This window comes from Rhizobium sp. WYCCWR10014, from assembly GCF_001657485.1.
Taxonomy (GTDB): Bacteria; Pseudomonadota; Alphaproteobacteria; order Rhizobiales; family Rhizobiaceae; genus Rhizobium.
Window position 1 is genome coordinate 1 of sequence record NZ_LXFU01000041.1, and the last position, 56,294, is coordinate 56,294.

57 protein-coding genes are annotated in these 56,294 nt (G+C 60.2%); 28 read left to right on the top strand and 29 right to left on the bottom strand.

What is annotated here, in order from left to right:
- The first annotated feature begins 196 nt into the window (after positions 1-196).
- Genes A6U98_RS21850 through A6U98_RS21865 form a run of 4 tightly spaced genes read left to right on the top strand, consistent with a single transcriptional unit; the run spans position 197 to position 5,271 of the window.
- Positions 197-1,081 carry a sugar ABC transporter permease gene (locus A6U98_RS21850; protein WP_064652676.1) on the top strand — a complete coding sequence of 295 codons (885 nt, stop codon included), beginning with the start codon at positions 197-199 and terminating at the stop codon, positions 1,079-1,081.
- Positions 1,081-1,932 carry a carbohydrate ABC transporter permease gene (locus tag A6U98_RS21855; protein ID WP_064652678.1) on the top strand — a complete coding sequence of 284 codons (852 nt, stop codon included), beginning with the start codon at positions 1,081-1,083 and terminating at the stop codon, positions 1,930-1,932. Before A6U98_RS21850 ends, A6U98_RS21855 begins: the two co-directional genes overlap by 1 nt.
- 46 nt (positions 1,933-1,978) lie before the next feature.
- Positions 1,979-3,124, top strand: coding sequence for a sn-glycerol-3-phosphate ABC transporter ATP-binding protein UgpC (ugpC, locus tag A6U98_RS21860; RefSeq protein ID WP_064652680.1), 1,146 nt, complete (start codon positions 1,979-1,981; stop codon positions 3,122-3,124).
- Positions 3,125-3,138: 14 nt separating this feature from the next.
- Positions 3,139-5,271, top strand: coding sequence for a beta-galactosidase (locus A6U98_RS21865; protein ID WP_064652682.1), 2,133 nt, complete (start codon positions 3,139-3,141; stop codon positions 5,269-5,271).
- Between the two features lie 212 nt (positions 5,272-5,483).
- Here A6U98_RS21865 and A6U98_RS21870 read toward each other — a convergent pair whose 3' ends face one another.
- Positions 5,484-6,434, bottom strand: coding sequence for a LysR family transcriptional regulator (locus A6U98_RS21870; protein WP_064653050.1), 951 nt, complete (start codon positions 6,432-6,434; stop codon positions 5,484-5,486).
- A gap of 114 nt (positions 6,435-6,548) precedes the next feature.
- Here A6U98_RS21870 and A6U98_RS21875 point away from each other — a divergent pair, with 114 nt between their 5' ends.
- The gene (locus tag A6U98_RS21875; RefSeq protein WP_064652683.1) at positions 6,549-7,535 is read left to right on the top strand and encodes an MBL fold metallo-hydrolase; all 987 of its coding nucleotides are present in this window, start codon (positions 6,549-6,551) and stop codon (positions 7,533-7,535) included.
- Between the two features lie 279 nt (positions 7,536-7,814).
- Here A6U98_RS21875 and A6U98_RS21880 read toward each other — a convergent pair whose 3' ends face one another.
- The 3 genes from A6U98_RS21880 to A6U98_RS21890 form a co-directional block, all read right to left on the bottom strand.
- Positions 7,815-8,453: a hypothetical protein gene (locus A6U98_RS21880; protein WP_064652685.1), complete on the bottom strand. Its 639-nt coding sequence runs from the start codon at positions 8,451-8,453 to the stop codon at positions 7,815-7,817.
- A 358-nt stretch (positions 8,454-8,811) separates the two neighbouring features.
- On the bottom strand, positions 8,812-9,744 hold the full coding sequence (locus A6U98_RS21885) for an arginine deiminase-related protein (protein ID WP_064652687.1): 933 nt from the start codon (positions 9,742-9,744) through the stop codon (positions 8,812-8,814).
- Between the two features lie 7 nt (positions 9,745-9,751).
- Positions 9,752-10,810: an ornithine cyclodeaminase gene (locus A6U98_RS21890; RefSeq protein ID WP_064652689.1), complete on the bottom strand. Its 1,059-nt coding sequence runs from the start codon at positions 10,808-10,810 to the stop codon at positions 9,752-9,754.
- Between the two features lie 138 nt (positions 10,811-10,948).
- On the opposite strand from A6U98_RS21890, the gene A6U98_RS21895 reads away from it, so the two are divergent.
- Positions 10,949-11,386 (top strand): Lrp/AsnC family transcriptional regulator, encoded by a 438-nt coding sequence (locus tag A6U98_RS21895; RefSeq protein ID WP_018242678.1) that lies wholly within the window; start codon positions 10,949-10,951, stop codon positions 11,384-11,386.
- A 160-nt stretch (positions 11,387-11,546) separates the two neighbouring features.
- Here the strand turns inward: A6U98_RS21895 and A6U98_RS21900 are convergent, their stop codons facing one another.
- The 7 genes from A6U98_RS21900 to A6U98_RS21930 all read right to left on the bottom strand — a co-directional run bounded on the left by A6U98_RS21900 (position 11,547) and on the right by A6U98_RS21930 (position 19,327).
- Entirely contained in the window at positions 11,547-11,885 is a 339-nt protein-coding gene (locus A6U98_RS21900) for a hypothetical protein (RefSeq protein ID WP_064652691.1), read from the bottom strand.
- Between the two features lie 7 nt (positions 11,886-11,892).
- Positions 11,893-12,453: a hypothetical protein gene (locus A6U98_RS21905; protein WP_064652693.1), complete on the bottom strand. Its 561-nt coding sequence runs from the start codon at positions 12,451-12,453 to the stop codon at positions 11,893-11,895.
- Positions 12,454-12,456: 3 nt separating this feature from the next.
- Positions 12,457-14,820, bottom strand: coding sequence for a SpoIIE family protein phosphatase (locus A6U98_RS21910; protein ID WP_064652694.1), 2,364 nt, complete (start codon positions 14,818-14,820; stop codon positions 12,457-12,459).
- Entirely contained in the window at positions 14,817-15,989 is a 1,173-nt protein-coding gene (locus tag A6U98_RS21915) for a class I SAM-dependent methyltransferase (RefSeq protein WP_064652696.1), read from the bottom strand. The genes A6U98_RS21910 and A6U98_RS21915 overlap by 4 nt, the downstream gene beginning before the upstream one ends.
- The gene (locus tag A6U98_RS21920) at positions 15,986-16,495 is read right to left on the bottom strand and encodes a hypothetical protein (protein WP_064652698.1); all 510 of its coding nucleotides are present in this window, start codon (positions 16,493-16,495) and stop codon (positions 15,986-15,988) included. Before A6U98_RS21920 ends, A6U98_RS21915 begins: the two co-directional genes overlap by 4 nt.
- A 75-nt stretch (positions 16,496-16,570) precedes the next feature.
- On the bottom strand, positions 16,571-18,226 hold the full coding sequence (locus A6U98_RS21925) for a bifunctional diguanylate cyclase/phosphodiesterase (RefSeq protein WP_064652699.1): 1,656 nt from the start codon (positions 18,224-18,226) through the stop codon (positions 16,571-16,573).
- Between the two features lie 222 nt (positions 18,227-18,448).
- Positions 18,449-19,327: a LysR substrate-binding domain-containing protein gene (locus tag A6U98_RS21930; protein ID WP_064652702.1), complete on the bottom strand. Its 879-nt coding sequence runs from the start codon at positions 19,325-19,327 to the stop codon at positions 18,449-18,451.
- A gap of 130 nt (positions 19,328-19,457) precedes the next feature.
- On the opposite strand from A6U98_RS21930, the gene A6U98_RS21935 reads away from it, so the two are divergent.
- Entirely contained in the window at positions 19,458-19,844 is a 387-nt protein-coding gene (locus A6U98_RS21935; protein WP_064652704.1) for an ectoine synthase, read from the top strand.
- 234 nt (positions 19,845-20,078) lie between these two features.
- On the opposite strand, the gene A6U98_RS21940 is transcribed toward A6U98_RS21935, so the two are convergent.
- The gene (locus A6U98_RS21940; RefSeq protein ID WP_064652706.1) at positions 20,079-20,546 is read right to left on the bottom strand and encodes a DUF4168 domain-containing protein; all 468 of its coding nucleotides are present in this window, start codon (positions 20,544-20,546) and stop codon (positions 20,079-20,081) included.
- A 226-nt stretch (positions 20,547-20,772) separates the two neighbouring features.
- The gene (locus tag A6U98_RS21945) at positions 20,773-21,441 is read right to left on the bottom strand and encodes a TetR/AcrR family transcriptional regulator (RefSeq protein ID WP_064652708.1); all 669 of its coding nucleotides are present in this window, start codon (positions 21,439-21,441) and stop codon (positions 20,773-20,775) included.
- Between the two features lie 121 nt (positions 21,442-21,562).
- Between A6U98_RS21945 and A6U98_RS21950 the strand changes: the two genes are divergently transcribed.
- The 5 genes from A6U98_RS21950 to A6U98_RS21970 all read left to right on the top strand — a co-directional run bounded on the left by A6U98_RS21950 (position 21,563) and on the right by A6U98_RS21970 (position 24,474).
- Positions 21,563-22,105, top strand: coding sequence for a hypothetical protein (locus tag A6U98_RS21950; protein WP_064652709.1), 543 nt, complete (start codon positions 21,563-21,565; stop codon positions 22,103-22,105).
- Positions 22,095-22,394, top strand: a complete 300-nt coding sequence (locus A6U98_RS21955) for a hypothetical protein (RefSeq protein ID WP_064652712.1) — start codon at positions 22,095-22,097, stop codon at positions 22,392-22,394. Before A6U98_RS21950 ends, A6U98_RS21955 begins: the two co-directional genes overlap by 11 nt.
- A gap of 158 nt (positions 22,395-22,552) precedes the next feature.
- Positions 22,553-23,245: a type 1 glutamine amidotransferase domain-containing protein gene (locus A6U98_RS21960; protein ID WP_064652713.1), complete on the top strand. Its 693-nt coding sequence runs from the start codon at positions 22,553-22,555 to the stop codon at positions 23,243-23,245.
- 153 nt (positions 23,246-23,398) lie between these two features.
- Positions 23,399-23,812 carry a GFA family protein gene (locus A6U98_RS21965; RefSeq protein ID WP_064652715.1) on the top strand — a complete coding sequence of 138 codons (414 nt, stop codon included), beginning with the start codon at positions 23,399-23,401 and terminating at the stop codon, positions 23,810-23,812.
- Between the two features lie 218 nt (positions 23,813-24,030).
- A complete protein-coding gene (locus A6U98_RS21970) occupies positions 24,031-24,474 on the top strand; it encodes an SRPBCC family protein (RefSeq protein WP_064652717.1) in 444 nt (147 codons plus the stop codon).
- A gap of 36 nt (positions 24,475-24,510) precedes the next feature.
- On the opposite strand, the gene A6U98_RS21975 is transcribed toward A6U98_RS21970, so the two are convergent.
- Together A6U98_RS21975 and A6U98_RS37240 are read right to left on the bottom strand one after the other, a co-directional pair.
- Positions 24,511-25,437, bottom strand: a complete 927-nt coding sequence (locus tag A6U98_RS21975) for a hypothetical protein (RefSeq protein WP_064653051.1) — start codon at positions 25,435-25,437, stop codon at positions 24,511-24,513.
- Between the two features lie 174 nt (positions 25,438-25,611).
- Positions 25,612-25,785, bottom strand: coding sequence for a hypothetical protein (locus A6U98_RS37240; RefSeq protein ID WP_184500556.1), 174 nt, complete (start codon positions 25,783-25,785; stop codon positions 25,612-25,614).
- A 282-nt stretch (positions 25,786-26,067) separates the two neighbouring features.
- On the opposite strand from A6U98_RS37240, the gene A6U98_RS21980 reads away from it, so the two are divergent.
- Both A6U98_RS21980 and A6U98_RS21985 read left to right on the top strand, forming a co-directional pair.
- Complete coding sequence (locus A6U98_RS21980; protein WP_064652719.1) at positions 26,068-26,268, top strand: hypothetical protein; 201 nt, start codon at positions 26,068-26,070, stop codon at positions 26,266-26,268.
- 1 nt (position 26,269) lies between these two features.
- Positions 26,270-26,476 carry a hypothetical protein gene (locus A6U98_RS21985; RefSeq protein ID WP_064652721.1) on the top strand — a complete coding sequence of 69 codons (207 nt, stop codon included), beginning with the start codon at positions 26,270-26,272 and terminating at the stop codon, positions 26,474-26,476.
- Positions 26,477-26,584: 108 nt separating this feature from the next.
- Here A6U98_RS21985 and A6U98_RS21990 read toward each other — a convergent pair whose 3' ends face one another.
- Positions 26,585-27,475: an SDR family oxidoreductase gene (locus tag A6U98_RS21990; RefSeq protein WP_064652722.1), complete on the bottom strand. Its 891-nt coding sequence runs from the start codon at positions 27,473-27,475 to the stop codon at positions 26,585-26,587.
- Between the two features lie 91 nt (positions 27,476-27,566).
- Between A6U98_RS21990 and A6U98_RS21995 the strand changes: the two genes are divergently transcribed.
- Entirely contained in the window at positions 27,567-28,391 is an 825-nt protein-coding gene (locus tag A6U98_RS21995) for a helix-turn-helix transcriptional regulator (RefSeq protein WP_029870477.1), read from the top strand.
- Between the two features lie 221 nt (positions 28,392-28,612).
- Here the strand turns inward: A6U98_RS21995 and A6U98_RS22000 are convergent, their stop codons facing one another.
- Positions 28,613-29,023 carry a hypothetical protein gene (locus A6U98_RS22000; protein WP_064652723.1) on the bottom strand — a complete coding sequence of 137 codons (411 nt, stop codon included), beginning with the start codon at positions 29,021-29,023 and terminating at the stop codon, positions 28,613-28,615.
- A 78-nt stretch (positions 29,024-29,101) separates the two neighbouring features.
- Here A6U98_RS22000 and A6U98_RS22005 point away from each other — a divergent pair, with 78 nt between their 5' ends.
- The 3 genes from A6U98_RS22005 (at position 29,102) to A6U98_RS22015 (ending at position 32,758) form a co-directional block, all read left to right on the top strand.
- Positions 29,102-30,262, top strand: coding sequence for a hypothetical protein (locus A6U98_RS22005; protein WP_245304550.1), 1,161 nt, complete (start codon positions 29,102-29,104; stop codon positions 30,260-30,262).
- A 196-nt stretch (positions 30,263-30,458) separates the two neighbouring features.
- Complete coding sequence (locus A6U98_RS22010) at positions 30,459-32,000, top strand: Ig-like domain-containing protein (protein ID WP_064652725.1); 1,542 nt, start codon at positions 30,459-30,461, stop codon at positions 31,998-32,000.
- Between the two features lie 479 nt (positions 32,001-32,479).
- Positions 32,480-32,758: a hypothetical protein gene (locus A6U98_RS22015; protein ID WP_064652727.1), complete on the top strand. Its 279-nt coding sequence runs from the start codon at positions 32,480-32,482 to the stop codon at positions 32,756-32,758.
- A 124-nt stretch (positions 32,759-32,882) separates the two neighbouring features.
- On the opposite strand, the gene ftsZ is transcribed toward A6U98_RS22015, so the two are convergent.
- Positions 32,883-33,902, bottom strand: a complete 1,020-nt coding sequence (ftsZ, locus tag A6U98_RS22020; protein WP_064653055.1) for a cell division protein FtsZ — start codon at positions 33,900-33,902, stop codon at positions 32,883-32,885.
- A 160-nt stretch (positions 33,903-34,062) separates the two neighbouring features.
- Between ftsZ and A6U98_RS22025 the strand changes: the two genes are divergently transcribed.
- From A6U98_RS22025 to A6U98_RS22035, 3 genes are all read left to right on the top strand, one after another.
- On the top strand, positions 34,063-34,449 hold the full coding sequence (locus A6U98_RS22025; RefSeq protein WP_064652729.1) for a hypothetical protein: 387 nt from the start codon (positions 34,063-34,065) through the stop codon (positions 34,447-34,449).
- Positions 34,450-34,697: 248 nt separating this feature from the next.
- Complete coding sequence (locus A6U98_RS22030; RefSeq protein ID WP_064652730.1) at positions 34,698-36,371, top strand: hypothetical protein; 1,674 nt, start codon at positions 34,698-34,700, stop codon at positions 36,369-36,371.
- Positions 36,372-36,614: 243 nt separating this feature from the next.
- Complete coding sequence (locus A6U98_RS22035; RefSeq protein ID WP_064652732.1) at positions 36,615-40,415, top strand: SIR2 family protein; 3,801 nt, start codon at positions 36,615-36,617, stop codon at positions 40,413-40,415.
- Between the two features lie 104 nt (positions 40,416-40,519).
- Here A6U98_RS22035 and A6U98_RS22040 read toward each other — a convergent pair whose 3' ends face one another.
- Positions 40,520-41,890 carry a HAMP domain-containing sensor histidine kinase gene (locus A6U98_RS22040; protein ID WP_064652733.1) on the bottom strand — a complete coding sequence of 457 codons (1,371 nt, stop codon included), beginning with the start codon at positions 41,888-41,890 and terminating at the stop codon, positions 40,520-40,522.
- Entirely contained in the window at positions 41,887-42,576 is a 690-nt protein-coding gene (locus tag A6U98_RS22045) for a response regulator transcription factor (protein WP_064652736.1), read from the bottom strand. Before A6U98_RS22045 ends, A6U98_RS22040 begins: the two co-directional genes overlap by 4 nt.
- Before the next feature lie 145 nt (positions 42,577-42,721).
- Here A6U98_RS22045 and A6U98_RS22050 point away from each other — a divergent pair, with 145 nt between their 5' ends.
- Entirely contained in the window at positions 42,722-43,207 is a 486-nt protein-coding gene (locus A6U98_RS22050; RefSeq protein WP_064652738.1) for a hypothetical protein, read from the top strand.
- A 69-nt stretch (positions 43,208-43,276) separates the two neighbouring features.
- Positions 43,277-43,699 (top strand): hypothetical protein, encoded by a 423-nt coding sequence (locus A6U98_RS22055; protein ID WP_064652740.1) that lies wholly within the window; start codon positions 43,277-43,279, stop codon positions 43,697-43,699.
- 120 nt (positions 43,700-43,819) lie between these two features.
- Here A6U98_RS22055 and A6U98_RS22060 read toward each other — a convergent pair whose 3' ends face one another.
- From A6U98_RS22060 to A6U98_RS22070, 3 genes are all read right to left on the bottom strand, one after another.
- Positions 43,820-44,806, bottom strand: a complete 987-nt coding sequence (locus A6U98_RS22060; RefSeq protein WP_064652742.1) for an aldo/keto reductase — start codon at positions 44,804-44,806, stop codon at positions 43,820-43,822.
- A gap of 188 nt (positions 44,807-44,994) precedes the next feature.
- A complete protein-coding gene (locus tag A6U98_RS22065; RefSeq protein WP_064652744.1) occupies positions 44,995-45,531 on the bottom strand; it encodes an AAA family ATPase in 537 nt (178 codons plus the stop codon).
- Positions 45,532-45,635: 104 nt separating this feature from the next.
- Positions 45,636-47,648: a BTAD domain-containing putative transcriptional regulator gene (locus A6U98_RS22070; RefSeq protein ID WP_064652746.1), complete on the bottom strand. Its 2,013-nt coding sequence runs from the start codon at positions 47,646-47,648 to the stop codon at positions 45,636-45,638.
- Between the two features lie 176 nt (positions 47,649-47,824).
- Here A6U98_RS22070 and A6U98_RS38135 point away from each other — a divergent pair, with 176 nt between their 5' ends.
- The 3 genes from A6U98_RS38135 to A6U98_RS22080 all read left to right on the top strand — a co-directional run bounded on the left by A6U98_RS38135 (position 47,825) and on the right by A6U98_RS22080 (position 49,259).
- On the top strand, positions 47,825-48,088 hold the full coding sequence (locus tag A6U98_RS38135; protein WP_082933964.1) for a DUF1127 domain-containing protein: 264 nt from the start codon (positions 47,825-47,827) through the stop codon (positions 48,086-48,088).
- A gap of 263 nt (positions 48,089-48,351) precedes the next feature.
- On the top strand, positions 48,352-48,732 hold the full coding sequence (locus A6U98_RS22075; protein ID WP_064653057.1) for a VOC family protein: 381 nt from the start codon (positions 48,352-48,354) through the stop codon (positions 48,730-48,732).
- A 44-nt stretch (positions 48,733-48,776) separates the two neighbouring features.
- Entirely contained in the window at positions 48,777-49,259 is a 483-nt protein-coding gene (locus A6U98_RS22080; RefSeq protein ID WP_064652748.1) for a cupin domain-containing protein, read from the top strand.
- A gap of 99 nt (positions 49,260-49,358) precedes the next feature.
- Here A6U98_RS22080 and A6U98_RS22085 read toward each other — a convergent pair whose 3' ends face one another.
- The 3 genes from A6U98_RS22085 to A6U98_RS22095 form a co-directional block, all read right to left on the bottom strand.
- On the bottom strand, positions 49,359-49,703 hold the full coding sequence (locus tag A6U98_RS22085; protein ID WP_064652749.1) for a response regulator: 345 nt from the start codon (positions 49,701-49,703) through the stop codon (positions 49,359-49,361).
- A 1-nt stretch (position 49,704) separates the two neighbouring features.
- Positions 49,705-51,177 (bottom strand): HWE histidine kinase domain-containing protein, encoded by a 1,473-nt coding sequence (locus tag A6U98_RS22090; RefSeq protein ID WP_064652751.1) that lies wholly within the window; start codon positions 51,175-51,177, stop codon positions 49,705-49,707.
- 150 nt (positions 51,178-51,327) lie between these two features.
- Complete coding sequence (locus tag A6U98_RS22095) at positions 51,328-52,323, bottom strand: AraC family transcriptional regulator (RefSeq protein WP_064652753.1); 996 nt, start codon at positions 52,321-52,323, stop codon at positions 51,328-51,330.
- 88 nt (positions 52,324-52,411) lie between these two features.
- Here A6U98_RS22095 and A6U98_RS22100 point away from each other — a divergent pair, with 88 nt between their 5' ends.
- Complete coding sequence (locus A6U98_RS22100) at positions 52,412-52,780, top strand: DsrE family protein (protein WP_064652755.1); 369 nt, start codon at positions 52,412-52,414, stop codon at positions 52,778-52,780.
- Between the two features lie 182 nt (positions 52,781-52,962).
- Positions 52,963-54,243: a bifunctional sulfur transferase/dioxygenase Blh gene (gene blh / locus A6U98_RS22105; protein WP_064653059.1), complete on the top strand. Its 1,281-nt coding sequence runs from the start codon at positions 52,963-52,965 to the stop codon at positions 54,241-54,243.
- Positions 54,244-54,308: 65 nt separating this feature from the next.
- Here the strand turns inward: blh and A6U98_RS22110 are convergent, their stop codons facing one another.
- The 3 genes from A6U98_RS22110 to A6U98_RS22120 form a co-directional block, all read right to left on the bottom strand.
- Entirely contained in the window at positions 54,309-54,911 is a 603-nt protein-coding gene (locus A6U98_RS22110) for a tetratricopeptide repeat protein (protein WP_064652758.1), read from the bottom strand.
- Positions 54,912-55,002: 91 nt separating this feature from the next.
- Positions 55,003-55,551, bottom strand: a complete 549-nt coding sequence (locus tag A6U98_RS22115; protein ID WP_064652759.1) for a hypothetical protein — start codon at positions 55,549-55,551, stop codon at positions 55,003-55,005.
- The gene (locus tag A6U98_RS22120) at positions 55,548-56,141 is read right to left on the bottom strand and encodes a TetR/AcrR family transcriptional regulator (protein ID WP_064652761.1); all 594 of its coding nucleotides are present in this window, start codon (positions 56,139-56,141) and stop codon (positions 55,548-55,550) included. The genes A6U98_RS22115 and A6U98_RS22120 overlap by 4 nt, the downstream gene beginning before the upstream one ends.
- Between the last annotated feature and the right edge of the window lie 153 nt (positions 56,142-56,294).

Below are 56,294 nucleotides of genomic sequence, written 5' to 3' on the forward strand. Positions count from 1 at the left end.
CCGGCTGCTCCATCGACTTCGCGAGCCACCGCGAAGGCGACGAGCCATCGCACATCGACAACTAAGTTAGCGCCTATGGGGACAAGCCCGAGCATGACGAAAGAGAGGTTGGCGGGCTTTGCTAGCAGGCCTGAGGCGCCGCAGCCTGCTGTTGCCTGGGTGGCAAAGCGCCGTACTATAATATGAGGCTCTAGACATGTTGATGTTATGGCGCCGCCAGCGTTGGTGGCTCACCCCGACTTTGCTGATCGCGCCGGCGATCGTGCTGTTCTTCACGGTCATCCTGCTGTCGGCCATCAGGAGCCTCTGGATCAGCCTGCATGACTGGGATGGCTTTGGCCCAATGGTCTGGATCGGCTTCGGCAATTACGTCGAACTCTACGACGACCCGCAATTCTACGTATCGTTGAAGAACAACTTGATCTGGCTGGTGATGTTCATGGCGGCACCACCTCTCGGGCTCGCCATCGCGCTGCTGGTCAACCAGAAAATCCGCGGCATGCGCTTCCTGAAGTCGCTGTTCTTCATTCCGCTGGTGCTCGCCTCGGTGACGGTCGGCGTCGTCTTCACCTGGGTCTATACGCCGGAGTTCGGGTTGCTGGCGCTGATCTTCAGGGCCTTCGGGGCAACGGCGCCAGCGGTTCTCTCCGACGAGCATTTCGTCACCTTTGCCATCGTGATTGCAGCACTCTGGCCGCAGATCACCTTCTGCATGGTGCTTTATCTCGCCGGTCTCAACAATCTCAGCGAAGAGCTGATCGGTGCCGGGCGCGTCGACGGGGCAAGGGGTTGGAACATGCTGTGGCACATCGTGCTGCCGCAGCTGACCCAGGTCACCTTCATCGCCATTGCCGTCACCGTCGTCGGCGCTCTGCGTTCGTTCGACATGGTGTCGGTCATGACGCGCGGCGGCCCGTTCGGCTCGTCCTCGGTTCTCGCCTACCAGATGTTCGAGCAGTCGATCTTCTCCTACCGCTTCGGCTACGGCGCGGCGATCGCCTCTGTGCTGTTCGTGATCATGGCGGTGTTCATCGTCTGGTATCTCAGCCGCATCATCCGTACCGAAGAAAGGGGAGGCTGATGTATCCTCGTCCTATTCCCGAAGCCGCCGTCTGGCAGCGCCGCCTCTATGTGCTCGCCGTCGTCATCGTCCTGCTGCTCTGGCTCTGCCCGCTGTTTGCGATCATCCTCACCTCCTTCCGCTCGACCGAGGATGTGATGGGCGGCAATCTGTGGGGATGGCCGACCAAGATCGGCGTCATCGACAATTACACTGATGTTTTTACCCAGACACCGATGGCCCGCTACTTCCTCAATAGCCTGACGATCACCATTCCCTCGGTGATCGGCGTCTTGGTGCTGAGCACACTCGCCGGCTATGTGCTGTCGCGCTATCGCTTTCCCGGCAACATGCTGATCTTCGCGCTGTTCGTCGGCGGCAATTTCCTGCCGCACCAGATCATGATGATCCCGGTACGCGACCTGATGGTCCGGCTCGACCTGATCGATACGACGGCAGCGCTGATCATCTTCCATGTGGCCTTCCAGACCGGCTTTGCGACGCTGTTCATGCGCAATTTCATCGCGGCATTGCCCGATGAACTGTTCCAGGCGGCCCGGGCGGAAGGGGCATCTCCCTTTCAGACGCTATGGCATGTGGCGATCCCGCTGGTGCGGCCGGCGCTTGCCGCACTCGCCATCCTGATCTTCACCTTCATCTGGAACGATTACTTCTGGGCCGTGGTGCTGACCGTCAGCGACTCCGTCAAGCCTGTGACTGCCGGCCTTGCCAATCTTCGCGGCGAGTGGGTCTCTGCCTGGAACCTGATTTCCGCCGGCACCATCGTCGTCGCCGTGCCGCCCGTCGTCATGTTCTTCCTGATGCAGCGGCACTTCATCGCCGGCCTGACGATGGGCGCTGTGAAGGGATGAGCGATCTCCTAAAGTTCCAAGTTTCAACAGCAGAGAGCCAGGACGCATGACCAGTCTCGAACTCCGACAGATCAACAAGAATTACGGCGCCTATCATGCGCTGCGCGGCATCGATCTTTCCGTAGCGCAAGGCGAGTTCATCGTCATGGTCGGCCCCTCCGGCTGCGGCAAGTCCACGCTTTTGAAGACGATCGCCGGCCTGGAGGAGATCTCCTCCGGCCAGATCCTGATCAACGGCCGCGACGTCAGCAAACAGGAGCCCGGGGACCGCGGCATCGCCATGGTCTTCCAGTCCTACGCGCTCTATCCGCATATGACGGTGGCGGAGAACATGGGCTTCGGTTTGCGCATGGCCAAGCGCCCGAAGGCCGAGATCGAGGCGGCCGTTCAGCGTGCAGCCAAGATCCTGAGGATCACCGACCAGTTGGAGAAGCGGCCGAAGCAGCTTTCCGGCGGGCAGCGGCAGCGCGTGGCGATCGGCCGGGCGATTACCCGTTCGCCCGACGTCTTCCTCTTCGACGAGCCGCTGTCGAACCTCGATGCGGCACTTCGAACCCAGATGCGTGTCGAACTCAGCAGCCTGCACGCCGAGCTCGGCGCCACCATGGTCTACGTCACCCACGACCAGGTCGAGGCCATGACCATGGCAAGCCGCATCGTCGTCTTGAACCAGGGGGTGATCGAGCAGGTCGGCTCGCCGCTCGAACTCTACCGCAACCCAGACAATCTCTTCGTCGCAGGCTTTCTCGGCGCCCCGCGGATGAACTTCCTCGGCGTTACCGTCGATGAGGTGTCCGGCCGCAATGTCACAGTTTCGGCGCCGGGCCTCGTGCCGGTGACGGTCGACCTGGCGGAGGCGACGGTGCTGGCGAAGGGCGCCAGCCTGACGCTCGGTGTGAGGCCGGAAAACATATCGATGGTTGCCGACGGGGCGCAGGGCGGAGCGATCAACGGTGCGGTCCGACTGGTCGAGCATCTCGGGCGCGAAACCATTCTCTATGTCGACGCCGGCAACCTCAGGACCATCGCCTCGGAAAGCGGCACCGGCAACATAACGGTGCAACTGAGCTACGTCGCGCCTTTTGCCGCCGACCAGAACGTGGCGCTGAAGCTCGACGCCAACGAACTCTATCTCTTCTCACCCGATGGCGGACGTACGATCAGCGTCCGCAAGACCACCCTCGACAGATAACAGGAAACAACACCGTGTCCGACAAGACCCTCTCCGTATGGAACCCCGTCAAGACCGACCGCTTCCTCGTCGGCGCCCCGCACTATCCCGAGCACGTCGATGAAAGCTACTGGGAGCGCGACGCCGAGCGCATGGCGAAGGCCGGCTTCAACGTGGTCAGAATGGCCGAATTCGCCTGGCATATTCTCGAGCCGAAGCACGGCACCTTCGATTTCGACCTGTTCGACCGTGCCATCGCCATGCTCGGGCGCTACGGCATCGACACGATCATGTGCACGCCGACGGCAACCCCGCCGCGCTGGCTGACCATGGCGCATCCGGAGATCTTAAGGGTCGACGGCAAGGGCCGGCCGATGAGCCATGGCTCGCGCCAGCACTGTGACACGGCAAGCCCGGTCTTTCGCGAACACAGCCGGCGCATCACCAAAGCGATGGCCGAGCATTATCGCGACAATCCTTTTGTCGTCGGCTGGCAGACCGACAACGAGCTGAACACCAGCATGCCGGAGAGCTTTTCGAAGGCGACGCTTTCCGAATTCCAGGCCTTCCTTGCCGGCAGATATGGCGAGATCGGCAAGCTCAACACGGCGTGGGGCGGCGATTTCTGGGCGACGGCCTACGACAGTTTCGACCAGGTGGTGCTGCCGATCGAGTTCGGCCCGACCTTCCCGAGCCCCGGCCATCTGCAGGATTATCACCGCTTTCTCGCCTTCTCGACGGCACGCTTCCAGCACGATCAGGTCGAGATTCTGCGCGCCGTCAAGCCCTCCTGGTTCGTCTTCCACAATCTCGGGGGTCTCCGGGATATCGACTTCCGCGGCCAGTTCACCACCGATCTCGATTTCGTCGGCTACGACATCTATCCGATGCTCTATGACGAGTTCCAGCGGCTTGGAAACCACGCCAAGGTCCAGGCGCTGCACCTCGATATCTGCCGCGGTTTTTCCGGCAACTACATCGTTCCCGAGCAGCAATCGGGCTTCGGCAGCCAGCCGGGTTTCTGCACGCTGACGCCGGAGCCGGGCGAACTGCGCCGCATGGCACTTTCCTCTGTCGCCCATGGCGCCGACGGCTTGATGTTCTTCCGCTGGCGCCCCGCCCATTTCGGCGCGGAGATCTATTGGATGGGCATCATCGACCACGACGACGTCGGCCGCCATCGCTATGACGAGGCCAAGCGCTTCGCGGCCGAGATGACCGCGCTGGCGCCCAAGATCCTCGGCACCTATGTGCGCATGGATGTCGGCATCGCCGGCTCCGACTTCGACAATCAGGAAGCTCACAAGACCTATCCGATCGGCCTGCCGAGCCCACAGGACGATGCGATCCTGCTGCACCAGTATTGCTACGACCGCGGCATTGCCTGCGGTTTCATTCATCCCGAGGACGATCTTTCCAAGCTGAAGCTGCTCTATGTGCCCCATTGGGTGATGTGGAAAGACGAATGGACCGAGAGGCTGAAATCCTTCGCCGAGCAGGGCGGCACCGTCGTCATCGGCGCGCGCACCGGCACGCGCAACGAAGACAACCACGTCATCCGCGAAACGGCGCCCGGCACCTCGCTGTCGCAGCTCACAGGCGTACGTGTCGAGGATTTCGGCCGTCTCGCCGCCCCCGGCGCCAACGGGCTCTTCGATGTGATGGAACGTTCGGGCGGGCTTGTCATTCCGCCGAACAAGCCGGCGGAATCGCGCCGCCGCGAACGCCGCTTCAAGATCGGCAACCGCGAACTGGTCGGCGGCTATTTCTATGAAAACCTGGCGATCGCAAGCGATGTCGAGGTGGTTGCGGCCTGGTCCAACCGCTATGCCGAGGGTCAGCCGATGGCGACGTCGCGCAAGCTCGGCAAGGGGCAGGTGGCCTATGTCGGCACCTATCTCACCCCGGATCTGACGGCAGCTCTTGCCGAGCGGCTATTTGCACCCGTTGGCATAGAACCGCTGATCGGCGACCTTCCCGAGGGCGTCGAGGTGACCATGCGGATGAATGACCACCGCCGGCTGCTGTTCATCCAGAACTACACCGACCAGCCGGCCGCCATCGGCGGCGTTCCCGCTGGCCGTGATCTCCTCGATGACGAAAAGCCGGTTGCCGGTAGGCTCGATCTCGAAGGCTACGGCTGCGCGATCATCGAGCTCGCGGGGTGAGTTGCGCTCGCCACGCGAAAGCTTGGCGAGGGCTGCTGCTGCATTCTCCGTCGTCTTCGGCCTTGAGCCGAGGATCCATATCACGGGCGCTGAGGGGTGCCATTGTAGATGCCCCGGTCGATCCCGAGCATGATGGAGAGGACTGCCAGCGGGAGGCCTCATTCACGGCGCAGACGCGCCGATTATGACCTGTCAACGTCGGTGTTATCCTTTCAGGTCGGCTTGTTAGGCTGGTCATGACCGTTCAAATAAGCCGGCATCTGGGACACCTTCCAATCGTAGGAGCGCAAGAAGCTCACCAATTCTCGCATGGCTGCGCTGGAGTGTCTTTTGCTCGGGTAATAAAGATACCAGCTTGGCAAAAGGGGGCTCCAGTCCTTCAGAACCTCCGTCAACCGACCGTTCGTTAGGTCGGGTGTGGCGTAGTCCTCGAAGATATGGGCCAATCCGCATCCGGCGACAGCGGCCTGCAGCTCGTTGTGTGCTGAACTTACCGTCAATCGCCCCTCCGGCAAGACTTCCAGGGCATCTCCGCCCTTTTCAAATTTCCAGGATACCAATGTGCCGCCGGGAAATCGTCGTCGAATGCAGTTGTGGCCGGCGAGATCATTGGGGGTCAGAGGCAGGCCATGCTTTGCAATATAATCCGGCGACGCCACGATCGCGTATCGAAGCGATGGTCCCAGCGGTACTGCGATCATATCTTGTGCCAGTTGCTTTCCGAACCGAACGCCCGCGTCAAAGCCTTGCTCGACGATGTCGATGACGGCTGCGTCGCTGATGAGTTCGACCCTGATGTCCGGGTATGTGTCCATAAACGTGAACATTGCCGGACAGAGCAGGTGATCGATTGCGGGGCCCGGCGCATTGATACGAAGGGTGCCGGACGGGTTTTCCTTTAACTGGTTAAGGTCATCGACTGCGAGACGGATGTCCGTCAAAGCTGGACCGAGGCGCTGCAGGAGACGCTGTCCCGCCTCCGTCGGCGCAACGCTTCTTGTTGTCCTGTTGAGCAGGCGGATGCCGAGCGCCTCTTCCAAAGCGTTGATTGTCTGGCTGAGTGCCGATGATGAAACGCCTCGCTCCAGGGCGGCGGCCCTGAATCCGCCGCACCTGACGATCGCCGCAAAAACATCTAGGCTATCCAAACGAAACTGATCCATTGCGAAGCTTACCTTATCAAGCTGCGTAGATTTGCTCGTCTTATCAGCGCAGTGATTTGAGGTCATCTAAATACCTCGACCGCACATGCGGGCTGTCGACTGAAAGGAAAAGCAATGGATCGACTCACATTGAACCGGCGAACGGTCATGGTTTCAGCGGTTGCCGGAACATCCGCTCTGCTGTTCGGAGGTTCCGCGGGATCAGGCAAGGCGCAGGTGCAGAGCCTGGACAGCCGTAATGTTGGATATTATCGATTTCGGGTCGGGGAGATCAAAGCGACGGTTTTGAGTGATGGCGTGATCGGCGGCCCACCGACGGTCTATGCCAACGATGCTCCGGAGGCGGAGTTGCAGGAGGTCCTTCGTCGCGCTTTCCTTCCTACCGATCACATGACCCTTCAACTCAACACGCTGCTGCTTGAGGTCGCGGACAAGCGGATATTGCTTGAGGCGGGAGCCGGGGCCACCATGGGACCGAATGCGGGGCGTGTGTTTGACAATCTCGCCGCCATCGGTCTCGATGCAGGCGATATCGACACGATCGTGGTGTCGCACACGCATCCTGATCACGTCGGCAATCTCAGAACTTCCGAAGGCAAAAAAGCGTTTCCCAATGCCACCGTCTACGCACCCCGGGCGGACTGGGATTTTTTTGTGCGCAACGATCCCGATCTCTCCTACATGCCGGTACCAAGGGACTTTCGTGACCGGTTTGCAGCGGCGATCAAAACGAGTGTCGAGCCGATCGCAAAGGACATCGAGCTCTACGAGGCAGGTGCTGAAATCGTGCCGGGCCTCACCACGATCGCTGCGCCCGGACATACGCCTGGCATGGCAACATTCCTGGTCCACTCAGGAAACGACCAACTGCTCCTCACTGCGGACCTTGCCTATCACCCGGTCGTCAACATCGACCATCCATGGCGACCCGGACCTGACCGAGACAAGGATACCGCGCTCGCGTCGCGCCGCCGCATATTCGATATGGCCGCGACCGATAGGCTCCCTGTTCTCGGGTTTCATTACCCTTTCCCGGGGCTCGGACGAATGCTCAAGACCGACATGGGTTATGCCTGGGTTCCGGCAAGCTGGCAGTTTTGACCAGACATAGAACTGGAGGTTTCCTCTTGACCCGAACGACAGTACCGCCGTCGAGAAGTTCCGTCCGACGTGGTCTGGCGAAGCTCGATCGAAGCGGAATCATCCGCTTCGATCCTAAGCACCCATGCTCCCTGTCGATGGCAGGCAGAGATCACAGCCGAGGCATCAGAAATACGCAAAAAAAGAGCATTTCCGTACACAAACAAAACGGAAATGCTCTCGTAGTTTAGTGCGGAGCTATACTTGTCAGCTCCACACTGCTCGCACCTGAGTTCGCGGCTATTCGTCTGATGTCGCCGGCGCGGCGTTCTCCAGTGAGGTGCGGATTTGATCGATCTTCCCGTTTGCGTCGCCAACCCCGAGAATGGTTTTGGCCTGGTCCAGAACCGCCGGACTGACGTCACCGGTTTTCGTTGCGGAAGCCAATGCGTCCTCCAGCGCCTCGTCCCCCAACAGGGGGTCATCGGCCGAGGGCTCGATTCCATTGTCGAGTTCATACTGGGCATAGGCCATTGCGTATGCCGCGATAGCCGTCATGCGTGGGTCCGACGTATGCATCAACGCCTTGTAGTTTCGCTTCAAGGAGTTCAGGCCCGCAAGTTGCGCCGACAGGTTCTTTTCTTTGGTGCTGACTTTGGTCTCGTCTGCCTTGACGGACTTGGATTTGCTTGCCGCCTCGGTCGATTTGCCTTTCGTGCCTTGCGATTTGGAGCTGCCGTGGGTTACCTGGCTGCTGCTGCCATGGTTACCGCTGTTGCCACTGCCGCCGCCGTGACCGCCGCCATTGCCCCCACCGTTGCCGCCACCGTTTCCACCGCTCTTTGCCAGTGCGGTCATATCGATCCCGGCAATCGTTGCCGGGCTTGCTGCAAGAGCCAGCGAGAGCGCGGCCAAGGATGCTAAGGTTGCGATCCGCATTATTTCCTCCAGATCAGATCAGGCGCCGGGCCAATGCACGGCTTGAGCAGATATGAGAGGTTAGACGGTGATCGCGCATTGCACATCGGACCGAGGTCCGATGCCAGGACCGGCAATGGTCTTAGACGACCTGAAATGCTTAACGATTCCTTCTTCGTCCAAAGCGGCCATCGGTTGAGCTTGTTGCTGCTCAGTGCTTTCCGGCTGTCTCGTCTGCGAACGCATCGCGGGACGGCTGCGAGGTCAAAAAAAGCTTGGCCGCGCGCCCGTTATCGGGTGTCGACTTCATACAAGTTGCCTCGCTGAGTTGCACGAGAGTGTCAAACGGCAGTCGCAAAATTCCAGCGCCATCACGCAATCATCGCGGCGTCAGATGGATGCCTGCGAGCGTGCAACGGACCGATCCACCGGCGCGCTCGATGGTCGGGATATCAAGTGCGACCAGTTCTGCGCTCTCTTCGATCGTGTTGCGTTGATCCCGGCTCAGGGATGCAAACGCCGTGGTCGAGAGCGCAAGGATACGCCCCGCATTTCCCTGGAGTTCGAGAGCGTTGCCGGAGAAGGAGGCGATCTGATCGTTGGTGAGTGCGATGACGCCGCGGCCGGAGCGCTCCAGTCTTAGAACGACCTCCCGCCGTCTTGCTGCGTCGGTCATCATCTCCAGCCCGATCATGGCGAAGTCGGTGGCGATGCACATCAGGACATTGGTGTGATAAACGGCGACGCCGTTTCCATCGCGTGCATCGAACACCATCGGCTCGAAGTTGAAGTGGGTCGAGAAGCGTTCCAGCGCGATCGGATCGGTGCGGTCGGAGCGGGCGGCATAGGCCACCCGATCGATGTGATCGAGAACCATGGCGCCGGTGCCCTCGAGAAACAGTCCGTCCGGCTCGAGGCCCGAATAGTCGATCACCTCTTGCACCCGATACCGGGTCTTCAGCATTTCGATGACGTCGCTGCGCCGCTCGCGCCGGCGGCTGACGGCCTTCATCGGATAGATCGCCACATGACCGCCGGCATGGGTGGAAAACCAGTTGTTGGGAAAGACCGAATCCGGCGTTTCGGTACCGGTGTCGTCGAAAAGATGCACGTTCACGCCATGGCTTCGGAGCACATCGGCCGCCCGGGTGATTTCGTCATAGGCCGCCCGCGAAAGGTCGTCCGTCGTGTCCGGGCTGGACTGGAACAGGTTGTCGATGGCGGTCTCGGTATTCACGGTGAAGTAGTGCGGCCGGACCATGACGACGGCAGAGGGCGCCTGAACGGAATAGGTGACGTGTCTTGGCATCATCGTGCTCCTATGCTGCCTGCTTTGCTCGCTGCAACATGCCGAACAGGTCGCGCGGATCGTCCGGATCGGCGATGATATCGAGGTCCTGGTAAAGCCCGGTCCCCCTCAGCCTGTCACGGACATAACGAAGAGCGGAAAAATCCTCGATCGCGAAACCGACGCTGTCGAACAGTGTGATCTGGCTGGCATCGCGGCGGCCGATCGCCTGTCCCGTCAGGACCTGCCAGAATTCGGTGACGGGATAATCGGCATCCATCTGCTGGATCTCGCCTTCGATGCGGGTCTGTGGCGGATATTCGACAAAAGTATCGGCGCGCAACAGGATGTCGCGGTGCAACTCGGTCTTGCCCGGGCAGTCGCCGCCGATGGCATTGATGTGGACGCCGGAGCCAACCATGTTGTCAGTCAGGATCGTCGCGTACTGCTTGTCGGCGGTGCAGGTTGTAATGATATCGGCATTTTCGATAGCCGATTGGGACGAGCTGCAGGCGGTGACCGTCAGCCCCGTACCTGCAAGGTTGCGGACCATCTTTTCCGTCGCCAGCGGATCGATGTCGTAGAGCCTGATGTGATCGATGCCGCAGACGGCTTTCATGGCAAGCGCCTGGAATTCCGCTTGGGCGCCGTTGCCGATCATGGCCATCGTGCGGGCACCCCTGGGTGCGAGGTGCCGCGCGGCCATGGCCGAAGTTGCGGCGGTTCTCAATGCTGTCAGCAGGGTCATTTCGGTGAGCAGCACCGGATAGCCGGTCGAAACTTCCGCCAGAAGGCCGAAAGCCGTCACAGTCTGCAGGCCTTGCGCCATGTTCTTCGGATGGCCGTTCACATATTTGAAGCTGTAGATTTCGCCGTCCGATGTCGGCATCAGCTCGATCACACCTTCGCCAGAGTGAGAAGCAACGCGCGGGGTTTTGTCGAACGATCCCCAGCGGCGGAAATCCGCCTCGATGACGTCGGTAAGTTCGGTCAAAACGGTTTCGATGCCGATGTGGTGAACAAGACGCATCATCTTCTCGACGCTGACGAAGGGTACGAGAGCTTTTTCCGATGGAAGGGGCGACGACATGCTGAGTTCCTCCTGCATATGCTCAAGGAGGAAGGCTAGCCGTCCTGCATGTTGGCCGAAAGCTCAAATCTGTGCTAATTCCGGCAATAGATTGTACAAATCGTTCAGTCTATTTGCGCGAATTTATCAAGAGGCAATATGACCATCGCGAAATACGCACCCGACGACCTGGATCGCCGGATTATCGCTCACCTCCGTGCCGATGGACGCGCTTCCCTAAGCAAGCTTTCCGATGCACTCGGTGTCGCACGCGGCACAGTTCAGAACCGGCTGGATCGCCTGATGGAGACGGGTACGCTGCTCGGCTTCACCGTCCGGGTGCGGGAGGACTACGACGTCAACGCCGTGCGTGCCGTGATGATGGTCGAGGTCGTCGGCAAATCGACGACCCAGGTCATACGAAAGCTCCGCGGCCTGACGGAGATTTCAGCGCTGCACACGACGAACGGCAACTGGGACCTTGTCGCCGATATCAGGGCCGCAAGTCTTGCCGACTTCGACCGGGTTCTACGCGAGGTGCGCATGATCGACGGTGTCGCAAACAGCGAAACCAGTCTCCTCCTCAGCAGCGTCTGAGGGCTGCCAAGCGTGGTCTACGCGGAGCGCCATCACGACTTGCCGGCGCTGCGGGGGGCTGGTGAAGACGCCAAAGGATGCTGCTCAAATTCGGCGGCTGTTGGCGTTGGCTTCGATATGGCGCGTCGAGGTGTGAATTGGCGCTTCCTCCGAAAGAGATTCACGCCAAGCGCAGATCGAGAAGCGGGTGTAACTTCTTGAGATTCGGCAGCGACTTCGCTTGCCAAGGATATTGGTTGGTGCCTTTTACGATGAGCAGAAGGTCGCCCATCTTTCTGGCTTCAATGGTCAGCTTGGCCAAAAGATTTATGCCGGAGGAATTGAGGAATTCGAGACCCGTCAGATTGAACGTCACCTGTTTGTGCCCCTCGTGGAGCAGGCCGAAGACCAATGAGTAAATCGGCGCATAGGCGTCCGGTCCCGCCAGCCTGAATACGCCATCGAAATACACCTCGTTTTTCTCAGCCCATACGCGGAAGTTTTCGTCGCTGATTTCCATTCTTCGCTCACAGATTGGAGGAGGGCGGCATCGCCACAGCTGCAGTCGTCGTCAGTATGATATGCTGGTCATTATTCCCTTCGAATGCCCACGCCATTTTTGCGTCGTAGTCGCTCAGAAGGGTGAGCAACCCCAAGCCCGAACCGCTTGCTGCCGATATGGCGTTGGTTTCGATTTGCTCAAGAAGAAGTTCCCCAGGGTCCTTCGATTGAAGGCGATGCAGCAGTTGTTGAAAGCGAGAAGATGTCACGCCATCGATCGTGTTCTTGACCCTTATTAAAAAGGTTCCGTCGAATATGCCGGCTTCAATGAGGATCTCCCCAGGCTGTCGAAACTTAACGGCATTTTCGATCAACTCATTGCTGAGATATCCGATGTCATGATGCGCCTGCACGTAGTCCTTCCTTGATCGTGAATAGGGCAAAGCCATGACTTCCGCTATGAAGTCCGAGGTCATTCCTGAGTGCTTCCATCCAAGCTGAAGCGGTCCGTCGCTTAGCGTGAGGCGAGTGCTTGAATCCAGGCTTATGCCTGCCAGAGATTCGATACCATATACCGTTGGCGTCATGTCTCACCTATGTCGCACTGCGAGCAGCGTGATGTCGTCGTAAATCTTCTGCGATCCGATGAAGAGCATTAATGTCGCTACAATTCCGGAAACGACTTTCTCAGCGCTCTGGTCCTTCAGGCGCAGTGCTTCGCGGCACAGACGTTCGATGCCAAACAGTTCTCCCGCGTCGTTTTCGGCTTCTGTTACGCCGTCCGTATGCAGGAGTATGAGGTCGCCCGCCTCGAAGGCTATTTCACGGGTTTTAATGAACGCTGAAATATCGGCTTCCAGCCCGATCGGTATGCCCAGATCCATGGTGTCTATGCGCTCGACCTTTCCGTTCGCCCGCACCACGACAACTTCCTCGTGTTGTCCCGACAGGATCATCTCTTTTCCGTCGTAGTCAAGAAACGCCAGAGTGAGATGCTTGTCGATTTTAGTTCTCACGATATTTTTAAACAGGGCGCTGTTCAGGTCTGTGAGAAATTTGACTGCGTCGGTGTTTCCGGCTTCCTGCAAGGCGCGGGCGACGGACTGAACCATCAGCATCAACACACCGCTTTCGAGCCCGTGTCCGGTGACGTCGCCGATGCCAATCTTCAATCGGCTTCCGTTTTTCAATACGTCGTAGTAGTCGCCGCCGACTTCCTCCGCCGGTCTCATATAGGCTGCGATCTCGAGGGCCTGAAATTCCTCAAGCTCCTGGTGCAGCGGAAGAACCATGAGCTGGATTCTCTCGGCGACGGCGAGCTCTGTTCCGAGACGTCGATTTTCTCGCTGGAGCTGTGCGTTCAGGGTGGAAATCTCTTCCTTTGCATCTTCGATTTGAGCTGTTCGCTCTTCGACGAGCTGCTCGAGATTTTCGGTGTGATAGCTGATCTGCTCAGCCATCCGGTTGAATGCTTCCCCAGCCTCGCCGACCTCATCCTTGCTTGTTATGGCCACCCTGACCGAATAATCCTTCGCTTGGATCCGTTTGGCGGCATCTGCAAGTGCGCTGATTCCGCCCGTTATTCGTTTCGAAACCGCAAATACCGCGATTGCCACAATAAGCAGCGACATTAAGATCGCTAGAATTTGGTAGAGCACGATCCGGTTGGTAGCTTCTGAAATCTTGGCCTGGGCCGCATAGAGGGAGGCCTGGATTTCTCGTTCAGGCACAACCACTCCAAGAGACATCGCCTCTTGCCGAACCGGGCCGCTGGACCAGAGATTGGTCGCGGGGAGTTTCTTGACGATAACGATATAGGGGACCTCGTTACCCTCCTGCTGCAACAACAAATGTTGGATGCCCAGTTCGCGATCAAGGGCCAGTTTTGCTATCGCAGGCTGGGAGCTTCCCTTTAGGGAGCGCTCCAGGCCGGTCAAGGCGCTGGCTCCGCTCGCATCGCTCGCAGAACGCAGACCGAGGGTTTTTTCTCCTGTGCTGTTGATCGCCACAACGTTTCCGTCGGACATTGCGAGAAATCCAAAGCCGGACTGGGCCACTTTCACATTCTCAACAATCTGCGCGAGTTGCTCGAGTGTGATGTCCGCGCCAGCCGTCCCGGCGACATCCTGTCGGTCGGCTGTCCACAATGGATGAAAGAAACTGACGATCAGCTTTCCGGTAATGGCATCGGTATATGGAGCGGTCTGCGTGATATCGTCGGCGACCGGCCGCGTTTTCGCGTCCTTGGCCCAGCTCTGCCAGGACTCGTAAAGCCCGGGGAAAAAGAAGTCCCAGAAATCGGCTTCGTTGTGCCCCGAATAAAGGCGATCGAAGGTCTGAGCCTGGTCGGTGTAAGGCGCCGTCCTGAAGATTGGCCGTTCTTTCGGTCCGATGTAGTACATCTGCAGCTTGGAAGCGCCGTGCTGCAGCAGGCTCGGCGCAACGATGTCGAGAACCGCGCTCGTCTCTAGATCGCGCTGGATGTCGGGTTTCGGCCGATGGTCAGGTCCGAGCAAGTAACCCCAGACGCTCACAACCGAAGCGGAGCCGGGCAGGTTCTGAGACCATTTTCCCTTCTCGTCGTAGACAAGGCTGACGCTGCCAGGCGATGTGCGCGCGATCGCCGCGCCGACATCGGAATTACGCTCGGGATCGTCGATCTGCGCCTGGAGCACACCTGCCAAGGTGCCGACGTCGCTATGAACCTGCCGCAGGAGCAAACTCACCTGGGCTGCGGTGGAATCGGCATATGTGCGGATGTATTCCTGGCTTGCCGCTTCAAGACCCTGCCCGACTTCGAGGGTTGCGTCGCGCGACAGCCTCTGAACGTTCCAAAGTGCCAGCCCGCCGCTGACCAGCAAGTCAAAGAGAACAGCTCCACCGACGACCAAGATGAATTTCGCCCGAAATGAGCCTAGTCTTGCCGGTCTTTTCGACGAGTTTTCGTTCATCACAGCGGCTTCCGACCAGAAGCTGCCCAGATCGGCCAGCCTGCATAACCCTTGGGGTGAAGAGCAGCAAAGACATGATCTTTGAATCCCTGCCGGAACCTGCGAATGAAATCCAATGAGTCGCCCCGTCGAACGGCCATCTCACCCGCATAGACATTTTCCCAAGCTTCGATGATGTCTGCGAAGTCCTGGGGATCCCCGTCCAGGTTGGTGACCATAAAGGAATCGACCTTGATACTATCGAACCCCGCGTCGGCGAGGAGATGGCGGCTTTTCGGCCCCATCTCGACATCCATGTCGAAGTGGCTGAACAGTTTGGCGACTTCCTCGTAAGTCCATCTTATCGTTTCAGCATGTGGTTCGCCCAGACAATGCGAATTTTTTTCGTTCGTGATGTAGACACGGCCGCCAGGCTTGCAGATGCGGTAGAGCTCCCGCAGCAGCATCTCGGGACGGTTGAAGATCTGCAGCGAATGTCGGCAGGTCACAAAGTCAAATTGATTGTCTCGCAGCAGCATTTGGGAGGCGTCACCATAGGTGTACTCGATTCCCTGCAGGCCGAAGTCGGCCGCGACCCTGCGAGCATATTCGAGGCTGCGCACGGAATGATCCAGCGCGACAAGGCGCGCCGGTTTAAATTCCCTCTGAACCAAGGCCGCGAAATCACCAATTCCGCAACAGATATCCGCGATGACAAGACCGCTGCGCAGGCCGTGGCGAGGCAACAGTTCCCGTTCGTGCCTCCATGTCATTTTCGTCTGGGTGCGCAGAATGGGAATGAAAGTCTCATCCTCGACAAAGCTTTGGCCCGGATAAAATGCCGAATCGTAGACTTCAACCGACAGGCTTGATTGTGATGCCGCCAGGGACTCGAACAACGAGGTCGACCATGCCACGACGCTCGACGTGATGATGACGATCTTCCGGTCAGGCCTCGCCCGGCAACTTGCCGCGAGGACATCGGCCAGGGCGACGAAGGCAGTCATGTTGATGTGCGTCAGACGTTTGACATTGAGGTAAACGACCCCGCTGTATTTTTCCAAACTTTGCTGCACCAGCTTGAGGGCATCGGCGATCTCAACGGCGCATTCAGGCCGCATCTTGCCAGACAGCAACAGCTCCTGATTTGTCGGATCAAAATGAACAGTGAAGGGAAGGGGAAGCAGGCTCATTGGAAGTCCTCGGTCGAGGGGAAATCCGCAATGATTTGTATCCCTTGTTCGCCGTCTTTCTCAATTCGGATCGTGGCGCGGAATATTGCTGCCAAATCACTGAGCAAAACCGTCCCGTCGGGCTTCATCACCAAGTAACCAGAGCCGGCGCCGGGGACAAGTTGGCGTTCGCTTGAGCCTGCATTGGCGTGCTTGCGGCCAAATGCTTCCTGGCCGGGAAACGCAATTCTCAGCCGATTGAATGTCGCGCTCCGATAGAGACCGAAACTTATCCTTCCTGGCTCGCTCGTTGAACGGAAAGCAAGTTCAATGAGCTCGTTCGTCGCGACGGAAAGAAAATTGGAATATCGAGCGGGATCGCTGTGACCTTGGCCGAGAATGTCTGAGAGATATTCCGTAATCCTGTCGCAAAACTGCCATCGGGATTTGAACATCGCAACGTTCAGTTCCAGCGATACCATCGGCGCAAATGCATGGTCATCGAAGCTAGCTGCTTCCTGTTCCAATACAACCTCCCTTCTTTTGCCTGCGGCGTCAGATCGATGCATGCGGTAGCTAAAGGCACGGCGAAAATCGGTTGTTCACCGTGGTAGCGCGGGGCTTACGGATGTTTCCGCGCGGGTGATGAACTCGCCAATCGCCTGGACCGGAAGCGGCCTGCTAATCAAATAGCCTTGAAGTCTGTCGCAGCCCACACTGCGCAACCATTCCGCCTGACCCGGCGTCTCTACCCCTTCGGCTGTCACCTGCATGTCGAGGTCATGGGCGAGGTTGACGATGCAGCGGACGATTGCCTGGCCTTTCAGATCGCTTTCGAGGTCGGTGATGAAATATTTGTCGATTTTGATCGTGTCGAAAGGAAATGTCTTCAGATAGCTGAGCGAAGAATACTCGGTCCCAAAATCATCAAGCGAGATTCGTATCCCTAGCACGTTGAGCGTATTCAGTGTGTCGATATTGTTGACGGTCCGCTCAAGGAGCACGCTTTCGGTTATCTCAAGCTCCAGACGGTCGGGCGGCAACCCGATCAAGTCTAGCGTTTGGGAGACCCGATCAGTGAGGCCGCTTGTCAGGAATTCAGCCGCGGACAAATTGACCGCGACGATGTAGTTCTGCGGCCATTTCATTGCCTCGCGACATGCCTGCTCCAAAACCCATGCACCTATTTCCGGCATCATTCCATCGGCCTCGGCCATCGGAATAAATGCCGTTGGCGGAATTTTTCCAAGGAGAGGGTGGTTCCATCTGAGCAAGGCTTCGAAGCCGACAATGCAGCCGCCCTCGGCGATGGGTTGGTACTCGACAGAGAATTGTTGTTGGACCAGGGCCATGCGAAGGCTGCGGCGCAGCAGTTCGCGTTGTTCCAGCAACTCAAGCATTGAGGGATCAAACGGTCTTGCGCGCCCCCGCCCGTCCTTCTTCGCGGCGTAGAGTGCGACGTCGGACGCCTTCATCAGCTGCTCCGGACTTGTACCGTCCGGTGGAGCAGCAGATATGCCGATGCTGGCACCGACAAATAGCGCGATGCCATCTATCGTGAAGGGCTTTTTGAATGCATCAACCAAAGCTTCTGCTAGCTGGTGTCCTTTGGCGGGATGTCCGGGGCCTCTTGATATGACGGTAAATTCGTCACCCGCCAGTCGATAGGCTCTGTCGTCGCTGGTAAGGCACTCTTGAATGCGGCTTGCAGCGAGCTGAAGGAGCTTGTCGCCGGCCGGATGCCCGAGCGTGTCGTTAACGGGTTTGAAATCGTCAAGATCGAGTTGCATCAGGGACAGAGTCTCGTTCGAGCCTGCGGTCTCCCGTAACAACACAGCGAGGTCCTCGCCGAACTGGCGTCGGTTCGGCAATCCAGTGAGCGGGTCGTGGGTGGCCAGATGCAAAAGGGTTGCGCGCTCATCGTCGGCAGATTCCTCGGACCGAACCACGGCAAACAGATCTCCGATCCGATAGATCGTCAGTCCGTGCGACGCTGGGGTGCCAAGATCCCCCGATATTTGCAAAGGCTGGGCACTGTCACCCAATGAACGGAGGGCGAGTGTAATCGCCGATTTGTCCAATTCTGGGAAATGCTCCCAAAACGACGCTGCAGGTTTGACAGAAGCAGGCAGCTCATTGCCCAGCAAATTCTCGACGGGATTGAAATCGCGGTCAAAGAACAAAAGCCGGTCGATCGAGCTCGAAGTTTTTGCCTCTGTTTGTCCGAGGGCCGAGCGGGCCGCACGAATTTTCTGCATCTCCGAGGCCCTCCCTAGTCGCTTGTCATAACCAGATATCGTAGCAAATCAGCTCCCACACAACTTGTGCACGCCAAGATTTACATTAGGCATTTCTGATTAACAATCCCCAACTCGGCCCAACTCGCGCTCGGATAGGCTTATGCCACGTCTTTATTACCGCGACCCAATTTCATCCATCGTTTCAACGCCGACCCTGCGATGAGCTGCGGGCACGGGATCTCACGCGGGGGATCCGCACTCCGTCATGAACCAGTCGATAAAGCGGCGCACCGGCTTTTTCGTCCAGCTGTTCGATATGACGTAATAGCCCTGGTTCTCTGCTGTCGCGATGTCGGAAAGCACCAGCAGGTCGTCGCGCTCGATCTCGCGGCGGAACACCTCGACGGGGCAGAGCGCCACGCCATGGCCGGCGATCACGGCCGTCGCCAGCATGTTGAAATCCTGGAATATCGGGCCTCGAAGCGGCTCCGGTGCTTTCTTGCCGGCCTTGCGGAACCATTCCTTCCAGCCGTCGACGGATTCGTCGTGCAGCAGATCGGCGCCGGCGAACGACACGTCGTCGATCGTCCAGTTGCGTTTGGCAAGGTAATGGCGGCTGGCGACAGGCTGATTGCGGCGCGAGAAGAGCAGGCGGCTTTCCCTGCCGCCGCTCAGATCCTCGCCCATGGTGATCAGCACGTCCAGGCTCTCGTCGTCGAAGCGTTCTTCGGCGCGCGCATAGACGATCCTGACGTCGAGATCGGGGGCGCTGTCCTGGAAGGAGGGCAGGGCAGGGACGAGCCAGCGCGATGCGATCGAGGGAATGCAGCCGACGGTGACGGTGCGCATGTCGTGATCGCGCCGCATATTGCCTGTCGCATGCGCAATCGCCGCCAGCGATCCTGACACGGCGCGGTAATATTCGCCGCCGGCTGCGGTCAGCGCAACGCCGCGGCCAGACTTCTGCAAGAGCTTGCGGCCGAGCCAGGTTTCCAGATGCTTGATCTGATGGCTGATCGCGGCATGGGTAACGTGCAGCTCGTCGCCCGCTTTCGAAAGGCTCATCAGGCGGGCGGTGGCTTCAAAAGCGCGCAAAGCGTTCAACGGCGGCAACTGCATTTGTAAAATTTCCTCACAGATGACGCAGAAATCATCAATTGAAAACGCCAGCTATTTCAATAGCTAATTCTGGTGGGCGATGAAAATGAATCATCGCCTTATCTTCAATAATTTATCAGGAGAATCGGCGATGTTCGTCAGAAATCTGAAGGAGGTGGAGCTCACCGAGCGTTTCGTCGACTGGGGCAACGGCACGAGCCACCGCTTGCTAACCAAAGACGACGGCATGGGTTTTACGGTGTGCCATACCGTCGTTCGCGCCAATAGCGAAGCCCTTCTTCAGTACCGCAATCATCTGGAGGCCTGCTATTGCATCAATGGCGAGGGCGAAGTGGAGGATATGGACGGCAATGTCTTTCCGATCCGCGCCGGTGATATCTATGTGCTCGACAAGCACGACCGCCATTATCTGCGCGGCGGCAAGGATCAGGATCTCGTTCTCGTCAGCATCTTCAACCCGCCGCTGACGGGCACCGAACGGCACGACCTGAACAACAAGAGCGGGTCGCAATACTGAACCAGAGCATGATGCCGAAAAGTGTGAGCGGTTTTCGGACGACATCATGCTCTCACTATAATGTAGAACAGGATGATATTAGGCCGACCCGGCCTAATATCATCCTGTTCTAGCCGATCATTTCGTCGACTTCCGAGGTGGAAAGCAGAGCCCGACAAATGGCGGGCCCTGCTTCCGGCGCGAACGACAAGACATCCGCGGCCTGTTCGTGGCGACTTAAGTGCCGCGCGCAGCCTATTGCTGCGGCTGCTGTTGTTGCTGGCCCGGCGGCGGTGTGCCGATCTTTTCCAGAACCTTCTTGGCCAGAGCCGGGTCGCTCTGCGCCGCCGTCAGGATCGACGAGTATTCTTCGACGGAAATGTCGGGAGAGGCTTGGACGGTATCGACCATCTGCTTCTTGGCCTCCTCCTGCAGCTGTTGCTTGGCAGCCTCGTCCTTGGTCGCGCCGATCTTGGCCGAATATTCCTGTCTCACCTTGTCGACCTGCAGATAGGCAACGGCGAAGGCCTCGATTTTCTGATCGCTGACGGGGGCCGTCGCACCGTTGCCGCCGGGCTGTCCCTGCATCGGTGTCTGGCCTTGCGCCGGCGGCTGCTGTTGCGCCTGGGCCATGTCGACAGCGGATGCCGGGCTGAAAGCAAGCAGACTGAAGACTGCCGCGCTCAATGCTGCGACAGATGTGTAACGAGTGATCATATTCATTCCTCTTCAAGTGCATGATTTGATTGGCAGCAAGACCGCCTCGGTCGATCGCTCAGCCACTCAAGGGCCGGGCGAGGTCGCGACGATGGAACCTTTAAGAGGGCACGGTGCGGCGGTAAGGGGGCGATTTGCTGACGATTGAGCGGCGGCTTTGTGACCTCCGACCTTTTGGCACCTGCGGAAAATTGCAGTCACTGCCGCTGTGATGCCCGGGCCTTCGCGGCGTTCATCGCTGATCTGGATGCAGGAATGCCGCTAGGAAGGTGGCGACGGCCGCCTCGGCGTGGCGGTAAATCTCCTGCTTTGTCGGAATGGCCGCATCGCCCAGCATCATGACCCGGTTGACGGGATCGGCCATCACCAGCCAGTTGAACTGTGATGCGGCCACCGTTGGATCGGAGAACTGCAGCAGTTTCTTGCCAGCCAACTGTTCGAAGGCGCTGCCCATGACCTCGAGCGCTCGTGCGGGGCCGCGCGCGTAAAGCAGCTTGGCGAGTTCCGGGAAGCGTTGCGCCTCCGCAATCACAAGCCGGCGCAACTGCATAAGCCCCGGCGTCAGAACGATGGTGAGCTGGCGGACAGCGTAGTCAAGGAGATAGGCTTCCAGCTGAGTGCGGTTTTCTACCTGGGGGAGGCCGGTGTGAACGGCGGTATCTGCCTCTCCCATCATCTGGGTGAGCACCGCGACGAACAGCGCCTCCTTGCTGGAGAAGTATTTGTAGACCGTCTGCTTGGACACGCCGGACCGGCTGGCGATCTCGTCCATGCTGGCTCCGGCATAACCGGTGCTCAGAAAGACTTCGGCCGCGGCACCGACGATCGCTGCCTGTTTACGCTCCGAACGAGTGCCGGCCTGCCCAAGGGCCAGGTCGGCTTCCATACCCGGTATCAACATTCTCGATCTCCGCTCCAACCCTGCTTGACATGATCAAACTGAACCGTCTAGTTTTTAAAACGGAACCAAACGGTCTAGTTTGATTTTGTAACTTCCACGGATCTCACCAGCGAGCGATGTCATGAAGAACAAGACAACCCATCTGACGTGTGCCTGCGGAACTTTTCACCTCGATGTGCGCGGCGCACCCATCATTAGTGCGGAATGTCACTGCAAGAGCTGCAGTGACGCGGCCGGAAGGCTGGAGACGCTTCCGGTGCCGGCGGCGATCCGGACGATCCATGGCAGTACGCGCTATGTGCTCTATCGCAAGGATCGGGTCAGGCTTTTGGCCGGAACCGAAAATCTGCGGGAATTCCGCCTCGGACCTAACGCGTCAACGCGGCGCGTCCTGGCGTCCTGCTGCAACACGCCCATTTTTCTGGAGTTCAAGGGTGGCCACTGGCTTAGCCTCTACGGCAATCTCTGGAAGCAGGACGAGCTTCCACCTCTCCAATTGCGCACGATGACCCAGAATGCGCCCGATCGCGCGAGTGTGCCTGATGACGTGCCTTCCGGCACACTGGCGACGGCCGGCTTCTATGGCAGACTTCTCACCGCGTGGATTGCGATGGGCTTCAAAGTCCCCGACATCGCCATCAAAGGAGCTATCGATGCCCGATGACGAAAAAATCCTCATTGAAAGCATAACCTCGCCGCACCACACGGAGCGGGTCAACAAGGCGAAATACATGGCAATGCGCCACGCTCTGTTGGCCGCACTGCCCGAGCAGGCACCCGGACTGACCGTGGCAGAGGCAAACATCGCCATCCTGCCGCATCTCTCCGAGGTCGAATTCCCGGGCGGCGCCAAGGCCGGATGGTGGTTGAAGGCCGTTCAGCTGGATCTGGAGGCCAAGCGCATCATCCAGCGCGGGCCGGGAACGCCGGTCAGGCTTTTCAAATGCCCCTGAGTTAAAGCAATTCTAGCAAACACCGCGCGGGAGAGCTTGTTTCGCAGCGCGGCCGCTCTATGTCCTTTCCCGTTTCAGCATGAGATTGCAGGCAGTATTTCACCGTAAATCCGGGTGCCGACGGCGTTGTCCGCCGGCCGGCTTGAAGGAGCTGAGCAATGAAAATTCTCATGGTTCTCACATCGCATGATCAGTTGGGAAACACCGGCAAGAAGACGGGCTTCTGGCTCGAGGAGCTCGCCGCCCCTTACTTCGTTTTTCGTGGCGCCGGGGTCGAGATCACGCTCGCTTCGCCGAAGGGCGGCCAGCCTCCGCTCGATCCGAAGAGCAACGAGCCAGCATTCCAGACGGAAGACACGCGACGGTTCGAGCGGGACCAGGCGGCAACGGCTGCGCTCGCCAACACCCTGAGGCTGTCCGACATCAAGCAGGCGGACTATGACAGCGTGTTCTTCCCCGGTGGGCACGGCCCACTTTGGGACCTGACAAACGACCGCAATGCGCTGTCGCTCATCGAGGATATGCTCGCGGCGGGAAAACCTGTGGCGCTCGTTTGCCACGCACCGGGAATCCTGACGAATGTGAAGGCGCCGGATGGAGGCCCTATCGCCAAGGGCCGGGCCGTCACGGGGTTCACCGATTCCGAAGAGGAGGCCATGCACCTGGTCGAGGTCGTTCCCTACCTGCTCGAGGACGTGCTGAAAGAGCAGGGCGCAAAGTTTTCGAAGACGGCGGATTGGGGCGTGCATGTCGTCCAGGATGGCCTGCTGATCACCGGCCAAAATCCGGCCTCGTCAAAACAGGGCGCCCGGGCGCTGCTTGATGCCTTGAGAAAGCAGGCCGCGGCCTAAGCGCTTCAGCCCTTGGGCACGATTGCTGCCCGCGGAGATCTCCTCATTCGGCTTGTGCCAACCCCGGCCGCAGGCGCGTCTCGACGACGTCTGCACACGACGGCGAGGCAGAGCCAATCGCAAACGTTCGAACACGGGATGGGAGGCCGTGAGATGACCAGGAAATATACGGGGCAATGCGCCTGCGGCGCAGTGAGATTTGCCTTCGACACGGACCCGAACTTTGTCGCCAACTGCCATTGCCTGGACTGCAAGAGGGCGACGGGCGGCGAGGCCGCCACGTTCTTCGCAGTGCCGCAGGAAGATTTCACCGTGATCAACGGCAGACCGAAGGCTTTTCATTACATCGCCGATTCAGGCAAGGGGCTCGACCGCAACTTTTGCCCCGATTGCGGCGCCCGATTGTTCAGCAGCAACCTGGAGAGCTTCCCGGGCCTCGTCTTCGTGACACTCGGCAGCCTGGACCGGCCCGAACTGATCAAGCCAGGCGTCGAGATGTTCATCAAGCGCCGGCTGGCCTGGGCAAGGCCGCTCGATCTTCCGCAGTTCGACGGTATGCCCGGTTGAGCTGCGATAGCCCTAAAGCGCGTCGCAATCTTTCAGATTCGCTCCTTGCGCTTTAGGTCTTTGTTTGGACGCATATCGTTGTCGCAAAAACCCAGCACACTTTTGCGCCACATGCTTTGACCAATTTTTCTTGAAGAAAAGTTCGATCCGGTGTCGGATCGGCCAAGTCTCACCCGTCCTAGGTTCGTCCATTCCGTTCATTCAAAAGGATCACGACCATGCCGAGTACCATACGCCTGCACCGCGTTCTGGCGACCAGCCCGGAGAAAGTCTATCGCGCATTCCTGGAGACCGACGCGCTTGCCAAGTGGCTTCCGCCGAACGGCTTCCTCTGCACCGTGCATCATTCTGAGCCGGTCGTCGGCGGCACGTTCAGAATGTCCTTCCGCAACTTCACGACGGGCAATAGCCACGCCTTCGGCGGCGAATATCTCGAGCTCGTCCCCGGCGAACGTCTGCGCTACACCGACAGGTTCGACGACCCCAACCTGCCCGGCGAAATGGAAGTTACCGTGACGCTGAAGAAGGTTTCGGTCGGCACCGAGGTGGATATCGTGCAGGCAGGCGTGCCTGACGTCATTCCGCCCGAGGCTTGCTATCTCGGCTGGCAGGAGTCGCTGCGAAACCTCGCCAAGGTCGTCGAACCCGACATCCAGGAATAGCAAAGATCGCGCCGGATCGCGACGATCCGGCTGAGATCATCTGATACCGCGGTTGGCCAGGGCGTTGCGGGCGGCCGTAGCGCCCCAATCGTCGGAAAGATCCTGCCCTTCGATTTCTGCTTCGGCGATCGGCGTAGCCCGGATCAGCGGTACGGAGCCGAAAGGCAGGCCGTCGATCCGGCCTGTGTCGCGGCTGAGCGTGATGCGGGTCATCGGGCGGTAATCCTCGGTCAGCCGGCAAAACAGGATGGCGCCGCATTTCTCGACATCACGGGCGACGCGATAGCCGTCTGCCACGAGGTCGCCGATGTTGATCAACAGGTTAGCCCAGTTTTCGATCCAGGCCGCATCCAGTGTCGCGGCGTCGAATTCCATGAAAAGCTCGCATTCGACGCCGTTCTCCGGCTCGGATATGCCGGCCCAAGGGGTCGACAGCCCGTCGGTGGCAAGTGTCAGCCTTTCCGGCGCATGGATGGCGAGGATGCGGCGATGCGGGCCGAACCATTTCGTCTGGGCGTGAATGTTGGCCGTTCCGCGCTCGACGGCAAAATCCTCCTGCACTGTGCCGCGGCTCTGCCAGAAGACGCGCCGGGCAGCGGCGGCGGTTTCGTAAATCGGGTCGTCGGGCCCTCGCGGGACGATCGTCCGGTCATATGCGGTTTCGAGCGTGATCTCTCCCCGCATGAAGGGAAACTTCGGCTTCTTCCAGCGGATCAGCACTTTATTGAAGCGGGGCATCCCTGATTCCCCGAGCTTTTCAACGACATCGGAGATGATATCGAGCGGATGCCTGGAGGCCTCCGGGACATAGTTTCCCTCGGCATCGCGGTAGGCGCCCGTCCGGGAGGAGTGCCCCGCCTGCATCGTGGTGGCGGTCCAATCGCCGCTGACCGCCCCCGCCGGCGCCTTGCCGAGAGCCGGGGCAAGTTCCCGGATCGCATCGTCAATCGAATAGGATGCCACGTCGCCCCCCTTCACCCAAAGATCCGTATCCCCAGCGGCCGGTCGGCCGCGAGCAGAAGCTAGCGCGGAGGCGTCGCCGATCAATAGCTAGGGGGCGTACGTCGCGAGCAGGGAGGCGCCCAGATCCCTGGGCGCAGGAGAATTCTTCACGTAGGTGAGGTGAGGCCTGCGGCGCTATTTGCTTCCGTCGTTCGACCGCGCCTTGGCGCTATCGTTGTTGGTCGACGAGGCGGTTTTTCCGTCCGGTTGCTGCCCGAAATATGTGCCGCCGAGGTGACCGCCAGCGCTGGTGTTCCTCACCTGCCGTTCGGCGCGTTTCTGAAGTTCTCGAGCGTTGGTCTTGCTCATTTTTCGGCTCCATGTTTGAGGTGGACCTCTGATCAACCGATGGCGGACGACACGGTTCCATATTTTTGCGGAGGGCGGTGTCCCTTGCGTCGGCGGCGGGTTTGGTGGCAACGCGTCCCGCTTCGCTGCCGCTCACCCGATGAAAATATTCGAACGCGGTCAATGCCGTGGTCACCTTCCTCGCCGTTTGCTGCGCCACGCTCGCCTCGCAACGATAGAGCTGCTTGCCGGGAACACTTCCTGACCTTTTCGGTTTTCCCTTTTCAATAAGGAGAAACGAAGATGGGCATGACGACACCCAGGGACGGCGCTCCCGGCACCACGGATCAGTCTCCCCGCTGGGAGGGGCCGAAGGCAAACAAGCCGCGTGGCTACCTGAAGGCTAAGGACGATCCGGATCGCGACCGCGACGCGCATGGCGAAAACAACCGCGATCCCGAGACGAAGAATATTAGCGACGCACTGAAGCAGAAGGGCGATTGACATGGCCAACCCTGAGAATGACGCGGCCGGCCAGTTCGCCAAATCCCAGGCCGACCGAAAAAGCAGTGGCGTCGCCAGCGCCAAACCGACCGTGATCACCGGCTCCGAGGATGCGACGGTGAACAAGAACCCCGGCAAGAAAAAGCCCGAGAAGGATTGGGACATCAACTATGACCCGGCCGATATGAACGAGGGGCGCTCGCGCTAAAGGCCGGGTCGTTACAATGCCATCGCTTGAGAATGTCTGTTGCGCGAGTGGACGTCCATTCAAAGGCGTTTCAAGGGACTTGAAGTGGCCCTGCAATCGAGGCCGATGCTACCCGCCGAAATAGGCCGGATGGTCAATATCGGCCAGGAGGCCGGGCTGCTGCGGCTGCCAGCCGAGCAGCGCGCGGGTGTGCGCGCTCGAAGTGGGCACGTCGAAGCCGGCGAACATGGCGAACCAACCGAAATGCTCGGCCGCTTCTTCCCGTGAGAGCGAGACGGCGGGCACATCGAGCCGCCGGCCGATTACCTCGGCGATCTGCCTGAAGGCAACTCCCTCTTCCGCGACTGCCAGGAAAGGGCCGCCGACGGCGCCGCGCTCGAGCGCCAGCCGATAGACGCGGGCGGCATCGAGCCGGTGCACGGCCGGCCAGCGGTTCTGCCCTTCGCCGATATAGGCCGAGACGCCCTTGCGCCTAGCCAGATCGATCAGGATCGGCACGAAGCCGTGATCCCCATGGCCATGCACTGAGGGCGGGAGCCGGACGGTGGAGGCGCGCACGCCGCGGGCGACAAGCGATACCGCGGTGATTTCGGAGGCGCGAGGGTAGGTCTCCGACGTCGGCATGGGCGGATCCTTCTCGGTGCCGACACGGCCGGGGGCAAAGCCGAGGCCAGCCGTGACCAGCAGCGGCCGGCCAGAGCCTTGGAGGGCTTCGCCGAGCGCCTCGATGGCGCGCCGGTCGGCGGCGCAGTTTTCGGCGAATTTCGAGAAATCGTGGTTGAAAGCCGTGTGGATCACGGCGTCCGCCTCAGCCGCACCGCTTTTCAGGCTTTCCAGATCGTCGAGCGTACCGCGGTGGACTGCGGCGCCGGCGGCAGCCAGTTGATCCGCTCCCTTGTCCGAGCGGGTGAGGCCCAACACCTTGTGCCCGGCGGCGATCAGCTCCGCGACGACGGCCGAGCCGACCCAGCCGGTGGCTCCAGTGACGAATACGCGCATCTTATATCTCCAGTTTTTGCCGGAGACACATATCGGCCCTGTCTTTATCATGGTAAAGTAGTGATATTATCATGGTATAAAGGCTAACAGGATGGGTGAATTCGTCACCTCGGATAACCGGCTCGGCGCCTATCTGAAGGGTCGCCGCGTCAGGCTTGATCCCGCCGCCCTCGGCTTTGCGGGGGAGAGGCGGCGAACGCCGGGTCTGCGGCGTGAGGAGGTGGCAAGCCGCGCCAATATCAGCCCGACCTGGTACACCTGGCTGGAGCAGGGGCGCGGCGGGGCGCCGTCTGCCGACGTGCTCGACCGGATCTCGCGCGCGCTGATGCTGACCGATGTCGAGCGCGAACATCTCTTCCTCATCGGCCTCGGCCGGCCGCCCGAGGTGCGCTACCACAGGCAAGAGGGCGTGACGCCGAGGTTGCAGGGCGTGCTCGATGCGCTCGACCCGAGCCCGGCGCTGATCCGCAACGCCATCTGGGACGTGATTGCCTGGAACAGGGCGGCGACTGTGCTTCTAACCGATTACAGCGCGCTGCCGCCGGAAGAGCGCAACGTGTTGCGCTTCATCTTCCTCGATCCGCGCGTACGCGCCGCCCAGTACGACTGGGAAAGTGTCGCCCGCTTCGTCGTCGCCGCTTTCCGCGTGGATGCGGCCCGCGCGGGTGCCGCAGCCGAGGTCGAGCCCCTCGTCGACGAACTCTGCCGCAAGAGCCCCGAATTCCTGGCGATGTGGCGCGACAACGACGTGCGCACCCACGGCGAGGGCGCCAAGCACATCAAACATCCCATCCTCGGCCCACTCGCTTTCGAATATTCCGCCTTCCAGGTGGATGGCCGGCCGGATCTCAGCATGGTGGTGTACAATCCGGCGACGGCGGAGGATGCGGCGAAGATCAAGGGGTTGGTGGGGTGAGGTGCGTCACCATCATTCGTACGCGCTTTGAATAAGCAGAATGGAGTCTGGCATGCCAAGAGCCGCCGTTGAAGACAATGAGCACATAAGCCTGATCGATAGACGGCTTGGCATGAACAGCCCATCGCAAACATCACGATCGCAAATCCTACGATCTCGCGACAATGGTGGCCGCATCAAAAGCGGTCAGCGGTCGTGCAGCGGCGCGCCGATTGCGCCCCCTATTTGACGACTTTCACTTCGGCCACGCCCTCTACGATGCTGCCGCGCTCTTCGGGAGTCCTGAGAATGAACTTGTCACTGCCGACGTAGCCTGGGTGCGATGTGTAATAGACAGCAACGCCATTCGCTTTGACTTTGTCGCATTTCATCTTCTTGCCGCCTGAATCGACGACAATCGGCTGGTGGATAATCTCGGTGCGCCCATGTTTGGGCTGCTCCACGATATCTACACGAGGATAGCCAATAAACTTGCAGTCGCCATTGAGGTGAGCGTTCTGCAGCACCGACGTCCTTTCGCCGCTGCGTGCCGTCATCCGGTGAGAATCGTGTCTGACATTTGACGTCGTCGTGCAGTTCGAAAGAGAAATCATTGCGACTGCCAATATCGAATATGTAAAAATATTTTTCACTATAAACCCTCAACTTTTGCTTGAACAAACATTGAATTTTTCGGGAAGTCAAGCAGAGTACAGGCTCTGGATTGAGCCTTGTTCCGCTTCCAGCAAATCATTGAGGTGCAGTCTGTGAAAAGACGTATCGCGACGTCTCTCTTGGTGCTTGCAGCCGGCGCCGGCAATGCAAGTGAACTTCCCTTTGCCGCCACCCGGAATGTTCCGGACTACACCGCCTCGATGATCGTTCGGAATATGTCCGGTGAGCCGAAGGAAATGTTGCGTTCGGTCGTTCATCACAAGGGATGGACGCGGGTTGAATCGGTCAATGGCAACCACACTGCCATCTCCTATGGAAATTACTTCGACAACACCGTGTTGCGGACGACCAGGACCGGCAACGAAGACTTTGCCTGGATGAGCATTGAAAAGACCGATCGGAGTCTGGACCTGAGCGTGAAGCAAGCGAAGGAAACCGGGGAGACCGACAACCAGGCTGGTGAAGCCTGCAAATGGTGGCAACTCATCCGCACAAAAGAAGAGATGGCGCCGCTCTGGTTCAGTTGTCTGTCGGCTGACGGCATTGAAGTTTCGCAAAAGGTTCTGTTCCGCGTAGGAAAGCCGATGAGCGACACGCAATTGGTCCGGCTTGATCGAACAGCCGTCGCGGAATCCGAGATATCGCCGCCGAAGAAGCTGTTCGACCCATGGTTCTGGCTGAAGCCGCTGCGGGATTATCCGGAGCCCGAAGCTCTCGTCGACTTTGAAGCCAGAATGGTCGGGGGTTGGTCGGAGGTCAGGATATTGAGGCACTATCCCTGGCGATCCGAAGAGCGTCGCGAAAAGGGCGGAACTCTGAAACTTACGATTTGGAACGAACTCGAAAACCAGGGAATCTCAATCATATCCTCCAAGGACATGCATGATCTTCACGCTGGCCGTGCGCCGCTTGATCCCAAGCGCCCATACAATACTTTCCAGCTTAAGACAGGCCAGGTTGATTTAAAACGGACTGGTGGCGCGCTTGGAGAAACTTGCGCCTGGTTCAACATGACACCCAACCTTGCCGACGCGGGCAGACAAGAATGCCTGACGCCGGATGGCGTGCCTCTCGAAATCAACATCCTCTCGGGATGGGGGCATGGGGAAAGCTACACCGCCGTCGAGATCAAGCGCCGCCCGGTCGAGCTCAAGGAGATGATCCCGCCGTCGGAATTGACCGATCCGTCATCGTGGGGATTCACCGTCAGCGATTGACGGGAGCAGGCGTCGCCGGCGCCCGCCTCGTCCTTCGGTGCTCCAGCCTTCGGCTTCCGCAAGGATGAGGCTCTCATGAGTGACAAAGCTGTGAAATTCTAAAATACCACTCCTGCTAGAAAATTAATTGACCTGCCGGGTTTCAGCTGCTTTCCTCCCGATAGACCAAGGCGAATGGATCTTGAAGGAGATATCCATGACAGAGCTTGCAAAACCTGTGGCGGTCGATGATGTCAGCAGCGCTTCCGAGAATGACGTGATCTCAGGCAATCTGCTGGATAATGATCTCGCCGGAGGCTCCGGCAACATGTTTCTCAACTTCTTCGACGGCGAGCGGGTGCTTGCCAAGAGGGATGGTGCGATCACCGATATCGAGGGTGAATACGGCACGTTCCACGTTAAGGCAGACGGCTCTTACACCTATACGCTGAACGAGGCGGCCAAGGCGGGCTTCGTTGACGGAATGACGCTGACGGAGACGATCGGCTACAAAATCTCCGACGGCGCCGGCAATACCGATGTCGGCCATTTCACGCTCGACATTCACGGGGTCACGAGCCCGCCGGTCGCGGTCGACGACGCCTTCTCGTTCCGCGAAGGAAGCGAGATGGCCGGCAACGTGCTTGCCAATGATCACGCTGGAGAGGCGGGCACGCTTTTCCTGCGTTCGGTCGAGGGCACGAGCATTCCTGCCGGTCAGGGGCAAGGGCAGACAACCGACGTGGCGGGTGAATTCGGCACCTTCCATTTCGCAGGCGATGGAAGCTTCACCTACGATCTCGATCCGGCCGTCAAGGCGGGCCTCGATGACGGCGAGCATATCACGGAGAAACTCCAATATTACAAGGTCTCCGACGGCGCCGGTCACGCGGATGCCGGCGTGATCACCCTGACCGTCGACGGCGTGACGGACGGGAAGTCGTTGAACACCAATCATGTCGAGGCCCAGGCGGATGTGGTGCGCCCCTTCCTGGACCACTACGAACTCCAGGGGGTCGCGGTCGATCCATTGACCGGCAAATATTATGTCAGCTCCGGCCATGGTTTCCCGGATGATTCCATGGTGAGCATTTACGACAACGCCGCCGCATTTGAAGCCGGCAACGCCAGCGGCGCCATCTCTCTCGGCGACTATGACAAGGGCGAATATGACATCGGCGGAACCTATTTTTCGGTCCGCGGAGGCGAGATCATCGGAAGAACCAACGAGGCGAGAGGCGAGGAGGAGCCTTTCCCCGATCAGACTTATCTCGCAAAGTGGGATGCCGCCGACGGATCGCTCGATCAGAAGGGCGACCCGATTCCCGGCCTTATCGGCAAGAACGGGGCGGGTACGTTCGACTGGGGTGGATACACGGCCGTCAATACGATGCAGGATTCGACCGGCATTTACGTCGTCGGCCGCATCGATGATGCTACCTGGCAGGTCTCCAAGATCGATCCCGACACGCTGAACCCGATCGAGTCCAAGACCTTCGCGGCCGGCGGGCTCGGCTACGGCTTTGCCGTCGACGGCACGTTCTTCTTCGGCGATTCCTCCAGCAGCGAGCATATCGGCACGGCCTTCGACTTCGAAACCGGGGTCAAGACAGCGGTCGACGTCAACATCGCCATACCGGGAGACGACTTGATCACCAACGTGGTCTATGACTCAGCGGCGGATAATCTCTACCTCACCAACAGCGGGACCGACGAAATCTCCGTGGTGCACAATATCTCGGACGTCCTGTTCGCCTAACGCATCGGCCCGCAAATCGGATTCGATTTTCGGAAAGCACGATGCGAGGATTGAAAGAGTTAGAGCGTCCTTTGTGCGTCCGAAGGGGGACGCACGCCGCTCTATTGGGCCTTACCGTTCTAATGCCGACGCCGCCCCGCCCGTGCTCTCACGGCGAGGCGTTTAACGGCGGCGTGAGGCGCGGATGCGAGCAGCGGGCTGCCTTCCAGGCCGGTCGCTACCACTGAGATGCGGAACTTGCCGTCGAGGCTGCGGTCGAGATCGCCCGACGTATGAGTCTTGCCGTTGCGGACAAGGCCGCTCTCCAGCCAGTACGAGGCGTCTCCGGCTGTCCCGGCAGCAAGAGCGGCGGGCCGTGCGGAACATGGATGGCGGCCGACGGCTTCAGCCGGCAGCCTGGACCGGTTTCGGCCGATGGTTTGGAACTATGATCCCGCCGTACTGTTTAACTGGATGGCGCTGAAGCGCCGATAACGGGGATGCCGATTGCCGGCCAACCCGGTAAAGACGATCGGCCTTTCGGTTCGCCTATGGAGGATCACGACATGCAAACGACCCGATCGAAAGAACTGGCGGACGAGTACCTGCGGCTCGGTGGCAAACGGCTGGCCAAGATCGATGACAATATCGTCAAGATCCGCCACTGGGATGATGACACGCCGGAGGCCGAGGCTTTCTGGCAGAAGCACATTGAGCCGCTGGATGACAAGCGCCGCGTAGAGGTCGAAACGCACCTTCCCACGATCAACGACAGGTGATCGCGAATCAACGACCGGTGATCGCGGCGATTTCCCCGGAGCGCAGGACATTGAAGCCCGACAGCGCCGCGCGTCTGAAAAGACGCGGCAGCCTGTCGTGCTCGGATATGTCGCGCCGCTGCGCTTACTGCAGCGTGCGCGTCTGAACCTGCTCGGCGGCGTGAGACGCGGATGCGGGCAGCGGTGCGCCTTCGAGGCCGGTCGCCACCACTGAGACGCGGAACTTGCCGTCGAGGCTGCGGTCGAAGATCGCGCCGACGACGATATCGGCGTCTTCCTGCACTTCGTCACGAATGCGGCTTGCCGCTTCGTCCACTTCGAACAGCGTCATATCCGAACCGCCGGAGATCGAGATCAGTACGCCCCTGGCGCCCCGCATCGAGATATCGTCGAGAAGCGGGTTGGCAATTGCCGCTTCCGCCGCCTTCATCGCGCGGCTTTCACCGGAGGCTTCGCCAGTGCCCATCATCGCACGGCCCATGCCTGACATGACCGACTTCACGTCGGCAAAATCGAGGTTGATCAAGCCTTCCTTGACGATCAGGTCGGTAATGCAGCCGACGCCCGCATAGAGCACGCGGTCGGCCGTCATGAAAGCATCGGCGAACGTCGTTTTTGCATCAGCAATGCGGAAGAGGTTTTGATTGGGAATAACGATGACGGTATCGGCCGCCTGGCGAAGCGCCTCGATGCCGATTTCCGCCATCCGCATGCGGCGGTTGCCTTCGAAGGTAAAGGGCTTGGTGACGACGCCGACCGTCAGGATGCCGGCGGCACGCGCAGCGCGGGCGATGACAGGTGCAGCACCCGTGCCCGTTCCGCCGCCCATGCCGGCGGTGACGAAGCACATGTGCGAGCCGGCCAGGTGATCCATGATCTCATCGAGCGACTCTTCGGCAGCCGCATGGCCGACCTCCGGCAATGAACCGGCGCCGAGACCCTCCGTCACATTCGCGCCAAGCTGGATGCGGCGCGTCGCCTTGGAGGTGGCCAGCACCTGAGCATCCGTGTTCGCAGCGACGAATTCGACGCCCGCCAGCTTTTCCGCGATCATATTGTTGATCGCATTGCCACCACCGCCGCCGACGCCAATGACTGTAATATGCGGCCGTAGTCCCGAAATGCCGCTCTTGGCGTCCGTCATCGCGCTCTCCTTTGATGCTTCGTTCATGCCCACCCTCGTTTGCGGACGGCGAATCGGGCGTCAGGATACGCGAGCAACAAGGCAGAGGCGAGGCGAAAGACGTCTCAGCAGGAGTGGCGATGATCGGCATCGCCTCAGCCATAGGTCGCGAAGAGCAGGTTTGAGCCAGAAGCGGCTGTTGCGATGCGACCAAAAAAGGGACGTCAGTCACCTTTTGCTGCAATGTGATTTTGCGTTAGAAGACGGCGTGCAATTACATCACGACGTCACCAGATTCGCTGCCATTCTCAGGAAGTTAGCACTGTTGCTTATGGCCAACGGTGCTGTCTTTTGGGCGAGCCATGTCGAGACATGTCTGCGGGCTGTCGAAAACTCTGACACCTGGGGATTGCGCCGTTTCAAGGAGATGTTTGGCGGCACGGGTTCTCTGAATGACCTCGTTCTTCAACGCGACGGTAGCCCGCTTCTGCAGGAGAACGATGAACTTCGTGCCCTCCTTGACGAGGCTTGGATTCTGGCGGGCGAGCTTGCCAGAAGGGAGTTATAGCGCTTCGCTTGCGGTTACAGGGCTTGCAGCCTCCGCCATTCGCTCCGCTTCGGTGCCTCTTCGGATGATCGGGTCTCCGAACTCCCTCGCGTCGACCGTTTCCCCCAATGTTTCAAGGGAGTACGCCCTCAAGGGATACTGAAAATTTGAGCCTTGCCGTTCATGGTCCAGGCGTGAGTCTCTGATAGGGTTTCTCCCAACCTGCTATGGGAAGCGGCGATATCCCGGTCATTACGGGTGGAGAACAGATGCGTAGATATTTCCCGATCTCGCTCGTCGGCCTTGTGGTGACGGGGGGCGTCTTCGTGCTTCAGGCCATACCGTTCACAGGCATCTTTCTGATGTTCGCGTTCGCCATGGCCTGGTCGATCGTGCTCGTCAATGCCAGCATGATCGGCGTTGCCATCGAGGCGGTTGTCGGGCGCGTGTCGCGCCTGTGGCTTCTGCTGCCGCTGGTCTTTTACGGAGGATACTGGACCTTTGCGACGCTGGATCATTTCGCCTTACGCGATCTCGCCAGCCGCACCGAGGCTGCCAATGCGCAGGTGGTGACCGGATTTGATCCCGCTCGCCAGGCGCTGGTCTTCGCGAAAGGCGGGGCGTGGGATAGGGCGTGGCTAACCCAGAATTTCGCCCTACCGGTCGCTTACTCCGTCAGTCCCAACTTTCCAGAGGGATATCTGTCCGATCGGATGATCGACAGCGCGGTCTGCGCCAAAGTCCGCGCCACACGCGCGCTGCAGTCGGCCTTCGTGCAAGCGCTTGATTTCCATGACGGTGAGGCACTTGACGACAGGCGCACGGAAAATCGTTTCTGCAATCTATCCATGCCGGAAAAACCAGAGTTGCCCATCGTCACCGTCAGTCAGGAGGAGACGAAGGATTTCGAGAAAAGCCTGCCGGTGAGACGGATCACGACGACGATCACCATGCCGGACGGTCGACGTTTCCAGCTCCTCGGAGGTAAGGCTGCACCGCTCAGCTGGATACCCATGCCGATCGTCGGATGCTTTCTCAACTCCGGAGCGCCGAGCTGGGACTGCAGCGCGGAATTCTCGCGAAACGGATTCACATCCATCATCTCGGGCGATAGCCCATACAAGGGCGATTCCATGGCGCTCGCCCGGGCTCTCGGCCTCAAGCCCGTGGCGGTCGAGAACCGGGTGGGAAGCGATAGCGCTGTCATCCTGGCGAAGATCGCTGTGACAGAGGAGGCGACCCTGGCGCGCCAGATTGCCAATGTCGACGCCATGATCGCCGATCCGGCGGCCAAGGTCAGGGAATGGCAGGTCGATGTCCTCGCCAATCGCACCGATGCGCTCACCTCCCGTGCCGACGCGATCATGACCGGCATCGAGCGGGCAGCCGCAATGACAGGGCGTTTGCGTTCTTCGGCGCGGGAGAGCGGCCGTATCCTTGCCCGCCTGGCAGCCGCCCTGCCGCCGGACAAATTTGCGGAACTCGGCCCCCGCCTTCTGTCGGTCTATGCAAGTGCTGACAACGACGACTGGCTTTGGGAGGCGGAGCCGCTGTTGCGCCGGCTCGGCGATCTCGGCCCCGGCGCCTTGCCTTATCTCGCCAATCCGCGCGCAACTCTGCCTTCGGTCGATGGCGCAGGCGTCGAAGGTCTGTGCCGGGTCGGGTCGTCAGGGCGTGCGGTCGCCGAACCTCTCCTGCTCGCTCTGTGGGCGAAGCCCAATCTCGGCTACGACAGACTCAGTGATATGTTCGTTGCGATGCGGCGCATGGGAATTTCGCCGCCGCCTCTGGTCGATGACAAGCGCAATCTCTTCCCCAGGGTGCAGGCCGACTGGGGCGATATTTCGCCGTCGTCTCCGCCTCGGGTCTGCGCAACCCGCGCGGAACGCGGCGCTCGGCAACAGGAAAAGAACGGTGGCATCCGTCGCAATAATCTTTACTGACAAGCTGTTCGAGAATTGGCGGCGCCTTTTCCTTAAGGTCTGGTTGTTTGATAACGTTCACTGTTCCGTGACCACCTGATGTGCCCCGATGCCTTGTTTCTGGATGACGGATGGGACTCCACGATCCTGACATTGGGCCGCAACAACCTAACTGGCATGGGGCTCCATAAGTTTCGATGCGTCTTTCGCTGATAATGAACGACGCGAGTTTTCATAGGGCTGCAACCGTGTAAGCATGCAGTTATGAGATTCATCGAAGCAGGACCTTCCATTCCCATAGAGCTGCTCACTGCACGCGACCAAGGCGAAGTCGTGTTTTTCTGTGGTGCGGGGGTCTCTAAACCTGCGGGCCTGCTGAGCTTCTTTGAGCTCACTGAGCAGGTTATGAAGAAGCTCGGTGTGCCGGCGGATTCCAAGATCGGGCGCCAGATGGGGCAGGCCATCGCCAAGAGAGATCCTGACCTTGCTCCTCCCTTCGATCAAGTCTTTGGCCAACTCCAGAGGATTTACACGACAGAGAAAGTCGAAAAGGAGGTCACCTCGCTCCTTAAGACCCCGAGGAAGGCGGTAACCAAGAACCATGAGATTGTTCTTCGGCTGTCGAGAGACGCAAGAGGAGTTCCGTTCGTTGTCACAACAAACTTCGACACCTTGTTCGAAAGAGCCATACCTCGTTTGAGATATTGGTTTCCACCGATGCTGCCGATCATGACCGGGGACAGTCTCCACTCGGGCGTCGTATATCTGCATGGCCGCCTCGGAAGCGGCCGTCAATCAGAAGGACCGTCGAGCGCCCTTGTCCTCGGATCTGGCGACTTCGGCAGGGCTTATCTCGCCGATGGTTGGGCGACCGCCTTTTTCCGCCAATTATTGGAAAGGAAAACCGTCGTTCTGCTGGGCTACTCCGCAGGCGATCCCCCGATCCGCTATCTGCTGGAGGGCTTAAATGCCAGCAGTTCGGCAAAGCTTCAGCCGATCTATGCATTTGACCGCGGAGAAGAGAACGAAGTCCTTTCCAAATGGCGAGATCTCGGGGTGTCGGGCATTCATTTTGATACCTTTTCTGATCTTTGGGATTCTTTGGAGGCTTGGGCTTTACGCGCAGATGACCCGATCGCTTGGCGGGAGAAAACTCTCGCTGTAGCAAGGCAATCTCCGCGATTGCTAAAATCCTATCAGCGTGGGCAGGTAGCCGCGTTGGCCGCCACACCCGATGGAGCGCGGGCGTTTGCGGACGCGAATCCGCCACCCTGTGCTGAGTGGTTGTTTGTCTTGGACAGGAATGTTCGATACGCAGAGCCATTCGATACTGGCTATGGCGAGGACGTAAACAACGTCGACCCTCTATTGGAATACGGTCTGGACGACGATCCACCTAGAGCGGAGGACTCAAAAGCGCGCGGCGTAGACCTGCTCGGTAAGCTGCCTACAGACACCGACAGCAATGCGTATTTCCGCTTGGCAGGGAACCATCCCCAGCAGAGGAATGCGTTGCCAAGGCGATTGTGGTCCTTAAGCCGATGGTTCCAGGCAATCTGCCACGAGCCGTTCGGCATCTGGTGGGCAAGTCGACAGCTCAATCTACATCCCGATATGGCCTCGGGGGTGAGGCACCGACTTGTAGGCCATGGAGAGAAATTTTCCGATGACGTACAGCGTGTCTGGGCTCTGTTACTCGAAATGGACGAGAACCGAGGCGACGACTTCGAGGATCTCGGTTGGTTCGATTTTGCAAAACAGCTAAAGCGAAGCGGCTGGACCACCGCTATGTTTCGAGCTTTAGAAAAAGCTATCCAACCTCGATTGAAAGTTGAGACGTGGACGAGATCACTTCCTCGACCGCTGGAATCCCCTCATGGAGTGGGCGAATTGCTGCGGTTTTCAGTCCACTGTCCTTCGCGGCATAATCATGAAGTCGAGATTCCCCCTGAGGCTTTGCCCCGCGTCGTTTCTGTCGTCAACCGGTCTCTGGAGAGGGCGGCCGACCTTCTGGATGAAACCGGGCAATCGGCGACCTACTTTCGCCTGCCTTCTATCGAACCTGACGAGGGTCGGGGGGAGCGATATGTTGCAGACGGTGGTCCGGAGGCGCTTTTCTTGTGGGCCGTTGACCTCTTTAAGCGCCTCGCCGAAAGTAATCCCTTAGCGGCTATCGGAGAAGTTGCCAATTGGCCATCGGATCGCAGGTTCTTCTTCGACAAGTTTCGTTTGTACGCGTGGAAGATCGACAAACTATTCACACCCATTGCTGTAGCCAAAGGGCTCCTAAGTATGGATGACACGTCATTCTGGGACCCTTACATGGAACGCGACGTCCTGCACTTGCTAAGAGCCAAGTGGCAGAGTTTGTCAGTTTATCAGCGTCTAAAAATCGAAGGCCGCCTGTGCAATCCGATCGAACGGTTTTCCCAGGAAGGCTCTGAGGAAGTGGAGCGTCGCCGCAGATACGATACCGGTTCGCGCTTGGGTTGGTTGGAAAGAAATGGTTGTGAACTTTCCAATAAAGCCATGAGTATTCTGGACGCTATTCGAGGCCGCACTGACTGGGGGGAAAACTATGAAACGGGAGCAGACCGCGATATGGACGGCCGCTCAGGCTGGGTAGAGCGCAGGGCCGACCCCATCGGTCTCCAAGGAGTAAAAGTTTCCGAGCTTATCGCCCGTTCTACCGAACTCTCTGGGCGTGATCATGAGAACTTCGTTGAATACGTCCCGTTCGAAGGCATGGTGGCCCAACGGCCGTCTTTCGCTCTGGCTGCGTTGGCATCTGAAAGCCGTTCAAACAGATATCCCGTTAAACATTGGGAGCAATTGCTTTCGAATTGGCCAGAGAATTCCGTTCATCGTGTCACGCTGCTCTGCGGTCTCAGGCTTGCAAGATTGCCACGGGAGGTTCAGTTCGTGCTACGGTATTACTTGCCTGAATGGATCAGGGACCATTTCACGACTATTGCGGCATCTCATCCGGAAGAGTTCTTACAGGTATGGGATGAGGTTTTCGATGCTCTTCAGACGTCGGGGGAGGATGCAACCAGGAGTGGCGTCGGCCAGGTTTCCATTGGAGGTCAGGAGATTCAGAAATCGCGGAAGACATTAGACCACGCGATTAATGGGCCTGTCGGAAAACTCGTTGAAGCCTTGTTCAAGTCGATAGGGGACGGAGAATCCCAGAAGAACGAGAAAATTTCTCCGCAGATTGCTACCCGTTTGGAGCGATCCCTCGACTCAATTGGCGAAGGAGCGGATCACGTTGCTTCTCTGCTTGGTCAACGGATCAATTGGTTATACTACATCGACCCGACATGGACGAAGAAAACGGTCATCCCGTTATTTGATTTGAACCACGCGCGTGCTGAGGCTGCATGGAAAGCGTTGATGTTCCAGCAATTGGTGCCGAGGCCCGCAAAACTCTTCGTAATGTTGAGAAGCTCTTTCCTTAGAATTTTCTCCGAGCGTAAGGATTGGCTGTCCGAAGATCGGTACGGGCAATATGCCGTAAGCATCCTGGTCATCGGCACGTACTGGAACAAGAATACTGGAAAATATATCACCGACGAGGAGTGTCGGATTGGACTGCAAGCTGTCGATGATGCCGGGCGACAGACCGCTCTGTGGACTCTTCACCGGATCGTCAAAGATGGAGACGCGTGGAGATCTTTCGGAAAAGGGTTTTTTGCAACTATTTGGCCTCAAGAAGCGCAGTTTCAGACCTCTTCCTCTAGCGACACAATGCTGCGAATTGCTGATGACAGACCCGACATATTCCCGGAGATTGTGGAGACGATTAAAGACTTCCTGAGACCCGTTGACTACCCCGATATGTTTATCTTTAGGCAAATGCGGGAGGGCAAAAACAATGCTGAACAATCCTTGGCGAAACGTTGGCCACATGAAGTTCTGGATGTCGCGGATCGGGTTATCGGCTTACAGCCCTCTTACGTGCCCCACGAACTTCCAGCATTACTGGCGGATATAGCTGAAGCGGCCCCGGCCCTCCGAAGCACGATCGCTTGGCGTCGCCTCCACAGCCTTGTCACGGGTTGAGCTCATCCGGATGAATCATTCAACTGCTTAGCTTGGAGTCATCCCGTTGGAGGTCTTGATCATTGGGCATATCGCACCTTCGCGGATCGCCGTACGCATACCGCCTACCGCTCCGACCCTACCGCCACCGGCAAACACAGCACACACCGCAACCCCACCGCCCCATTCGCCTCCAACACCAGCGACCCGCCGTAAAGCCCGGCCAGCTCGCTAACGATACTCAGCCCAAACCCATTGCCCGGCACATGTTCGTCCTCCCGCACGCCCGGCAGCATCACAGCGGCGAGCCGATCCGGCGGTATCCCTGGGCCGTCGTCTTCGATGGTGATGCGAGCGGTCGGGCCGTCGCGGCGGGCGCGGAGGGTGACGCGGGAGGCGGCCCATTTGAAGGCGTTATCGATCAGGTTTCCGAGCATTTCCTCGACATCGCTTTCGTCGCAGGCGACGCGCAGACCCTTGGCGATTTCGGTGTCGAAGGCGATCTTGCGCTCGGCATGAATCTGGCTGATCGCCCGGTGGAGATCGGCGACCGAGGCCGCCAGGTCGATGCTGGCGACATTGTCCGTCGAGGCCATCACGCGGCGGGCGGCGGCGAGGTGGTGTTTGATCCTGTTGTCGATCCGGGCGGCGAGGCTGCGTAATGCGCCTTGCGGATCGTTTTTCTCGTCGAGCGCCAGCAACAGGCTCGCCACTGGCGTTTTGAGGCCGTGGGCGAGGTTGGCGAACTGCATGCGAGTTGCCGTGAGCCGCTCTTCGTTGGCCGCCAGCAACGCGTTGGTTTTCAGCGCGAGCGGCGCAAGCTCGACGGTCGCCTCATCGGGTAGGCGGGCGCGTTCTCCCCGGTTGATGGCATCGATGTTGGCGGCCATGGATTTCAGCGGGCGCAGGCCGAAGCGGATCTGCCAGAGCGTGCCGGCCATCAGCACGAGGCCGAGCAGCAGCATGCAGGGCACCAGCCAGAAGAGAGCGCGGAGCGCCGGGCCGACGAGGGCGATCATCGGCGCCGTCGCGGTGATCGTCAGCGTCATGCCGTCGATGCTGCGGATGGCCTGGCGAAGATAGAGCGGTCCTCGTCCGCGATCACCGCCCCCGCCTGATGTCGGCATGCCCATCAGGACATGGCGCAGGTCCTGCCGGGGCGGCGGCGCGTCTATCGTACCGTTCATCAGGGAGCGGGAGGTCAGGCGCTGCTGCCCGTCGTCGATCTGCCAGTACCAGCCGGATGACGGGCGATCGAAGGGCGGTGCGTCGAGCGGCGCGGACAAGGTGATCTTGCCTTGTGCGTCGCGCGTCACAGCAGCGGCCAAGGCGCCGATCTGGGCGTCCAAACGCTGGTCGACCTGCTCGCGCACCACCGTTTTGAGCGCCAGCCAGAGCACGATGGCGGCGATAACGAGTGCCAGCGTCACGAAGATGCCGGAGAACATCAGCAGCCGGCCGGCGATCGATCTCGGCTTGAGGGAAGGGGCCTTCATGGCGCCACTGCTGCCGTCAGCATATAACCGCGGCCGCGCACCGTCTCGATACGGCCACGCATCGTCTCGATGCGATCACCCCCGAGCTTCTTGCGCAGGCGGGCGATGATGACTTCGATGGAATTGGAGTCGACTTCGGCATCACCGTCATAGACGCGCTCGGTGAGTTCCCGCCGGTCGACGATCATCTCCTTGCGCAGCATCAGGCAGGAGAGCACCCGCCATTCCAGCGCCGTCAGCTTCAGCGGCAGGCCGTCGAGCTCGAAGGTGCCGAGCTGCGCATCGAAGACCAGCGCGCCGCAGACGAGCCGCGAGGCGGCGTGACCAGATGCCCGGCGCACCAAAGCGCGCAGGCGCAGCACCAGTTCCTCCACCTTGAAAGGTTTGGCGAGGAAATCGTCGGCGCCGGCCTTGAAGCTCGAGACCTTGTCCGGCCAGCCGTCGCGCGCCGTCAGCACCAGAACCGGCAGGTTGCGGTCGCCCTCGCGCCAGCCCTTCAGCACGCTGACACCATCGATCTTCGGCAGGCCTAGGTCGAGGATCGCGACATCGAAGAGTTCGGTGAGGCCCGCATGGAGAGCGTCCTCGCCGTTGCGGGCGATATCGACGACGAAGTTCTCCGATCGCAGCACGGCGGCGATCCGGCCGCTCAGGTCTTCGTCATCTTCGACGAGCAGTACGCGCATGGGGCAGGGCTTTCATCGCAGGGCATCTCTGGGGACGGGCCAAAACTATCGGGCCGAGCTTAACTCAATCTGAACAGGGAGGTTCAGGCAGGCGAGGGGGTGTGGCGGCTAGATTGCGACAATTACTGAAGCAAGGAGCAGATATATGCCGATCAACGACCAAGACAACGAACATTCCGAGGGTGCCACGCCCGTGCCGCCAGCATACCGCCGGCGCCGGCTGGCGATCCCCGTCATATCAGCCGCCGTGGCGCTCGTCATCGGCGTGGCCGGGGGTGCGGGTGCTGTGAAGCTGATGCGTCCAACGCCCGAGATGGCGCCGATGACGCCGGTGGCGATTTCGGCCATGCCGGCCACCAGCCTCGTTACCATCAAGGGCAAGGTCGCCGAGATCTACGGCAACAAGTTCGTGTTGCAGGACGAGAGCGGCAAGGCGCTTGTTGAAACCGGCCGGGCCGGCGAGGACGGGGATCTTGTCGCGAAGGATGAAGCCGTTACCGTCCAGGGACGTTTCGACGACGGCTTCGTTCATGCGAGCTACCTCGTTCGTCAGGATGGACGAACCGAAGCGTTGCGTCCGCCGAAAGGTCCGCCGCACAGACGATTTGCGGATTTCGATCATGGGCCCTGACGGGCGTGAACCAAAGCCGCGCTGGGGTGTTTACAGACACGCCCTATAACTCCGAAAGGAACGCTTTTCATGCAAAGACTTCTCCTATCAGGCCTTGCCCTTGCCGCACTGGCCGGCACCGCCTTCGCCCAACAGCCGCCCGCTCCGCCATCCGCCGGGACTCCGCCCGCCGCGGTCGAACCCGGCTCGCCGCCTCCGCCTCCGTCTCAGTCTGCTCCTGATGACGATGAGCAGATGACGGACCGGCCGGATGCGCGGCCGGGAGATCGCCCCGATTACCGCTGGCATGGTCGGAGAGGCGACATGGGCTTCCGTGGCGACATGGGTTTCCGCGGTCATCGCCCGCCGCCACCACCGGCGTCCAAGGCAGCCCATTTCCGGATTGAAGACGGGAATACTCGGATCGATCTCAAATGCGCCGAGGATGAACCGATGAAGGCCTGCGCCGATCTGCTGCTGCAGGTCATGGACCGCCTGCAGGGCCAGGACTGATCATCCGCGCCTGGGGCGGGTGCCACACGATGATGCAACCGTCCGCGATTTCTCGCGGGCGGTTTTGCGGGTTTCTCGAAGACGTCAGCGACTGAGGGCCAACGGGCATTGGCCTTCGGCTCAGCGCGTGACGCGGGCGGCCGACGTTGCGGCGTAGCGGTCCCCGTGGATCTCGATGTTTGAGAAGACTGCGTCGATCTCGGCCAGTTCTTCGGATGTGAAGGCGATGTCGGCGGCGGCGATGTTTTCCTCCAGCCGGTGCAGCTTGGTGGTGCCGGGAATGGGGACGATCCAGGGTTTGCGCGCCATCAGCCAGGCGATGGCGACCTGGGCCGCCGTCGCGTTCCTGCGGCCGGCAATCGCCTCGATCGCATCGACCACCGGCTGGTTCGCCTTGCGGTTTTCGGCCGAAAGGCGCGGATTGGTCTTGCGGTGGTCGTTGCCGCCTTCGAAACTGGTGTTCTCGTCCATCTTGCCGGCCAGAAACCCGCGGCCGAGCGGGCTATAGGGCACGAAGCCGATGCCGAGCTCTTCGACGATGGGCAGGATTTCCCGTTCCGGGTTGCGCCACCACAGCGAATATTCGCTTTGCAGGACGGTGACCGGCTGGATGGCATGGGCGCGGCGAATGGAACCGGCATCAGCTTCGGATAGGCCGAAATGCAGCACTTTGCCGGCGCCAATCAGATCCTTCACCGTGCCTGCCACCTCTTCGATCGGTACGGCAGGGTCGACCCGATGTTGGTAGAAGATATCGATGCGATCGGTGCGAAGCCGCTTGAGGGCTTCTTCGACGACCACGCGGATGCGAGCCGGCCGGCTATCCAGGCCGACTTCCGGCCGGCCATCCTTGAAGCCGAATTTCGTCGCGATCACCACCTCATCACGGATCGGCGCCAGCGCCTCGCCGACGAGATCCTCGTTGGTGAACGGCCCGTAGGCTTCGGCCGTGTCGCAGAAGGTCACGCCCCGCTCATGCGCGGCCCGCAGGAGCGCAATGGCATCGCCGCGCTCCATCGCCGGCCCGCGATGATAGTTCAGCCCCATGCAGCCGAAACCGATCGCCGATACGTCAGGGCCTCTTTGGCCGAGCTTGCGTTTGATCATTTCAAGTCCTCCTTCCCAAGTTTGATCCCAAGATAGGGCAAAGTTCGGCGGCGATTAGCCGGGGATCTCGGCATGAACTTATGAGGTCCGCTCATGAATTTCCCGGCTCGCGCGGAGAGGACGAAGGGGATCGGGTAAGAAGATCCCGGCAGGGTCTACCGCTTGTGCCAGAAGCTGAGGGGCTTGCGTTATGACGCCAGGCGAAACATGCCGCTGCGCATAGCCTCGATCACCGTGCGCAACGTGTCTTCCTTGTCGTGCCCCTCCGTGGAGACGACATGTTGCTCGAACGAGCCAAGTGACGAGAATTGCTGATGGAGCTCCGCAATAGGGCCGGGATCGGTCAACGTGTCGCCGCCACGCTCGCGGCAGCGCCGGATGGCGACATCGAGCGGCGGGCGCAGAACCACGTAGTGCAGGGGTGCCGCGATTTTCCGGAACGGTTCCAGGAACCACGGCCCGACAATGCCGTCGACGACGACGAAGTAGCCGCCGCCGGCATAGCCTGTCGCCGCCTTCGTCAAGACGTCGACAACAACGATATTCTGTTCATGCGCTTCCGGCAGATAGGGCGGGATCACCCCGTTCTTGATGAAGTGCCAGAAGTCGTCGCAATGAAGATGGACCTTCGGCGAGCCGGGCTCGCGGGCGAGCGCCTCGGCCGTCGTGGTTTTTCCGGAGCCCGGCGGCCCGGTGAGAATGAGAACTTCGCCCGTGTGGTTCATAGCATGGCAATTTCGCACGAAGCAGCATCGTTTCGCAATTAGCCGATAGGGGCTGGGTAATAGCCCGGCATGCCCCCTTCGTTCCGAAGGAGCCGCTGAGGCAGCTACTCCGGTAGTCCCGCCATCCTGAGAGCCTCGATATATCGACTGCGATCGTCCGGTCGCCGGAATGGTGGCAGCACGTCGGCGAGATTGGAAAGCCGGAGCGCGGGATCCATCAGGCACAGGCGAGTGATCGTTTCCCGGGCTTGCGCAAGCCGTCCGGCCATGGCCTGGCTCGCCGCCATCACGCGCATGGCGCTCGGGTAGTTTGGCTGGTGGCGTAGCGATTTTCCTACCCAAGCGGCAGCATCTTCATAGTGACCGGCGCAAAAATGCGCTAGCCCGGTGTTGAATTGCCAGGCGAACAGGCGCGGATCCAAAGGGCTGAGGCGCATGGCAAGGGCTGCGTGTTCAACGGCCTTGTCGGGTTCACCGAGGCAGGCCTTCACCCAACTGCTGACGCCGAGCGCAGCGGCCAGGTTCGGGTTGAGAAAGACTGCGCGATCGATGCAGGCCGCACTGTCGTCGAGGTCGCCGCCGACATAACCGATGACATATCCGCCGTAGGTAAGCGCAACCGCATCGTCCCAGCCGAGTTCGACCGCTCTCCGGGCCAGCCGGGTCGCTTCAGCAGTCTCGTCTGCGGGATGGAGCATCCAGCCGTTGCTCTTTCGGGTGGCGTAGCAGCGTGCCGCCCGTGCATGGGCAATGGCAAACTCCGGGTCACGCTCGATCGCCTTCATGAAAAGCCGCAGGGCCTCGTCGATGACCGATCGGTTGGTTACCGTCCGGTCGAAGGCCGCCAGGCCGCGGAGATAGTAGTCGTAGGCGTCGAGGCTCTCGGTCGGCTTGCGTTTGGCGCGCTCGATCTCAGCCTCCTCCACTTTCGGCGTTATGGCGCCGACGATGCTCGAGGCGACCTGATCCTGGAGATCGAAGACATTCGCCAGGGTTCCGTCAAAACGATCGGCCCAAAGATGTGTACCGGTCGACGTATCAATGAGCTGCCCGGCAATGCGCAGGCGGTCACCCGTCCGGCGCACACTTCCTTCGACCACATAGCGTACGTCCAGCTCGCGTCCGACCTGCTTTATGTCGACCGCCTGACCTTTGTAGGTGAAGCTCGAATTCCGTGCGATGACATAGAGGTGGCGGAATTGAGCGAGCGCGATGGTGATGTCCTCGACAATGCCGTCAGCAAAATATTCCTGCTCCGCGTCGCCGCTTAAATTCTGAAACGGCAACACCGCAACCGATGGCCGGTCGTGATGTTTTGCCGGGGCTGGGAAGACCTGCGGCTGTAAGGCCACGTCGAGGCTGGGTGCCGTCCGCTGATGTTCGGATCCCTGGCGCGATTGCAGCGAAGCGGCCAGGGAGGAGGTCTCTGCCTCTGGTTCTGCCTGAAGATGCTTCTCCAAGAACGCCCGGCAGGCTTCGAACTGGCGCAGGGCCGCGTTTTCGTGACCCCTGAGAGCGTGGATCCGCATCAGCGCCCGATGGGCGGCCTCCACGGTCGGGTCCACAGCGAGCAGCCTTTCGGCCAGTCCTTCGCAGGCCGATTCTTCCGCGGTGCCTGGCTCCGAAAGCGCTTGGCTCAACCGCTCCACCAGTTGCAGCGCCTTGCGTTGATATGTGCTCCGATACGGGCCGAACCACTCGTCCAATTCGTCCGGAATGGCCTCGCCTGCCAGCACCTCGCCACGGTAGAGATCGGCGGCAAGGGCGAGATCGGCCGTCCGGCCGGCCTTCAGTTTACGGTCGAAGATCGAAATGTCGGTTTCATCAGGACCTGTTATCAGCGCGACGGTCTCCTGATCCCCGTCGATGTAGACGGCGGCATCCCCGCCAGCCGGAAACGATCGTCTGATATCGACCAGCGCCTGGCGCAGGCTGTTGCGGGCCTGCTCATTGCTTCGTCCTGGCCAGAAAGCTTCGGAAAGCAGTTCCCTGCGATGGCCGCGGGGGCCACCGAGCACGAGGGCAGCAAAGAGAAGCGACGTCTTGCGTGTGGTGAAGCGAACCTGCCGATGCTCCGGCGAAGTCACTTCGAGGCCACCCATCAACCTGATGCGCACAGATTGTCCCCCAGATTTCGACTGCCGCCGCAGAATAGCATCTCGGCAAAGAGATTTAACACCGATTTAGCGGCGGCTTGTCGAAGTTTTCCTGGCCCTTCACGCTGAACCGAACAGCCGGAATACGCCCGCGTGTCAGGCTCCCACTTGCGAATCTCACAAATGGGAGACTGAAAATGGCTCACACGGAAACTCACATCGGCATCTGTGCGCCGAAAGGACAGTTGTTCGGGTTCAGGCCGAACAGCGTGGCAATCATCGTCGCTGCCGTGAGGAAGTGGCAGCGGAGCGTTGCAAGACGGAAGGCATTGGCAGATCTGACGCGCGACCAGTTGAGGGACATCGGTTATCCCCGGGATGACATCGGTCATCCCGGAGTCAATCGACCTGTACTCGAAATCAAAGCAGGGCTGATGACGGAGTTGATGTCGATGCGATAGTCGGAATGTTCGACTGCGCGGACGCGTCGGCTGCCGGTCGACAAGGCGAGGATGCGGACCGATTTTGAGCATGCACAGCCCCGTCAATGATTGGCGGGGGTTTTGCTGTCTGGCGGGCAGGTGGGCTGTGGGTGTGGGTGAGTCCGCTCTGTCTGGGCAGGGACCACTGATCTGGCATTCACCCTTCGCCATCAAAGTCGTCTGTTTTTCCGCCGCGGCGATTTCGACTATGATGGGACGCTGGAACGATAGGGATGCACGGCATGATCGATCATATTACCATTGCAGTGAGTGACCTTGAGAAGAGCAAGCTGTTTTATGAACGCGTTTTCGAACCTCTGGGTTATCGCCTCTCCTTCGGGAAGGAGGGCGTGTTCTGGGCCTTCGATGTCGGCGGCAGCCTGTTCGAGATCCAGCATACCGATGACAAGCCGCCTCTGACGCGAGTGCACGTTGCCTTCCGGGTTCGGAGCAGGGCGGAGGTCCAGGCGTTTTATCGGGTCGCGCTCGAAGCCGGCGCCCGGGACAATGGCGCGCCCGGCCCGCGGCCGGAATATGAAGAGAACTATTATGCCTGCTTCGTTCTCGATCCCGACGGATACAATATCGAAGCGATGCTCAATGAGCCGGCGCCGCAAGGGTGAGGCGCAGGGCTCCGCCCAAAGAATGCAATCGAGGAGAGGTGGATATGTCGAGTTTCAGGAGCGCCGTCGTCTCTTTGCCCGGCAAGGAGCGCGTGGCGAGGACGCCCTTTGGCGCGAGGATCGTCATCCATGCCACAGCCACCGAGACCGGCGGCGCGTTCGGGATGTGGGAAACCTTCACGCCGCCCGGTCATGGTCCGGCCCCGCACACGCATACGCGGGAGATCGAAGTCTTTCGGGTCATCCGCGGGCTCTATCGATTCCAATGCGGCGACGAGGCGTTCGACGCGCCTGTGGGAACCGTCGTCGTTCTGCCGCCACATGTACCGCACAGCTGGCGAAACATAGGCGACGAACCCGGCCAGATGTTCGGCACGGTCACGCCAGGCGGTTGCGAGCAAATGTTCATCGATATCGAGGCCTTTGGTGCCGATACACCTGAGAAAATCGCGGTGATCGAAGCGCGACTGGGGATCATCAACGACATCACGCTGGCCCTCGGGTTGACAGGTCCACAACCGCGCTGATTGATCCTCAGGGTGTCGATCGGACCCCCTGCGCCATCGCCCGCCACAACACGTCTCATTGGAGCGGCTCTTGGACTTGGGCGTCGGCCCTCTTGGGTCTCAGCCGACAGTTTCGATGATAGCGGCAAGATCGGTCATCGTGAACGGCTTGGTCAGCACCGGCCGGCCGGCAAAGGCGGGATCGATACCCGCTGGCCCATATCCGGTTGCGAAGGCGAACGGGATACCGCGCTGCTGAAGGACTGCCGCCACCGGGAATGACTGATGCCCGGCCAGGTTCACATCGAGAATGACGAAATCAAGATTTCCATCGGCGGCAACCTCCAGCGCTGTGGGTAAACGCGCGGCTGTCGCGACAACCTCGTGACCGAGGTCGATGAGCATATCTTCGATCATCATGGCGATGGTCATTTCATCTTCAACGACAAGAACACGCTTGGCCATGTCATTCGTTCCGGAGACGGTCTGCGGGCGCTTCGAGACGGAAGGAAAAGCCCGTTTCGGCAAAGGAAATATCCACACTGCCTCCCGTCTCCGCCGCAAGGCCGCGCTGTATGAGGACCGTGCCGAATCCCTTCCTCTTCGGTTGTTCGACACGCGGCCCGCCATGTTCGTCCCAGGCTATGCGGTAGCGTTGCGTTCCGTCGCCGATGACGTGGAGGGAGCATTTGACGCTGACGGCGCCGCCGTCATTCGACCATGCGCCATGGCGCACGGCATTCGTGCCGAGTTCGTGAAAGGCCATGGTCAGCGCCAGCGCCGTCTTTGCTGACACCCTTATATCGTCTCCGGTCAACTCCCACCGCCCGCCGTCCGGCCGATGCGGAACGGTCGCCTGGTCGAGCGTCTGTTTCAAGGAGGCGCTGCTCCACAATTCGCCTGTCAACAGATCATTGGCACGACCGAGCGACACCAGCCGCGCGGTGAAACTGTCCAGGGCACGAGGGATGTCTTCGGCATCCCGGAAGGTGCGGTACGCAAAAGCCTGCACCATCGCCAGATTGTTCTTGACGCGATGGTTGAGCTCGTGAACGACAAGTTCCAGCTGTTGCTGCTTGCGTCGTCGCTCGGTGATATCCGTCGCGGCCCCAAACCATTCGACGATGGCGCCTGCGTCGTTCAAGAGTGGCACGGCCCGCGACAGCACCCACCCGGTGCTGCCGTCGGCCCGCCGGACGCGATGCTCGCATTCGAAAACACCCTTGCTTGATATGGCCTCGTCGATCACCGCCTGGATCGCGGGAATGTCCTCGGGAAACAAATAGACCTCCTGCCACGCGACAGTCGGATTGGCCGTGTCGGCGAGAACGTTGCGACCGTCGAGCTGCTGCATCTCCTGCCAGTCGGCGCTCATACGGTAGACGATGTCGGTCGTCGCGGTCGTGAACGCCCTGAACCTCTCTTCGCTCTCGCGCAGCCGGCGCTGGGCAAGGACGCTTTTCGTGGTTTCGACGACGATGGCGATGACGCCGGCGGGTTTTCCGCTTTCGTCGAGGACGGGCGAATAGTCGAGGTTCATCCAGACGGGAGCCGGACTGCCGTGCCGCAACAGCGTCAGCTCCTGGTTCTCGTAGGCGAGTGTTTTCCCGGACAGCCCGACTTTCATCACATTGTCATTGAAGTCGGCAATTTCGCTCCAGCCCTCGCGGACCTTGGAACCGAGAAGATCCGGATGACGGCTGCCCGCGAACACGGAGTAGGCGTCGTTGTAGATCATCACCCCGTCTTCGCCCCATAAGAGAACGATCGGCACGGGTGACAGCAAAAGCATATTGGTAGCCGTCTTCAGGCTTTGCGGCCAGAGGTCAAGAGGACCGAGCGGCGTTCTGCTCCAGTCGCGAGCCTGGATCAGTCGGCCAATTTCTCCTCCGCCGACAGGAAAGCGAGCTGTGAGTGGCTGAGGGGATTCCGAATCCAAGGCTCGCTCCAGATTTTGATGGTGTTTCTAATTAGCGCATCCTTTGATTCTTTCCACCCATGAGTGTCGCGGCATTCTGCAACCAACCTCATCTTTCGCGGCTCCTGCGGCGCGCCTCAGAATGAGGCTCTCCTGGGTGCCGATCACCCTCTATGCCCGCGCCATCGCCCGCCATGCGGCCGGCGGGGTGGCGAAGGTGCGGGAGAAGGCGCGGTTGAAGGCGGCTTCGGTGGCATAGCCCGCCTCGTAAGCGATCGCCGCGATCGGCTGGCCTGAGGTGGCGAGCGCGACGCTTGCGAGATAGAGCCGCCAGTCCCTGATATAGCGGATCGGCGAGGTATCTAGCATTACCTGGAAGCGGTCGGCCAGCGCGCTGCGTGACTGGCCGGCGGCGGCGGCGAGGTCCTCCAGCGACCAGTCACGTTTGGGATCGTCGTGAATGAGGGAGAGGCAGCGCGACAGCGCCGGGTCGGCCAGCGCTGCCAGCCAGCCGACCGAGCGCGGCTCGGCCATCATGATCTGATGGCGCAGGATCTCGATGAAGACGATTTCGGTCAGCCGCGGCAGCATCGAGACGCCGCCGGCGCGAGGCCTGTCGACCTCCTCGACCATCTGGCGGATGGTGGCGCGCAGCCAGTCGCCGTCATTGGCGGCTCGTGTCCTGACATGGATCAGCTTGGGCAGCGCTTGACGCAGCGGCGCAAAGCTCAACCCGTCCCATTGCAGATAGCCGCAGAGCAGCCGCACCCCTTGAGCCGCCTCACCATAGCGCAGCACGGGAATCTCACGCCATGGCTTCTGCGGCAGGTCGCGGGTTGGCAGGACCAACGTGCCGTCTCTTCCCGCGCCGAGCTGATGGCCGGTGCCGAAGGGGAAGACCAGTACGTCGCCGACCTCCAGCTCGCTCTCTTCGCCTTCCGTTTTCAACCAGCAGCGGCCCTCCACCACGATGTGAAACGGCATCGTGCCCGAAGCCTTGGCCGAAAGATTTGCCAGCGACGGCGCGGCATCGGTCTGCCAGTCGCCCGTCGGCATGAAGCAGAACTGCAGCGATCCCGAGAGGCGGATCGTCGACAGCAGCGCCGACAGCACGTCGTCGCGCGCTACACCCGCAGCGTCTGGATTTTCGGACAAGGCTTCACGCATTCCGGCCAAATACGCGCCCCGCGCACCCTCCTATGGTGTTCCTGCTCGCTCGTCGTGAGCGTTCACTTCAACTCACTGGGAGAATACTATGCAAACTCAAAGCGACAAACTGGTCGTGCTTGTTACCAAGGGCATCGAATCCGAACTGTCCTCCGTCGCCTTCACTATTGCCAATGGCGGCATCACCGCCGGGCTGAAGGTTTCTGTGTTCCTCACCAGCACCGGGATCGACCTGGTGCGCAAGGGCGGCCAGCGTATGACGCATGTGCCGCCGCTCGATCCGCTGTCGAGCCTGATCGAGAATTTCCAGCAGCGCGGCGGCACGATCTGGGCGTGCCCACCCTGCGTGGCCTCGCGCGGTTACACGCAGGAGGACATGCTCGACGGCGTCGTCATCGTCGGCGCCAGCGCCATGCATGCCGAGATCAAGGAGGGTGCTGCGACGCTGTCGTTTTGACGATACACCGTCGAGATGGGCGGGAGTTCGGGCGGCGTCTCCCGCCGGCGTCGTCAGGCTTTGCGGACCGGCGACAGGCGCGGAGGAATACCAAGCGCCTATTCTTGCGCTCGGCAATATACTTGTGAGATTGTATCGATATACATGCGATAATGCCCGACGAGGGCAGCGCGGGGACTTCGATGACATCCGTGAAGGTCAATGAGCTGATATCGGTGGCGGGGCAGCCCGATGCCGCAGGCTTTGCTGCCTTCGCGGCTCAAGGCTTTGCCGCCGTCATCAATGCCCGGCCTGACGGCGAGGAGCCGGAGCAGCCGGGCAATACGGTGGAAAAGGCTTCCGCCTCCGCGGTCGGGCTTTCCTACAGTTTCGTGCCGGTGAAGGGGACCGAGATCACCGAAGCCGATATCCGCGCCTTTCAGGCGGCGATGGCGCAAGCGAAGGGGCCGGTTGTCGCCCATTGCAAGAGCGGCACGCGGGCGCTGATGCTCTATGTGCTGGGCGAGGTGCTGGATGGGCGGATGAAGCCCGGGGATGTCGAAGCCTTTGGTCAAAACCTCGGTTTCGATCTTGCCGGCGCGCGCCGCTGGCTGGAGAAGCGGGCAGGGCAGGCGGCTCATGTGCAGGCCTTCTTCGAGCCCCGCACCTGCAGTGTGCAATATGTCGTTTCCGACCCGGCAACGAGACGCTGCGCCATCATCGACCCGGTGTTCGATTTCGACGAGATGTCGGGGGCGACGGGAACGGCCACTGTCGACGCCATCCTCGCTCATATCAAAAGTGAAGGGCTGACGGTCGAGTGGATCCTCGACACGCATCCGCATGCCGATCATTTCTCCGCCGCGCATTATCTGCATGAGAAGACCGGCGCGCCGACGGCGACCGGCGTGCATGTCACCGACGTGCAGAAGCTCTGGAAGGAGATCTATAACTGGCCGGCGCTTAAAACCGACGGCTCGCAATGGGACCGGCTGTTTGCCGATGGCGACACGTTCGAGATCGGTGCGCTTAAAGTCCGCGTGATGTTTTCGCCCGGGCACACACTCGCCTCGATCACCTATGTGATCGGTGACGCCGCCTTCGTGCACGATACGGTGTTCACGCCGGATTCCGGCACGGCGCGTACGGATTTCCCCGGCGGCAGTGCTACTGCCCTCTGGCACTCGATCCAGGCCATCCTGTCGCTGCCCGAGGAAACCCGGCTCTTTTCCGGCCACGATTATCAGCCGGGCGGCCGGCACCCACGCTGGGAAAGCACGGTGGCGGCGCAGAAGCGCGCCAATCCGCATATTGCAGGCATCGACGAGGCCGGTTTTGTGGCGCTGCGCCAGGCACGCGACCGCACGCTGCCGAAGCCGAAGCTGATGCTGCACGCGCTGCAGGTGAATATCCGCGGCGGGCGGCTGCCCGAGCCGGAGGGGAATGGCCGGCGGTATCTGAAGATACCGCTGGATGCTTTGTAGGGGCGGGGATAGTTGGCCGGTGACGACGTCTGGACGCTGCGCCGCCCGGAAAAAAGAGCTGGGTATCAGGAGCGACCTTTGCCATCGAGCAATTCTGACACCGGTAGCGGCAGGTCTGGATGTGCACGGCACAATCCGAGTAGATCTTCCCTTGCATCCGGGTAATCCTGAAGTGCAGCACGACGGTACCATTTGAATGCTTCTGTCAGATCGATCTCGCAGCCCACGCCGTGCTCTTTCAACTGGGCTAGCCTGTACTGTGCACCGGCATGATCCTGACCTGCGGCTTGGCTGTACCATCTGACAGCGTCTGCTGCATCGATATCGCAACCGTCGCCATCTTCTCTCATCAAGCCCAGCAAATATTGCGCGTCGGCATGGCCTTGATTGGCGGCTTTCTCGAGCCACTCGCAGCCTTCGGGCGCGCTCTGTGCAACTCCGTCCCCCATGAGATAGAGGCCCGCCAGGAGGAATTGCGCGTTGATATGACCTTGTTCGCCCGCTTTCTGAAGCCATCCCGCGCCTTCTGTTTTATCGCGGGTAACACCTTCACCTCGTGCGGTCATGTGGCCCAATTCAAATTGTGCTTGCGCATCGCCTTGCTCGGCTGCCTGGCGAATTGCGTCTATCCTGGCGGCGGCGAGATCGGCGCTATCCGGATTGCTCATCGCTACATCAAACCTCGTTGAAATCGGTGGCGCCAAAGCTATGTCGGGGGCCTGCCTTCCGCAATCCGTCGTGACGCAGCTCCGGCAACGACTACGCCCGCGGATGTCCCAGCGCTTTTTCCAGCACGCCAGGCGGCAGCTTCTGCGCGAGGGCATCGCCAAGCTTTGCCTCGAGGTCGCGCAATTTACCGTCGAGCGAGGGGAGGCCTACGGGGCCGAAGGCTTCGATGTAACGATCGGCTTCACCCTTTGCCAGGAATTCGACCAGGACGTTGTCCTCGACCCAGAGCTTGAGGATCCTGAAGAGACCGGTTTCCACCTGCTCGGCGCGCCAGCCTTCGCGGGCGGCGGCGGTCTCGATCGATGCGGCGTCTACCGCGGCGCTGACCAGCACGTGGGCAGTGACCGGCTCGAAGGTCGCCGGGCGCTGGCGGATGCCGAGCGGTGCGTCCGGATCGAAGACCGAGGTTGCGGGCAGGATTTCGAGGAAGGAGCCTTGCGTATCGCCCGATACGACGAGCCAGGCGTCATGGGGAAAGGGTGGGGTTGGCGCCCGCAGCGCGGTCGCCTCCATGAGCTCCGCCAGCACGCGAGCGACGCGACCGGGATCGCGCACGCCGAACGACATGTGATGAATCATCGCGCGTCTCCTTCCATTGTTGCCGGCTGGCGGGTCTCGGTCCCGCGGGAACGCCGGCGTGCATCGTCGATCAGGGCCTGCACGGCCCATTGTGCGGCCTTCGCGGCTTCAGCGGCCGACAGGCTCCAGTTATCTTTCATGCTCTCCCATCCCGAAGCCGAGCAGAGCGCTGTCACCGCGGCGAGCAGATGTCGGGCATCTTCTGCGGGAATCGTCCCGGTGACATCGCGCAGCGCGATCGAAAACTTCTCGCGCCGCGCCTCGGCATGGGCGAGCCGCACCGCGCGGCCATGAGGATTGTGCAGCATCGCTCTCACCAGCGGCTCGTCGCGGTCGAAGGCAGAAAAGAGCTCGGGAATATGCGCCACCACTTGCTCAGGCGAAGCCGGCAACGCCGGCACGGCGATCCGCCTGTTGAGCCAGCGCCAGAACGCGGCGAACAGCGCCTCCTTGTTGGCGAAATAGCGATAAAGCGTGCGCTGCGGCACGCCGGACTGGCGGGCGACCAGATCGAAGGTGACCTCATCGCTACCGGCGCGCAACAGGGCGGCAAGACCTTCCATGATGCGGTCCTGCGTGATGGTCGCCAACTCTTCGCGGGCCGTGGGGCGAGGCGGGGTCACTTTATTCATGGCAGTCTTAATGCCATAATGGCAGTATCACTGTCAAACTTCTTTTGGCAACCGGTGGTTTGCGCGGTGAGACGGCGCGCATTTGTCGGTGAGGCGGCATGACGCGCGGGA

Coding starts and splice junctions, on each gene's coding strand:
- A6U98_RS21850 (WP_064652676.1), top strand. CDS start 197: ATGTTGATGTTATGGCGCCGCCAGCGTTGGTGGCTCACCCCGACTTTG.
- A6U98_RS21855 (WP_064652678.1), top strand. CDS start 1,081: ATGTATCCTCGTCCTATTCCCGAAGCCGCCGTCTGGCAGCGCCGCCTC.
- ugpC (WP_064652680.1), top strand. CDS start 1,979: ATGACCAGTCTCGAACTCCGACAGATCAACAAGAATTACGGCGCCTAT.
- A6U98_RS21870 (WP_064653050.1), bottom strand. CDS start 6,434: ATGGATCAGTTTCGTTTGGATAGCCTAGATGTTTTTGCGGCGATCGTC.
- A6U98_RS21875 (WP_064652683.1), top strand. CDS start 6,549: ATGGATCGACTCACATTGAACCGGCGAACGGTCATGGTTTCAGCGGTT.
- A6U98_RS21880 (WP_064652685.1), bottom strand. CDS start 8,453: ATGCGGATCGCAACCTTAGCATCCTTGGCCGCGCTCTCGCTGGCTCTT.
- A6U98_RS21885 (WP_064652687.1), bottom strand. CDS start 9,744: ATGATGCCAAGACACGTCACCTATTCCGTTCAGGCGCCCTCTGCCGTC.
- A6U98_RS21890 (WP_064652689.1), bottom strand. CDS start 10,810: ATGTCGTCGCCCCTTCCATCGGAAAAAGCTCTCGTACCCTTCGTCAGC.
- A6U98_RS21895 (WP_018242678.1), top strand. CDS start 10,949: ATGACCATCGCGAAATACGCACCCGACGACCTGGATCGCCGGATTATC.
- A6U98_RS21900 (WP_064652691.1), bottom strand. CDS start 11,885: ATGGAAATCAGCGACGAAAACTTCCGCGTATGGGCTGAGAAAAACGAG.
- A6U98_RS21905 (WP_064652693.1), bottom strand. CDS start 12,453: ATGACGCCAACGGTATATGGTATCGAATCTCTGGCAGGCATAAGCCTG.
- A6U98_RS21915 (WP_064652696.1), bottom strand. CDS start 15,989: ATGAGCCTGCTTCCCCTTCCCTTCACTGTTCATTTTGATCCGACAAAT.
- A6U98_RS21925 (WP_064652699.1), bottom strand. CDS start 18,226: ATGCAGAAAATTCGTGCGGCCCGCTCGGCCCTCGGACAAACAGAGGCA.
- A6U98_RS21930 (WP_064652702.1), bottom strand. CDS start 19,327: ATGCAGTTGCCGCCGTTGAACGCTTTGCGCGCTTTTGAAGCCACCGCC.
- A6U98_RS21935 (WP_064652704.1), top strand. CDS start 19,458: ATGTTCGTCAGAAATCTGAAGGAGGTGGAGCTCACCGAGCGTTTCGTC.
- A6U98_RS21940 (WP_064652706.1), bottom strand. CDS start 20,546: ATGAATATGATCACTCGTTACACATCTGTCGCAGCATTGAGCGCGGCA.
- A6U98_RS21945 (WP_064652708.1), bottom strand. CDS start 21,441: ATGTTGATACCGGGTATGGAAGCCGACCTGGCCCTTGGGCAGGCCGGC.
- A6U98_RS21950 (WP_064652709.1), top strand. CDS start 21,563: ATGAAGAACAAGACAACCCATCTGACGTGTGCCTGCGGAACTTTTCAC.
- A6U98_RS21955 (WP_064652712.1), top strand. CDS start 22,095: ATGCCCGATGACGAAAAAATCCTCATTGAAAGCATAACCTCGCCGCAC.
- A6U98_RS21960 (WP_064652713.1), top strand. CDS start 22,553: ATGAAAATTCTCATGGTTCTCACATCGCATGATCAGTTGGGAAACACC.
- A6U98_RS21965 (WP_064652715.1), top strand. CDS start 23,399: ATGACCAGGAAATATACGGGGCAATGCGCCTGCGGCGCAGTGAGATTT.
- A6U98_RS21970 (WP_064652717.1), top strand. CDS start 24,031: ATGCCGAGTACCATACGCCTGCACCGCGTTCTGGCGACCAGCCCGGAG.
- A6U98_RS37240 (WP_184500556.1), bottom strand. CDS start 25,785: ATGAGCAAGACCAACGCTCGAGAACTTCAGAAACGCGCCGAACGGCAG.
- A6U98_RS21980 (WP_064652719.1), top strand. CDS start 26,068: ATGGGCATGACGACACCCAGGGACGGCGCTCCCGGCACCACGGATCAG.
- A6U98_RS21985 (WP_064652721.1), top strand. CDS start 26,270: ATGGCCAACCCTGAGAATGACGCGGCCGGCCAGTTCGCCAAATCCCAG.
- A6U98_RS21990 (WP_064652722.1), bottom strand. CDS start 27,475: ATGCGCGTATTCGTCACTGGAGCCACCGGCTGGGTCGGCTCGGCCGTC.
- A6U98_RS21995 (WP_029870477.1), top strand. CDS start 27,567: ATGGGTGAATTCGTCACCTCGGATAACCGGCTCGGCGCCTATCTGAAG.
- A6U98_RS22010 (WP_064652725.1), top strand. CDS start 30,459: ATGACAGAGCTTGCAAAACCTGTGGCGGTCGATGATGTCAGCAGCGCT.
- A6U98_RS22015 (WP_064652727.1), top strand. CDS start 32,480: ATGCCGATTGCCGGCCAACCCGGTAAAGACGATCGGCCTTTCGGTTCG.
- ftsZ (WP_064653055.1), bottom strand. CDS start 33,902: ATGACGGACGCCAAGAGCGGCATTTCGGGACTACGGCCGCATATTACA.
- A6U98_RS22030 (WP_064652730.1), top strand. CDS start 34,698: ATGCGTAGATATTTCCCGATCTCGCTCGTCGGCCTTGTGGTGACGGGG.
- A6U98_RS22035 (WP_064652732.1), top strand. CDS start 36,615: ATGAGATTCATCGAAGCAGGACCTTCCATTCCCATAGAGCTGCTCACT.
- A6U98_RS22040 (WP_064652733.1), bottom strand. CDS start 41,890: ATGAAGGCCCCTTCCCTCAAGCCGAGATCGATCGCCGGCCGGCTGCTG.
- A6U98_RS22045 (WP_064652736.1), bottom strand. CDS start 42,576: ATGCGCGTACTGCTCGTCGAAGATGACGAAGACCTGAGCGGCCGGATC.
- A6U98_RS22050 (WP_064652738.1), top strand. CDS start 42,722: ATGCCGATCAACGACCAAGACAACGAACATTCCGAGGGTGCCACGCCC.
- A6U98_RS22055 (WP_064652740.1), top strand. CDS start 43,277: ATGCAAAGACTTCTCCTATCAGGCCTTGCCCTTGCCGCACTGGCCGGC.
- A6U98_RS22060 (WP_064652742.1), bottom strand. CDS start 44,806: ATGATCAAACGCAAGCTCGGCCAAAGAGGCCCTGACGTATCGGCGATC.
- A6U98_RS22065 (WP_064652744.1), bottom strand. CDS start 45,531: ATGAACCACACGGGCGAAGTTCTCATTCTCACCGGGCCGCCGGGCTCC.
- A6U98_RS38135 (WP_082933964.1), top strand. CDS start 47,825: ATGGCTCACACGGAAACTCACATCGGCATCTGTGCGCCGAAAGGACAG.
- A6U98_RS22075 (WP_064653057.1), top strand. CDS start 48,352: ATGATCGATCATATTACCATTGCAGTGAGTGACCTTGAGAAGAGCAAG.
- A6U98_RS22080 (WP_064652748.1), top strand. CDS start 48,777: ATGTCGAGTTTCAGGAGCGCCGTCGTCTCTTTGCCCGGCAAGGAGCGC.
- A6U98_RS22085 (WP_064652749.1), bottom strand. CDS start 49,703: ATGGCCAAGCGTGTTCTTGTCGTTGAAGATGAAATGACCATCGCCATG.
- A6U98_RS22095 (WP_064652753.1), bottom strand. CDS start 52,323: ATGCGTGAAGCCTTGTCCGAAAATCCAGACGCTGCGGGTGTAGCGCGC.
- A6U98_RS22100 (WP_064652755.1), top strand. CDS start 52,412: ATGCAAACTCAAAGCGACAAACTGGTCGTGCTTGTTACCAAGGGCATC.
- blh (WP_064653059.1), top strand. CDS start 52,963: ATGACATCCGTGAAGGTCAATGAGCTGATATCGGTGGCGGGGCAGCCC.
- A6U98_RS22110 (WP_064652758.1), bottom strand. CDS start 54,911: ATGAGCAATCCGGATAGCGCCGATCTCGCCGCCGCCAGGATAGACGCA.
- A6U98_RS22115 (WP_064652759.1), bottom strand. CDS start 55,551: ATGATTCATCACATGTCGTTCGGCGTGCGCGATCCCGGTCGCGTCGCT.